68 protein-coding genes and 3 pseudogenes (1 of these 71 cut by a window edge) are annotated in these 56944 nt (G+C 38.3%); 57 read left to right on the top strand and 14 right to left on the bottom strand.

Annotated elements, in window-relative coordinates:
* The 31 genes and pseudogenes from rpoB to Q1A47_RS20830 all read left to right on the top strand — a co-directional run.
* On the top strand, positions 1–1141 hold the 3' end of the coding sequence (gene rpoB / locus Q1A47_RS02015; RefSeq protein WP_026680226.1) for a DNA-directed RNA polymerase subunit beta. The gene continues 2396 nt to the left of window position 1, outside the view; 1141 of the gene's 3537 nt are visible here — the last part of the coding sequence; its start codon lies off the left edge, out of view; its stop codon occupies positions 1139–1141.
* Between the two features lie 105 nt (positions 1142–1246).
* Positions 1247–4855: a DNA-directed RNA polymerase subunit beta' gene (gene rpoC, locus Q1A47_RS02010; protein ID WP_026680227.1), complete on the top strand. Its 3609-nt coding sequence runs from the start codon at positions 1247–1249 to the stop codon at positions 4853–4855.
* Between the two features lie 190 nt (positions 4856–5045).
* The gene (locus tag Q1A47_RS02005) at positions 5046–5300 is read left to right on the top strand and encodes a 50S ribosomal protein L7ae-like protein (RefSeq protein WP_026680228.1); all 255 of its coding nucleotides are present in this window, start codon (positions 5046–5048) and stop codon (positions 5298–5300) included.
* A 129-nt stretch (positions 5301–5429) separates the two neighbouring features.
* Positions 5430–5843 (top strand): 30S ribosomal protein S12, encoded by a 414-nt coding sequence (gene rpsL / locus Q1A47_RS02000; protein WP_026680229.1) that lies wholly within the window; start codon positions 5430–5432, stop codon positions 5841–5843.
* Positions 5844–5887: 44 nt separating this feature from the next.
* Entirely contained in the window at positions 5888–6358 is a 471-nt protein-coding gene (gene rpsG, locus Q1A47_RS01995; RefSeq protein WP_026680230.1) for a 30S ribosomal protein S7, read from the top strand.
* Positions 6359–6394: 36 nt separating this feature from the next.
* A complete protein-coding gene (gene fusA / locus Q1A47_RS01990; RefSeq protein WP_026680231.1) occupies positions 6395–8473 on the top strand; it encodes an elongation factor G in 2079 nt (692 codons plus the stop codon).
* Between the two features lie 125 nt (positions 8474–8598).
* Complete coding sequence (tuf, locus tag Q1A47_RS01985) at positions 8599–9789, top strand: elongation factor Tu (protein WP_026680232.1); 1191 nt, start codon at positions 8599–8601, stop codon at positions 9787–9789.
* Positions 9790–10194: 405 nt separating this feature from the next.
* Positions 10195–10503 (top strand): 30S ribosomal protein S10, encoded by a 309-nt coding sequence (rpsJ, locus tag Q1A47_RS01980; RefSeq protein ID WP_021292712.1) that lies wholly within the window; start codon positions 10195–10197, stop codon positions 10501–10503.
* A gap of 28 nt (positions 10504–10531) precedes the next feature.
* Positions 10532–11161: a 50S ribosomal protein L3 gene (gene rplC / locus Q1A47_RS01975; protein ID WP_026680233.1), complete on the top strand. Its 630-nt coding sequence runs from the start codon at positions 10532–10534 to the stop codon at positions 11159–11161.
* A 26-nt stretch (positions 11162–11187) separates the two neighbouring features.
* Entirely contained in the window at positions 11188–11811 is a 624-nt protein-coding gene (gene rplD / locus Q1A47_RS01970; RefSeq protein WP_026680234.1) for a 50S ribosomal protein L4, read from the top strand.
* Positions 11811–12098 (top strand): 50S ribosomal protein L23, encoded by a 288-nt coding sequence (gene rplW, locus Q1A47_RS01965; RefSeq protein ID WP_026680235.1) that lies wholly within the window; start codon positions 11811–11813, stop codon positions 12096–12098. The genes rplD and rplW overlap by 1 nt, the downstream gene beginning before the upstream one ends.
* A gap of 31 nt (positions 12099–12129) precedes the next feature.
* A complete protein-coding gene (gene rplB, locus Q1A47_RS01960; RefSeq protein ID WP_026680236.1) occupies positions 12130–12960 on the top strand; it encodes a 50S ribosomal protein L2 in 831 nt (276 codons plus the stop codon).
* Positions 12961–13017: 57 nt separating this feature from the next.
* Positions 13018–13296 (top strand): 30S ribosomal protein S19, encoded by a 279-nt coding sequence (gene rpsS / locus Q1A47_RS01955; RefSeq protein ID WP_026680237.1) that lies wholly within the window; start codon positions 13018–13020, stop codon positions 13294–13296.
* A gap of 18 nt (positions 13297–13314) precedes the next feature.
* Positions 13315–13656 (top strand): 50S ribosomal protein L22, encoded by a 342-nt coding sequence (rplV, locus tag Q1A47_RS01950; protein WP_026680238.1) that lies wholly within the window; start codon positions 13315–13317, stop codon positions 13654–13656.
* A 3-nt stretch (positions 13657–13659) separates the two neighbouring features.
* Positions 13660–14301, top strand: coding sequence for a 30S ribosomal protein S3 (rpsC, locus tag Q1A47_RS01945; RefSeq protein WP_026680239.1), 642 nt, complete (start codon positions 13660–13662; stop codon positions 14299–14301).
* 18 nt (positions 14302–14319) lie between these two features.
* On the top strand, positions 14320–14754 hold the full coding sequence (gene rplP, locus Q1A47_RS01940) for a 50S ribosomal protein L16 (protein ID WP_026680240.1): 435 nt from the start codon (positions 14320–14322) through the stop codon (positions 14752–14754).
* On the top strand, positions 14744–14944 hold the full coding sequence (gene rpmC / locus Q1A47_RS01935; RefSeq protein WP_026680241.1) for a 50S ribosomal protein L29: 201 nt from the start codon (positions 14744–14746) through the stop codon (positions 14942–14944). Before rplP ends, rpmC begins: the two co-directional genes overlap by 11 nt.
* A 27-nt stretch (positions 14945–14971) precedes the next feature.
* Complete coding sequence (gene rpsQ, locus Q1A47_RS01930) at positions 14972–15235, top strand: 30S ribosomal protein S17 (RefSeq protein ID WP_121604289.1); 264 nt, start codon at positions 14972–14974, stop codon at positions 15233–15235.
* 41 nt (positions 15236–15276) lie between these two features.
* A complete protein-coding gene (rplN, locus tag Q1A47_RS01925) occupies positions 15277–15645 on the top strand; it encodes a 50S ribosomal protein L14 (protein ID WP_026680243.1) in 369 nt (122 codons plus the stop codon).
* Positions 15646–15680: 35 nt separating this feature from the next.
* Entirely contained in the window at positions 15681–15992 is a 312-nt protein-coding gene (gene rplX, locus Q1A47_RS01920) for a 50S ribosomal protein L24 (RefSeq protein ID WP_026680244.1), read from the top strand.
* A gap of 24 nt (positions 15993–16016) precedes the next feature.
* Positions 16017–16556, top strand: coding sequence for a 50S ribosomal protein L5 (rplE, locus tag Q1A47_RS01915; protein WP_026680245.1), 540 nt, complete (start codon positions 16017–16019; stop codon positions 16554–16556).
* Between the two features lie 30 nt (positions 16557–16586).
* Entirely contained in the window at positions 16587–16772 is a 186-nt protein-coding gene (locus Q1A47_RS01910) for a type Z 30S ribosomal protein S14 (protein WP_019375521.1), read from the top strand.
* 29 nt (positions 16773–16801) lie between these two features.
* Positions 16802–17200 (top strand): 30S ribosomal protein S8, encoded by a 399-nt coding sequence (rpsH, locus tag Q1A47_RS01905; RefSeq protein ID WP_026680246.1) that lies wholly within the window; start codon positions 16802–16804, stop codon positions 17198–17200.
* A gap of 31 nt (positions 17201–17231) precedes the next feature.
* Positions 17232–17768: a 50S ribosomal protein L6 gene (gene rplF / locus Q1A47_RS01900; RefSeq protein ID WP_026680247.1), complete on the top strand. Its 537-nt coding sequence runs from the start codon at positions 17232–17234 to the stop codon at positions 17766–17768.
* A 32-nt stretch (positions 17769–17800) separates the two neighbouring features.
* Positions 17801–18163, top strand: coding sequence for a 50S ribosomal protein L18 (rplR, locus tag Q1A47_RS01895; protein WP_026680248.1), 363 nt, complete (start codon positions 17801–17803; stop codon positions 18161–18163).
* Positions 18164–18183: 20 nt separating this feature from the next.
* Entirely contained in the window at positions 18184–18687 is a 504-nt protein-coding gene (gene rpsE / locus Q1A47_RS01890; RefSeq protein WP_026680249.1) for a 30S ribosomal protein S5, read from the top strand.
* A 13-nt stretch (positions 18688–18700) separates the two neighbouring features.
* The gene (gene rpmD, locus Q1A47_RS01885; protein WP_026680250.1) at positions 18701–18883 is read left to right on the top strand and encodes a 50S ribosomal protein L30; all 183 of its coding nucleotides are present in this window, start codon (positions 18701–18703) and stop codon (positions 18881–18883) included.
* Between the two features lie 32 nt (positions 18884–18915).
* Positions 18916–19356, top strand: a complete 441-nt coding sequence (rplO, locus tag Q1A47_RS01880) for a 50S ribosomal protein L15 (RefSeq protein WP_026680251.1) — start codon at positions 18916–18918, stop codon at positions 19354–19356.
* A complete protein-coding gene (gene secY, locus Q1A47_RS01875) occupies positions 19356–20651 on the top strand; it encodes a preprotein translocase subunit SecY (RefSeq protein WP_026680252.1) in 1296 nt (431 codons plus the stop codon). Before rplO ends, secY begins: the two co-directional genes overlap by 1 nt.
* Before the next feature lie 33 nt (positions 20652–20684).
* Positions 20685–21329 carry an adenylate kinase gene (locus tag Q1A47_RS01870; protein ID WP_026680253.1) on the top strand — a complete coding sequence of 215 codons (645 nt, stop codon included), beginning with the start codon at positions 20685–20687 and terminating at the stop codon, positions 21327–21329.
* Positions 21330–21593: 264 nt separating this feature from the next.
* Positions 21594–21692, top strand: a pseudogene (locus Q1A47_RS20830) (KOW motif-containing protein); the annotation flags it as partial.
* Here Q1A47_RS20830 and Q1A47_RS20825 read toward each other — a convergent pair.
* Entirely contained in the window at positions 21675–21764 is a 90-nt protein-coding gene (locus tag Q1A47_RS20825; protein ID WP_366141103.1) for a hypothetical protein, read from the bottom strand. The pseudogene Q1A47_RS20830 and the gene Q1A47_RS20825 sit on opposite strands and share 18 nt — an antisense overlap.
* Positions 21765–21909: 145 nt before the next feature.
* On the opposite strand from Q1A47_RS20825, the gene infA reads away from it, so the two are divergent.
* From infA to rpsI, 12 genes are all read left to right on the top strand, one after another.
* On the top strand, positions 21910–22128 hold the full coding sequence (gene infA, locus Q1A47_RS01860) for a translation initiation factor IF-1 (protein ID WP_010095735.1): 219 nt from the start codon (positions 21910–21912) through the stop codon (positions 22126–22128).
* 29 nt (positions 22129–22157) lie between these two features.
* Positions 22158–22271, top strand: a complete 114-nt coding sequence (gene rpmJ / locus Q1A47_RS01855; RefSeq protein WP_005999442.1) for a 50S ribosomal protein L36 — start codon at positions 22158–22160, stop codon at positions 22269–22271.
* Between the two features lie 23 nt (positions 22272–22294).
* The gene (gene rpsM, locus Q1A47_RS01850) at positions 22295–22660 is read left to right on the top strand and encodes a 30S ribosomal protein S13 (RefSeq protein ID WP_026680255.1); all 366 of its coding nucleotides are present in this window, start codon (positions 22295–22297) and stop codon (positions 22658–22660) included.
* Positions 22661–22679: 19 nt separating this feature from the next.
* Positions 22680–23069, top strand: a complete 390-nt coding sequence (gene rpsK, locus Q1A47_RS01845; RefSeq protein WP_026680256.1) for a 30S ribosomal protein S11 — start codon at positions 22680–22682, stop codon at positions 23067–23069.
* A 213-nt stretch (positions 23070–23282) separates the two neighbouring features.
* The gene (locus Q1A47_RS01840; protein WP_026680257.1) at positions 23283–24227 is read left to right on the top strand and encodes a DNA-directed RNA polymerase subunit alpha; all 945 of its coding nucleotides are present in this window, start codon (positions 23283–23285) and stop codon (positions 24225–24227) included.
* 95 nt (positions 24228–24322) lie between these two features.
* The gene (rplQ, locus tag Q1A47_RS01835; protein WP_026680258.1) at positions 24323–24676 is read left to right on the top strand and encodes a 50S ribosomal protein L17; all 354 of its coding nucleotides are present in this window, start codon (positions 24323–24325) and stop codon (positions 24674–24676) included.
* Between the two features lie 211 nt (positions 24677–24887).
* On the top strand, positions 24888–25727 hold the full coding sequence (locus Q1A47_RS01830) for an energy-coupling factor ABC transporter ATP-binding protein (RefSeq protein WP_026680259.1): 840 nt from the start codon (positions 24888–24890) through the stop codon (positions 25725–25727).
* Positions 25703–26575, top strand: a complete 873-nt coding sequence (locus Q1A47_RS01825; protein WP_166530051.1) for an energy-coupling factor ABC transporter ATP-binding protein — start codon at positions 25703–25705, stop codon at positions 26573–26575. Before Q1A47_RS01830 ends, Q1A47_RS01825 begins: the two co-directional genes overlap by 25 nt.
* Positions 26568–27365, top strand: a complete 798-nt coding sequence (locus Q1A47_RS01820; protein WP_166530050.1) for an energy-coupling factor transporter transmembrane protein EcfT — start codon at positions 26568–26570, stop codon at positions 27363–27365. Before Q1A47_RS01825 ends, Q1A47_RS01820 begins: the two co-directional genes overlap by 8 nt.
* A 72-nt stretch (positions 27366–27437) precedes the next feature.
* Entirely contained in the window at positions 27438–28190 is a 753-nt protein-coding gene (gene truA / locus Q1A47_RS01815; RefSeq protein ID WP_026680262.1) for a tRNA pseudouridine(38-40) synthase TruA, read from the top strand.
* A 180-nt stretch (positions 28191–28370) separates the two neighbouring features.
* Positions 28371–28808, top strand: coding sequence for a 50S ribosomal protein L13 (gene rplM, locus Q1A47_RS01810; protein WP_026680263.1), 438 nt, complete (start codon positions 28371–28373; stop codon positions 28806–28808).
* A 19-nt stretch (positions 28809–28827) separates the two neighbouring features.
* The gene (rpsI, locus tag Q1A47_RS01805; protein ID WP_026680264.1) at positions 28828–29220 is read left to right on the top strand and encodes a 30S ribosomal protein S9; all 393 of its coding nucleotides are present in this window, start codon (positions 28828–28830) and stop codon (positions 29218–29220) included.
* Between the two features lie 36 nt (positions 29221–29256).
* On the opposite strand, the pseudogene Q1A47_RS01800 reads toward rpsI, so the two are convergent.
* Positions 29257–29733: pseudogene (locus Q1A47_RS01800) on the bottom strand (tyrosine-type recombinase/integrase); the annotation flags it as partial.
* 497 nt (positions 29734–30230) lie between these two features.
* Between Q1A47_RS01800 and Q1A47_RS01795 the strand changes: the two are divergent.
* The 9 genes and pseudogenes from Q1A47_RS01795 to Q1A47_RS01760 all read left to right on the top strand — a co-directional run bounded on the left by Q1A47_RS01795 (position 30231) and on the right by Q1A47_RS01760 (position 36789).
* Positions 30231–30515 (top strand): hypothetical protein, encoded by a 285-nt coding sequence (locus tag Q1A47_RS01795; RefSeq protein ID WP_034678586.1) that lies wholly within the window; start codon positions 30231–30233, stop codon positions 30513–30515.
* A gap of 214 nt (positions 30516–30729) precedes the next feature.
* On the top strand, positions 30730–31188 hold the full coding sequence (locus Q1A47_RS01790; protein WP_318279746.1) for a ClbS/DfsB family four-helix bundle protein: 459 nt from the start codon (positions 30730–30732) through the stop codon (positions 31186–31188).
* 600 nt (positions 31189–31788) lie between these two features.
* A pseudogene (locus tag Q1A47_RS01785) lies at positions 31789–32019 on the top strand (group II intron reverse transcriptase/maturase); the annotation flags it as partial.
* A gap of 222 nt (positions 32020–32241) precedes the next feature.
* Entirely contained in the window at positions 32242–32766 is a 525-nt protein-coding gene (locus Q1A47_RS01780) for a GrpB family protein (protein ID WP_026680278.1), read from the top strand.
* A gap of 80 nt (positions 32767–32846) precedes the next feature.
* Positions 32847–33212 (top strand): hypothetical protein, encoded by a 366-nt coding sequence (locus Q1A47_RS20820; RefSeq protein WP_309299797.1) that lies wholly within the window; start codon positions 32847–32849, stop codon positions 33210–33212.
* A 7-nt stretch (positions 33213–33219) separates the two neighbouring features.
* Positions 33220–33870 carry a phosphotransferase gene (locus Q1A47_RS20815; protein ID WP_309299798.1) on the top strand — a complete coding sequence of 217 codons (651 nt, stop codon included), beginning with the start codon at positions 33220–33222 and terminating at the stop codon, positions 33868–33870.
* Positions 33871–34046: 176 nt separating this feature from the next.
* Entirely contained in the window at positions 34047–34634 is a 588-nt protein-coding gene (locus Q1A47_RS01770) for a GDSL-type esterase/lipase family protein (protein ID WP_026680279.1), read from the top strand.
* A gap of 1167 nt (positions 34635–35801) precedes the next feature.
* A complete protein-coding gene (locus Q1A47_RS01765) occupies positions 35802–36257 on the top strand; it encodes a GNAT family N-acetyltransferase (RefSeq protein ID WP_026680280.1) in 456 nt (151 codons plus the stop codon).
* A gap of 178 nt (positions 36258–36435) precedes the next feature.
* Positions 36436–36789, top strand: a complete 354-nt coding sequence (locus Q1A47_RS01760; protein ID WP_026680281.1) for a hypothetical protein — start codon at positions 36436–36438, stop codon at positions 36787–36789.
* A gap of 372 nt (positions 36790–37161) precedes the next feature.
* On the opposite strand, the gene Q1A47_RS01755 is transcribed toward Q1A47_RS01760, so the two are convergent.
* The gene (locus tag Q1A47_RS01755; RefSeq protein ID WP_026680282.1) at positions 37162–37446 is read right to left on the bottom strand and encodes a hypothetical protein; all 285 of its coding nucleotides are present in this window, start codon (positions 37444–37446) and stop codon (positions 37162–37164) included.
* Between the two features lie 1168 nt (positions 37447–38614).
* Positions 38615–39808: a cytochrome P450 gene (locus Q1A47_RS01745; RefSeq protein ID WP_200862540.1), complete on the bottom strand. Its 1194-nt coding sequence runs from the start codon at positions 39806–39808 to the stop codon at positions 38615–38617.
* Positions 39809–40216: 408 nt separating this feature from the next.
* Here Q1A47_RS01745 and Q1A47_RS01740 point away from each other — a divergent pair, with 408 nt between their 5' ends.
* Positions 40217–40645: a hypothetical protein gene (locus Q1A47_RS01740; RefSeq protein ID WP_166530049.1), complete on the top strand. Its 429-nt coding sequence runs from the start codon at positions 40217–40219 to the stop codon at positions 40643–40645.
* Positions 40646–40825: 180 nt separating this feature from the next.
* On the opposite strand, the gene Q1A47_RS01735 is transcribed toward Q1A47_RS01740, so the two are convergent.
* The 7 genes from Q1A47_RS01735 to Q1A47_RS01705 all read right to left on the bottom strand — a co-directional run bounded on the left by Q1A47_RS01735 (position 40826) and on the right by Q1A47_RS01705 (position 46647).
* Complete coding sequence (locus tag Q1A47_RS01735) at positions 40826–41122, bottom strand: hypothetical protein (protein WP_051388262.1); 297 nt, start codon at positions 41120–41122, stop codon at positions 40826–40828.
* 61 nt (positions 41123–41183) lie between these two features.
* The gene (locus tag Q1A47_RS01730) at positions 41184–41456 is read right to left on the bottom strand and encodes a hypothetical protein (RefSeq protein WP_026680287.1); all 273 of its coding nucleotides are present in this window, start codon (positions 41454–41456) and stop codon (positions 41184–41186) included.
* Positions 41457–41974: 518 nt separating this feature from the next.
* Positions 41975–42667: an ABC transporter permease gene (locus tag Q1A47_RS01725; protein WP_166530048.1), complete on the bottom strand. Its 693-nt coding sequence runs from the start codon at positions 42665–42667 to the stop codon at positions 41975–41977.
* Positions 42664–43587 carry an ATP-binding cassette domain-containing protein gene (locus tag Q1A47_RS01720; protein WP_166530047.1) on the bottom strand — a complete coding sequence of 308 codons (924 nt, stop codon included), beginning with the start codon at positions 43585–43587 and terminating at the stop codon, positions 42664–42666. The genes Q1A47_RS01725 and Q1A47_RS01720 overlap by 4 nt, the downstream gene beginning before the upstream one ends.
* A gap of 2 nt (positions 43588–43589) precedes the next feature.
* On the bottom strand, positions 43590–44531 hold the full coding sequence (locus tag Q1A47_RS01715; RefSeq protein ID WP_166530046.1) for a sensor histidine kinase: 942 nt from the start codon (positions 44529–44531) through the stop codon (positions 43590–43592).
* A complete protein-coding gene (locus Q1A47_RS01710; RefSeq protein ID WP_166530045.1) occupies positions 44532–45236 on the bottom strand; it encodes a response regulator transcription factor in 705 nt (234 codons plus the stop codon).
* 70 nt (positions 45237–45306) lie between these two features.
* The gene (locus tag Q1A47_RS01705) at positions 45307–46647 is read right to left on the bottom strand and encodes an alpha/beta fold hydrolase (RefSeq protein WP_246484580.1); all 1341 of its coding nucleotides are present in this window, start codon (positions 46645–46647) and stop codon (positions 45307–45309) included.
* Positions 46648–47219: 572 nt separating this feature from the next.
* On the opposite strand from Q1A47_RS01705, the gene Q1A47_RS01700 reads away from it, so the two are divergent.
* Positions 47220–48086, top strand: coding sequence for an SDR family oxidoreductase (locus Q1A47_RS01700; protein WP_162986335.1), 867 nt, complete (start codon positions 47220–47222; stop codon positions 48084–48086).
* Positions 48087–48097: 11 nt separating this feature from the next.
* A complete protein-coding gene (locus tag Q1A47_RS01695; RefSeq protein ID WP_166530043.1) occupies positions 48098–48655 on the top strand; it encodes a TetR/AcrR family transcriptional regulator in 558 nt (185 codons plus the stop codon).
* A gap of 209 nt (positions 48656–48864) precedes the next feature.
* Here the strand turns inward: Q1A47_RS01695 and Q1A47_RS01690 are convergent, their stop codons facing one another.
* The 3 genes from Q1A47_RS01690 to Q1A47_RS01680 all read right to left on the bottom strand — a co-directional run bounded on the left by Q1A47_RS01690 (position 48865) and on the right by Q1A47_RS01680 (position 54909).
* The gene (locus Q1A47_RS01690) at positions 48865–49431 is read right to left on the bottom strand and encodes a class D sortase (RefSeq protein ID WP_299630048.1); all 567 of its coding nucleotides are present in this window, start codon (positions 49429–49431) and stop codon (positions 48865–48867) included.
* 320 nt (positions 49432–49751) lie between these two features.
* A complete protein-coding gene (locus Q1A47_RS01685) occupies positions 49752–54554 on the bottom strand; it encodes a SpaA isopeptide-forming pilin-related protein (protein ID WP_166530042.1) in 4803 nt (1600 codons plus the stop codon).
* Positions 54484–54909, bottom strand: a complete 426-nt coding sequence (locus Q1A47_RS01680) for an adhesive domain-containing protein (protein ID WP_166530041.1) — start codon at positions 54907–54909, stop codon at positions 54484–54486. The genes Q1A47_RS01685 and Q1A47_RS01680 overlap by 71 nt, the downstream gene beginning before the upstream one ends.
* 440 nt (positions 54910–55349) lie before the next feature.
* Here Q1A47_RS01680 and Q1A47_RS01675 point away from each other — a divergent pair, with 440 nt between their 5' ends.
* Positions 55350–56363, top strand: coding sequence for an NADP-dependent oxidoreductase (locus Q1A47_RS01675; RefSeq protein WP_026680297.1), 1014 nt, complete (start codon positions 55350–55352; stop codon positions 56361–56363).
* A 385-nt stretch (positions 56364–56748) separates the two neighbouring features.
* The coding region (locus tag Q1A47_RS01670; protein ID WP_299630028.1) for a hypothetical protein at positions 56749–56944 on the top strand (196 nt) is incomplete at its 3' end.

Below are 56944 nucleotides of genomic sequence, written 5' to 3'. Positions count from 1 at the left end.
ATCGGAAGCACGTGATACGAAGCTCGGACCGGAAGAAATTACACGTGATATTCCTAATGTAGGGGAAGAAGCGTTAAAGAACCTTAACGAATATGGAATTATTCGTATCGGTGCAGAAGTTTCTGACGGTGATATACTTGTGGGTAAAGTGACGCCTAAAGGGGTTACTGAATTATCCGCTGAAGAGCGTTTACTTCACGCTATTTTTGGTGAAAAAGCTCGTGAAGTTCGTGATACATCCTTACGAGTTCCACATGGAGCTGGCGGAATTGTGTTGGATGTTAAAATCTTTAATCGGGAAGATGGCGATGAGTTACCTCCTGGGGTGAACGAATTAGTTCGTGTATATATCGTTCAAAAACGTAAAATACACGAAGGAGATAAAATGGCCGGGCGTCACGGTAACAAAGGTGTTATATCCAAAATTTTACCTGAAGAAGATATGCCATTCTTGCCAGACGGTACACCAATTGATATCATGCTTAACCCACTAGGGGTACCATCACGAATGAATATCGGACAGGTTTTTGAATTACATTTAGGTATGGCTGCAAGACAGCTAGGAATTCATGTTGCTTCTCCGGTATTTGATGGTGCGACAGAAGAAGATGTGTGGGAAACGCTTGAAGAAGCAGGTATGCCAAGAGATGCTAAGACTATCCTTTATGATGGAAGATCAGGAGAACCATTTGACAACCGTGTATCTGTAGGTGTTATGTACATGATTAAGCTTGCGCACATGGTTGATGATAAGCTGCATGCTCGTTCTACAGGCCCTTATTCACTTGTTACACAGCAACCACTTGGTGGTAAAGCACAATTTGGTGGTCAGCGCTTTGGTGAAATGGAGGTTTGGGCATTGGAAGCTTATGGTGCGGCATACACCTTGCAGGAGATTTTAACAGTGAAATCAGATGATATTGTCGGTCGTGTTAAAACATATGAAGCGATTGTAAAAGGTGATAATGTACCAGAACCTGGTGTACCAGAATCCTTCAAGGTATTGATTAAAGAATTGCAAAGTCTTGGTATGGATGTCAAAATGCTTTCAAGTGACGAAGAAGAAATCGACATGCGTGAATTGGAAGAAGAAGAAACACAGCAAGCAAGTAAGCTCAATATAGAAGTAGAAGAGAACTAAAGCAAAAGGTAAGGTTGGCTCTCAATAGAGCCAGCCCCTAGCTTTAGATTAAATATATTCATAGGTAGCTTGGTGAAATCGGACACTAAAAGGGAGGTTGGCCCCTTGCTAGATGTAAATAATTTTGAGTATATGAAAATTGGTTTAGCTTCACCAGAAAAAATTCGTTCATGGTCATATGGTGAAGTGAAGAAGCCGGAAACGATTAATTACCGTACACTAAAGCCTGAAAAAGATGGATTGTTTTGTGAACGTATTTTCGGGCCACAAAAAGATTGGGAATGTCATTGCGGAAAGTATAAACGTGTTCGCTATAAGGGCGTAGTTTGTGACCGCTGTGGAGTAGAAGTTACAAAAGCTAAGGTTCGTCGTGAGCGCATGGGTCACATCGAACTCGCAGCACCTGTATCCCATATTTGGTATTTTAAAGGAATTCCAAGTAGAATGGGTCTTGTTTTAGATATGTCACCACGTGCGTTAGAAGAAGTTATTTACTTTGCTGCATATATTGTGACAGAAACAGGTAATACACCTTTAGAAAAGAAACAATTACTGTCTGAGAAAGAATACCGGGCTTATTACGATAAATACGGAAAGTCATTCAAAGCTCAGATGGGCGCCGAAGCAATCCGTAAATTATTGCAGGATATTGATTTAGAGAAAGAAGTAGATGCGTTAAAAGAAGAGCTTAAGACAGCACAGGGACAACGTAGAACTCGTGCTATTAAACGATTAGAGGTACTAGAGTCTTTCCGTCATTCTGGCAATGAAGCATCTTGGATGATTTTAGATGTTTTACCAGTCATTCCACCGGAAATTCGCCCGATGGTTCAGTTAGATGGTGGACGTTTTGCGACATCAGATTTAAACGATCTTTATCGACGCGTTATTAATCGAAACAATCGTCTTAAACGCTTGCTGGATCTTGGCGCTCCAAGTATCATTGTGCAAAATGAAAAGCGCATGTTGCAGGAAGCAGTTGATGCATTGATCGATAATGGTCGACGCGGTCGTCCTGTTACAGGACCAGGTAACAGACCACTAAAATCTCTTTCTCATATGTTGAAAGGGAAGCAAGGTCGTTTCCGTCAAAATCTATTAGGAAAACGTGTGGACTATTCCGGACGTTCTGTAATCGTTGTTGGACCACATTTGAAAATGTATCAATGTGGACTTCCGAAAGAAATGGCATTGGAATTGTTCAAGCCATTTATTATGAAAGAGCTTGTAGCAAAAGGAATTGCGCATAATATTAAATCTGCAAAACGCAAAATTGAGCGTGTACACCCTGAAGTTTGGGATGTCTTAGAAGAAGTAATCAAGGAACACCCTGTACTTCTAAACCGTGCACCTACGCTCCACAGATTAGGTATTCAAGCATTTGAACCAACACTGGTTGAAGGTCGTGCGATCCGATTACATCCATTAGTATGTACAGCTTATAACGCCGACTTTGATGGGGACCAAATGGCTGTTCACGTACCATTATCTGCTGAAGCGCAAGCAGAGGCTCGTATTTTGATGCTTGCAGCGCAAAATATTTTAAACCCTAAAGATGGAAAACCGGTAGTTACACCATCACAAGATATGGTATTAGGAAACTATTATCTTACGCTGGAACGTGAAAATGCAGTCGGAGAAGGTACGATATTTAATGATCTGAATGAAGCTTTATTATCTTACCAAAACGGGTATGTACATTTGCATACAAGAGTTGCGGTACACGCATCCAATTTAAATAACGTAACATTCTCTGAAGAACAGAAGTCACAGTTATTAATTACAACCGTTGGTAAATTAATCTTTAATGAAATTTTACCTGATTCGTTCCCGTATATTAATGAACCTACAAAGGTGAATCTAGAGGATCGCACCCCAGAAATGTACTTTGTAGAACGTGGAACTAATGTAAAGGAAGTAATTCAATCTCGAGATATCATTAAGCCATTTAAGAAAGGCTTCCTTGGCGATATTATCGCAGAAGTCTTTAAACGGTTTAAGATTAGTGAAACTTCAAAGATGTTAGATCGAATGAAGGATCTTGGTTTTAGTTATTCAACGAAAGCTGGTATGACAGTTGGTATTTCAGATATTGTTGTACTTCCAGAAAAAGAGGAAATCTTAGATGAGGCACAGAAAAAAGTTGATAATGTCTTGAAACAATTCCGCAGAGGTCTTATTACGGAAGATGAAAGATATGATCGCGTCATTGCCGTTTGGTCACAAGCAAAAGACACCATTCAGGATAAGCTGATGCACTCACTAAGTAACAGAAACCCTATCTTTATGATGAGTGATTCTGGTGCAAGGGGTAATGCTTCTAACTTTACGCAGCTGGCGGGTATGCGTGGACTAATGGCCAACCCAGCTGGTAAGATTATTGAATTACCGATCAAGTCAAGCTTCCGTGAAGGCTTAACCGTTCTAGAATACTTTATTTCTACACACGGTGCACGTAAAGGTCTAGCGGATACAGCGCTGAAAACAGCTGACTCTGGTTACCTAACTCGTCGTCTTGTGGATGTGGCGCAGGATGTTATTGTACGTGAGGCAGACTGTGGTACAGATCGCGGCTTAAAAGTAGCTGCTTTAACAGATGGAACCGAAATGATCGAGCCATTAATTGATCGATTAATCGGACGTACAGCTTTCTATTCAGTAAAACATCCTGAAACCAACGAAGTAATTGTTGAAGCTGATCATTTAATTTCAGAGGATCAAGCAAAACAAATAACGGAAGCTGGAATCGAAGAAGTAACGATTCGCAGTGCGTTTACATGTAACACGAAACATGGTGTCTGTCAAAAATGTTATGGACGTAACCTAGCAACAGGTGCCGATGTAGAAGTCGGAGAAGCTGTTGGAATTATTGCTGCCCAGTCTATTGGTGAGCCAGGAACCCAGTTAACGATGCGTACATTCCATACGGGTGGGGTTGCCGGAGACGATATTACACAAGGTTTACCACGTATTCAAGAATTATTTGAAGCGCGTAATCCGAAAGGGCAAGCGGTCATCAGTGAGATATTCGGAACCGTTCTAGAAGTTAAAGAAGTGAAAGATAAGCAAGAGATCGTTATTCAAGGTGATGTAGAACAACGTTCCTACGCTGTTCCTTATAATGCTCGAATGAAGGTAACGGTTGGGGACGAAATTGCCGCTGGTCAAGAGCTTACAGAGGGTTCTATTGATCCGAAAGATTTATTGCGCATTCGAGGAGTGGAAGGCGTACAAGATTACTTGCTACGTGAAGTTCAACGAGTATACCGAATGCAAGGGGTAGAAATCGGTGACAAGCACGTGGAAGTTATGGTACGTCAAATGCTTCGCAAAATCCGAGTGGTGGATTCCGGAGACACCGATGTGTTACCAGGTTCTTTATTAGAAATCCATCAGTTCAGAGACGCCAACCATACAGTGCTTAAAGAGGGCTACCAGCCAGCTATTGGTAAACCTGTATTACTTGGTATTACAAAAGCCTCTCTTGAAACAGATTCGTTCTTATCTGCAGCATCTTTCCAAGAAACCACTAGGGTACTTACAGATGCAGCAATCAAAGGTAAGCGTGATGAGTTATTGGGTCTGAAAGAGAATGTCATTATCGGTAAGCTTGTTCCTGCTGGTACAGGAATGCAACGCTACCGAAGAGTAAAGCCTGGCTTAGATGAGCCAATTGAAGTGGAAGAAGTAGAAGAAACAGAAACTGTACAATAAATAAACAGGCTTTCACATTTTAACTGAACTGTTGTTTTGATGTGAAAGCCAAGCTTATACAGTATTCAATAGGACAAGTGATCTTAAATCGGAAGTGCAAAAATATCTATTTGATATTGACATTAAAAAATGTGAGTGATAGAATATTCAAGGTGCTTCCGATTATACTTGTTACTTTGGAGGATATGAAATGTCTTATGAAAAAGTAATGCAAGTTCAATCACGAATAATTATCGGAACAAAGCAGACACTTAAAGCCATGAAAAATGGTGAAATAAGTGAAGTGTTTATTGCTGATGATGCTGATCAACATATGACACAAAAAGTCGTAAGTTTGGCTAAGGAGCTTGGCATCCCTTGTCAGTATGTAGATTCCAAGAAAAAACTTGGGGTTGCATGTGGCATAGAGGTAGGTGCATCAACCGCAGCAGTAAAGCATGAATAGTTTTAGCGAATCTTTCGTTGAAGCTTTGTTTTTTGCCAAAAGATGAACCACCTGGATGTGTGGGATTACAAACCCCGCGCAAAACATTAGCTAAACAGATGATATAGATTATGAAGGGAGGAAAATACAATGCCTACTATTAACCAGCTTGTACGCAAAGGACGCGTAAGCAAACCAAAGAAGTCTGACTCTCCAGCACTTAACAAAGGGTACAATAGTTTTAAGAAGAAACTAACGGACCAAAACTCACCACAAAAACGTGGGGTATGTACTCGTGTTGGTACACTAACACCTAAGAAGCCGAACTCAGCACTTCGTAAATATGCTCGTGTACGTCTATCTAACAATATGGAAGTAACTGCATATATCCCTGGAATTGGTCACAACCTTCAGGAGCACAGTGTTGTACTTCTACGTGGAGGTCGTGTTAAAGACTTACCTGGTGTTCGCTATCACATTGTTCGTGGTGCGCTAGACACTGCGGGTGTTGAAGGACGTCAACAAGGTCGTTCTAAATACGGTACCAAAAAACCGAAGCAATAAGTAACTGATTAACTCATTCAAATAGAAGAAAGGAGGAAGGACATATGCCACGTAAAGGACCAGTACCTAAACGCGATGTCTTGCCAGATCCACTTTATAAATCCAAACTAGTGACTCGTTTAATCAACCAGATCATGATTGACGGAAAAAGAGGTAAAGCGCAAAAAATTCTTTACAATGCATTTGAATTAGTTTCTGAAAGAAGCGGACAAAATGCAATGGAAGTTTTTGAACAGGCAATGAAGAATGTAATGCCGGTGCTAGAAGTACGTGCTCGTCGTGTTGGTGGTTCAAACTACCAAGTACCGATGGAAGTACGCCCAGAACGTCGTCAAGCATTAGGACTTCGTTATATTGTAAACTACTCTCGTCTACGCGGAGAGAAAACAATGGAAGAACGACTAGCAAATGAAATCTTAGATGCTTCTAATAATACAGGTGCTTCCGTTAAAAAACGCGAAGAAATGCACAAAATGGCAGAAGCGAACAAAGCATTCGCTCACTATCGCTGGTAAGATAAAACAAACCCAAGCTAGGAAGGAGAAGAATACATGGCTAGAGAGTTCTCCTTGGAAAAGACGCGTAATATTGGTATTATGGCACACATTGATGCAGGTAAGACCACTACTACTGAGCGTATTCTTTTCTATACAGGACGTATTCATAAAATTGGTGAAACACACGAAGGTGCTTCGCAAATGGACTGGATGGAGCAGGAGCAAGAGCGTGGAATTACAATTACTTCCGCTGCAACAACTGCTGCATGGAAAGAACATCGTATCAATATTATTGATACGCCGGGTCACGTAGACTTCACTGTAGAGGTTGAACGTTCCCTACGCGTGCTTGACGGAGCAGTAACAGTACTTGATGCTCAATCTGGTGTTGAGCCACAAACTGAAACAGTATGGCGTCAAGCAACAACCTATGGTGTACCAAGAATCGTATTCATTAATAAAATGGATAAAATTGGTGCAGATTTCCTTTACTCAACAGGTACGCTAAAAGAGCGTTTAGGTGCAAATGCACATCCTGTTCAGTTACCAATCGGTGCTGAAGATAACTTTGAAGGAATCATTGACCTAATCACGATGGAAGCATTCTTTTATGAGGATGATTTGGGAACTCGTGCTGAGGCTCGTGACATTCCTGATGAGTATAAAGAAAAAGCAGAAGAGCTACGCGGCAGCTTGATCGAAGCTGTATCTGAGCTTGATGAAGAATTGATGATGAAGTATCTAGAAGGAGAAGAAATCTCTAACGATGAACTGAAAGCAGCAATTCGTCAAGCTACATTGAATGTAGAATTTTACCCAGTATATGCTGGTTCAGCTTTCAAAAACAAAGGTGTTCAGTTAATGCTTGATGGTGTACTTGATTATCTACCTGCTCCAACAGACGTTGCTGCAATTGAGGGTATCGTTCCTCGAACAGAAGAGAAGGTAACTCGTCCTTCTGATGATAATGCACCGTTCTCTGCTTTAGCATTTAAAGTAATGACAGACCCTTATGTTGGTAAGCTTACTTTCTTCCGCGTATATTCTGGAACATTAGATTCAGGTTCCTATGTGAAAAACTCTGTAAAGGATAAGCGTGAACGTGTAGGACGTATCCTGCAAATGCACGCAAATTCCCGTGAAGAGATTTCTCGCGTATACTCTGGTGAGATCGCAGCAGCTGTTGGTTTGAAAGACACAACTACTGGTGACACTCTATGTGATGAAAAGGATTTAGTTATTCTTGAGTCAATGGACTTCCCAACACCAGTAATTGGCGTAGCTATTGAACCGAAGACAAAAGCAGACCAAGATAAAATGGGTATTGCTTTAGCTAAGCTTGCTGAAGAGGATCCAACGTTTAAAACGGAAACAAACGAAGAAACCGGCCAAACAATTATTTCAGGTATGGGTGAGCTTCACCTAGATATCATTGTTGACCGATTAAAGCGTGAGTTTAAAGTAGAAGCAAATGTTGGTGCCCCTCAAGTTGCTTACCGTGAAACGTTCCGTGCATCTGCTGAAGTCGAAGGTAAATTCGTACGTCAGTCTGGTGGACGCGGTCAATATGGTCACGTATGGGTTAAATTCGAACCAAACGAAGAAGGCGCTGGATTCGAATTTGAAAACAAAATTGTTGGTGGTGTTGTACCACGTGAATACATCCCTTCTGTTGAAGCTGGAATTGAAGAATCAATGGAAAATGGTGTATTAGCTGGTTACCCACTAATTGATATAAAAGCTACATTATATGATGGAAGCTACCATGACGTTGACTCTAACGAAATGGCATTTAAGATTGCGGCATCCATGGCTTTGAAAGCAGCTAAGAACAAATGTAACCCTGTTTTACTAGAGCCAATTGCTAAGGTTGAAATTGTTATCCCAGAAGAATACATGGGAGATATTATGGGAGATGTTACCTCTCGTCGTGGTCGTGTGGAAGGAATGGAAGCACGTGGACCTCTTCAAGTTGTGAGAGGATTTGTGCCTCTATCTGAAATGTTCGGTTACGCAACTGCGTTACGTTCGAACACACAAGGACGCGGAACATTCACTATGCATTTTGACCATTATGAAGAAGTACCGAAGAGTATTTCTGAAGAAATTATTAAGAAAAATGCTGGTGAATAATTGATTTTTTGATAAATCTAAAGTATAACTTGTATTGAAGGCAAAGAAATGATGTCTATCATTGTTTCTTTGCACATCATAAAATTACAAAAAACACTTTTACTTATTTAAAGGAGGAACTATAAATGGCTAAAGAAAAGTTCGATCGCTCTAAAAGTCACGTAAACGTTGGTACAATTGGACACGTTGACCATGGTAAAACTACATTAACTGCTGCAATTACAATTGTAATGCATAAAAAATCTGGTAAAGGTACGGAAATGGCTTATGACCAAATCGATAACGCACCAGAAGAAAAAGAACGTGGAATCACAATTGCAACTTCCCACGTAGAATATGAAACAGATACTCGTCACTACGCACACGTTGACTGCCCAGGTCACGCTGACTATGTTAAAAACATGATCACTGGTGCTGCTCAAATGGACGGAGCTATCCTAGTAGTATCTGCTGCAGATGGTCCAATGCCACAAACTCGTGAGCATATCTTACTTTCTAAAAACGTTGGAGTACCTTCAATCGTTGTATTCCTTAACAAAACAGATATGGTAGACGATGAAGAATTACTAGAACTTGTAGAAATGGAAGTTCGTGATCTATTAACAGAATACGATTTCCCTGGTGATGATGTACCAGTAATCAAAGGTTCTGCTCTTAAAGCAATTGAAGGAGATGCAGAATACGAAGAAAAAATCGTTGAACTAATGAATGCTGTTGACGAGTATATCCCAACTCCAGATCGTGACAAAGACAAACCATTCATGATGCCTGTTGAGGACGTATTCTCTATCACTGGACGCGGTACAGTTGCCACTGGTCGTGTTGAACGTGGTGAAGTACGTGTTGGTGATGAGGTTGAAATCATCGGTCTAAACGAAAAAGCTGAGAAAACTACTGTAACTGGTGTGGAAATGTTCCGTAAGCTTCTTGACTATGCTGAAGCTGGAGACAACATTGGTGCACTTCTGCGTGGTGTTGCTCGTGAAGAAATCAATCGTGGACAGGTGCTTGCTAAACCAGGCTCTATTACTCCACACACTAAATTTAAATCAGAAGTTTATGTTCTATCTAAAGAAGAAGGTGGACGTCATACGCCATTCTTCGCAAACTATCGTCCACAATTCTATTTCCGTACTACTGACGTAACAGGTGTTATTACACTTCCAGAGGGTACTGAAATGGTTATGCCTGGAGATAACATCGAAATGAGTGTTGAGCTTATTTCACCAATCGCTATTGAAGATGGTACTCGCTTCTCTATCCGTGAAGGCGGACGTACTGTTGGATCTGGTGTTGTAACTTCAATTGAAAAATAATTAATGCTATAATATAAAGCACAGCTGGCGTGACGACGCTATCTGTGCTTTGTTTTTTTATATGATGAACCGTTAAATAGTAAATCTAATAATAATGAAATAGATGAATCTTATAATATTTTAAACTGTAATAGCTAGAATTTCTGCGATTTTCCAGTTTTATTTTAGTATAATCCCTTGAAATCACTAGCTAGAACACGTATAATACATAGATGTGCAATTCCCTAGAATTTATGTATAAAGGGTTGCATTGACCAGTTTTTTTCTATATAATAATAATGTTGGTCATCAGAGGCGATGAAACGGAAGGTTGTTGGCACACCCGGCCCCTTTGCCATGGCTGGTTGTTAAGAAATTTCCGTGGAGTATGTCTATACAAATATGGGCGAAAAAGGAGGGAAAATAATGGCAAAAGAAAAAATCAGAATCCGTTTAAAAGCTTATGATCACCGTATTCTAGATCAATCAGCTGAGAAAATTGTAGATACTGCGAAGCGTTCAGGTGCAAATGTGTCTGGTCCAATTCCGCTACCTACAGAAAAATCAGTTTACACTGTACTACGTGCGGTTCATAAATATAAGGATTCACGTGAACAATTCGAAATGCGTACACATAAGCGTCTAATCGACATTGTTAATCCTACACCACAAACAGTTGATTCACTAATGCGTCTTGACTTACCATCTGGTGTAGATATCGAAATCAAACTATAATTTTTGTTTTAAATAGGAGGTGTAACGGATGACGAAAGGAATCTTAGGTCGTAAAATCGGCATGACTCAGCTATTTTCTGAAACTGGAGAGTTAATCCCTGTTACAGTTATTCAAGCTGAGCCAAATGTGGTATTGCAAAAAAGAACGTTAGAGAATGATGGTTACGAAGCGCTACAACTCGGTTTTGCTGATGCGAAGGAATCACGTACTAACAAAGCGGAAAAAGGTCATGCTGAAAAAGCAAACACAACCCCTAAGCGCTACGTTCGTGAAATCCGTAACGCAAATCTTGATGAATATGAAGTAGGTCAAGAAATCAGCGTTAATGTTTTTGAAGCTGGAGATAAAATCGATGTAACTGGTACAACAAAAGGGAAAGGATTCCAAGGTTCCATTAAGCGTCACAACCAACAACGTGGCCCAATGTCCCATGGATCTCATTACCACAGAAGCCCGGGTTCTCTAGGTGCTGTTGACCCAATGCGTGTATTTAAAGGAAGACCACTTCCAGGGCGTATGGGTGGCGATCAAGTAACGATTCAAAACCTAGAAATTGTCAATGTAGATGAAGAACGCAATCTACTTTTAGTCAAAGGTAATGTTCCAGGTGCAAAAAAATCATTCGTAAAAATCACGAGTGCAATTAAGGCTAACTAATCATACACACGAAGGGAGGATATGTCATGCCTAAAGTAGCACTATTAAAACAAGACGGTACAAAAGCTGGTGATATGGAATTAAATGATTCTGTATTCGGCATTGAACCAAACACACATGTTTTACATGAAGCAGTAGTAATGCAACGTGCGTCTTTACGTCAAGGTACGCATGCGGTAAAAAACCGTTCTGAAGTACGTGGTGGTGGTCGTAAACCATGGCGTCAAAAAGGAACTGGTCGTGCACGTCAAGGTTCTATTCGTTCTCCACAATGGGTTGGCGGTGGAACTGTATTCGGACCAACACCGCGCAGTTACAGCTACAAATTACCAAAGAAAGTCCGTCGTCTAGCGCTAAAATCTGCACTATCTTCAAAGGTAAACGAAGATAACCTTGTAGTTTTGGAAAGTATCGTAATGGATACTCCAAAAACGAAAGAAATAGTTAAGATGCTAGATGCATTGAATGTTGATACAAAAGCATTGATTGTAGTTTCTGAAAAAGATGAGTCAGTTATCCGCTCAGCAAACAACTTGCAATCTGTTAATGTTCTAACTGTAGAAGAGCTAAATATTCTAGACTTGCTTGGACATGACAAGCTGATCCTAACGAAGGATGCAGCTGAAAAAGCAGGGGAGGTGCTTGCATAATGAAAGATCCACGTGATATTATTAAGCGCCCTGTCATCACTGAGAACTCAGCTGATTTAATGGCAGAAAAGAAATACACGTTTGAAGTAAGCCCTAAAGCTAACAAAACAGAAATTAAAAACGCTGTTGAACTAGTTTTTGGAGTGAAAGTAGAAAAAGTAAACACAATGAACTTAAAAGGTAAATTCAAGCGAATGGGACGTTACGGTGGGTATCGTTCAGACCGCAAAAAAGCTATCGTACAGCTTTCAGAAGATAGTAAAGAACTAGACTTCTTTGAAGCATAACAAAAGAATTTTGTGAAGGAGGGAAAACAAGATGGCGATTAAAAAGTTCAAACCGACGTCAAATGGTAGACGTAATATGTCCGTATCTGATTTTGCAGAAATCACCACAGATACGCCAGAAAAATCCCTTTTAAGCCCGCTTTACAAACGTGGTGGTCGTAATAATCAAGGGAAATTAACTGTTCGTCATCAAGGTGGCGGCCATAAGCGTCAATACCGTATCATCGATTTCAAACGTGATAAAGATGGTATACCAGGACGCGTTGCTACTGTTGAATATGATCCGAACCGTTCAGCTAATATTGCATTAATTCATTATGCTGATGGTGAAAAACGTTATATTCTAGCACCAAAAGGAATCAAAGTAGGTCAGGAAATTGAATCTGGCGAAGGTGCTGATATTAAATTAGGAAATGCTCTACCACTAGCAAATATTCCAGTTGGTACGATCATTCACAATGTTGAATTAAAGCCAGGACGCGGCGGACAGCTTGCTCGTTCAGCTGGTGCTGAAGCTCAAATCCTTGGACGTGAAGAGAAGTACACATTGGTTCGTTTAGCATCAGGAGAAGTTCGTTTAGTATTATCTACTTGTCGTGCTACTGTAGGTCAAGTTGGTAACATCGAACATGAGCTTGTTCGTGTTGGTAAAGCAGGACGTTCTCGTTGGTTAGGCAAGCGCCCAACTGTACGTGGATCTGTTATGAACCCGAATGATCACCCACACGGTGGTGGTGAAGGACGTGCGCCAATCGGACGTAAATCACCAATGTCACCTTGGGGTAAACCAACCCTTGGATATAAAACACGTAAACGCAACAAGCCGTCTGATAAATATATCGTTCGTAAGCGTAAAAAATAAACGAAAACTGTGGCGGGAAAAATTACCCGTCTCTCAAGTGCGAAAGGAGGTTTATCCATGGGTCGCAGTTTGAAAAAAGGACCTTTTGCAGATGACCATCTGATGAAAAAGATTGAAGTTTTAAATGAAGGCGATAAAAAACAAGTAGTAAAGACTTGGTCTCGTCGCTCTACTATATTCCCTACTTTTGTCGGACATACGATTGCTGTTTATGACGGACGTAAACATGTTCCAGTATATATTACAGAAGACATGGTCGGACACAAATTAGGAGAATTCGCGCCAACACGCACTTACAAAGGGCATGCCGGCGATGATAAGAAAACAAAACGCTAATGAGAGGAGGCACACAACATGCAAGCTAAAGCCGTTGCGAAATCGGTTCGTATTGCTCCTCGTAAAGTACGTTTAGTCGTTGATCTTATTCGAGGAAAAAATGTTGGTGAAGCAATTGCGATTTTACGCCATACACAGCGCGGTGCTTCTCCAGTCGTAGAAAAAGTTTTAAACTCTGCGATCGCTAATGCAGAGCATAACTACGAAATGGATACAGACAATCTAGTAGTTTCGGAAGCATTCGTAAACGAAGGTGCTACATTGAAACGTTTCCGTCCACGTGCACAAGGACGTGCAAGCAGAATTAACAAGCGCACAAGCCACATCACAGTTGTGGTAACAGAAAAGAAGGAGGGATAGTCAGTGGGTCAAAAAGTAAATCCAACAGGTCTTCGCGTCGGTATTATTAAAGACTGGGAGTCTAAATGGTACGCAGGCAAGGACTATGCAGACTTACTACACGAAGATATTAAAATTAGAGAATATCTTGAAAACCGCTTAAAAATTGCTGCTGTTTCTTCGATCGAAATAGAACGTGCAGCAAACCGCGTGAACATTACGATTCATACTGGTAAACCAGGTATGGTAATTGGTAAAGGCGGATCAGAAGTAGAAGCACTACGTAAATCATTGAACAGCCTTACAGGCAAACGAGTTCATATCAATATCGTAGAAATCAAAAAAGTCGATATCGATGCAACATTAGTTGCTGAAAATATTGCTCGTCAATTAGAAAACCGTATTTCATTCCGTCGTGCTCAAAAACAAACCATTCAACGTGCAATGCGCGCTGGAGCAAAAGGGATTAAAACACAAGTATCTGGACGTCTTGGCGGAGCAGATATCGCTCGTGCGGAACATTATAGTGAAGGAACAGTACCACTACACACTTTACGTGCTGATATAGACTATGGTACAGCAGAAGCTGATACAACCTATGGTAAATTAGGTGTAAAAGTGTGGATTTACCGTGGAGAAGTCCTTCCAACTAAATCAGAAAAATAAGGAAGGGGGCAATGCATTATGTTAATGCCTAAACGTGTGAAATATCGTAGACAACATCGTGGTAAAATGAGAGGCCAAGCTAAAGGCGGCACAACAGTAGCTTTCGGTGAATTTGGTCTGCAAGCAACAGAAGCTTCATGGATTACTAGCCGTCAAATCGAGGCTGCTCGTATTGCAATGACTCGTTACATGAAACGTGGCGGTAAGGTTTGGATTAAAATCTTCCCAGACAAACCATACACTGCAAAACCCCTAGAGGTTCGAATGGGTTCCGGTAAAGGTGCTCCTGAAGGATGGGTAGCAGTAGTTAAGCCAGGGAAAATTATGTTTGAAATCGCAGGTGTATCAGAAGAGGTTGCTCGCGAAGCGTTGCGTCTTGCTTCTCATAAACTTCCGATCAAAACTAAGTTTGTAAAACGTGAAGAAATTGGTGGTGAAAGCAATGAAGGCTAATGAAATTAGAGAACTAACCACTGCCGAAATTGAACAAAAAGTTAAATCGTTAAAAGAAGAACTATTTAATTTACGCTTCCAACTTGCAACAGGCCAATTGGAAAACACTGCACGCATTCGTGAAGTTAGAAAGTCAATTGCACGTATGAAAACTGTAGTACGTCAACGTGAATTAAGCGTAAATAACTAGAAAATTGAAGAGGAGGTTAGCCTCGATATGACTGAACGTAATAATCGTAAAGTATACACAGGCCGTGTTGTTTCCGATAAAATGGATAAAACAATTACTGTTTTAGTTGAAACGTATAAGTTCCACAAGCTATACGGCAAACGTGTAAAATACTCTAAAAAGTTAAAAGCACATGATGAAAATAACCAGGCTAAAACTGGTGACATTGTAAGTATCATGGAAACTCGTCCGCTATCAGCTACTAAGCGTTTTCGTCTAGTTGAAGTTGTTGAAGAAGCGGTAATTATATAATATAGTTCGCTAAGGAAGATCCGAAGGGAGGTCACAGCGATATGATTCAACAAGAAACTCGTTTGAAAGTCGCAGATAACTCTGGTGCTCGTGAATTGCTAACCATTAAAGTATTGGGTGGATCAGGACGTAAAACAGCTAATATCGGTGATGTTATTGTATGTACTGTAAAAGAAGCAACACCAGGAGGCGTTGTCAAAAAAGGTGACGTTGTTAAAGCTGTTATTGTTCGTTCGAAGTCTGGTGCACGCCGTAAAGATGGGTCATATATTCGTTTTGATGAAAATGCAGCGGTAATCATCCGTGATGATAAAAGTCCAAGAGGAACTCGTATCTTCGGACCAGTCGCACGTGAATTACGTGATGCAAAATTCATGAAAATCGTATCTCTTGCTCCAGAAGTATTATAAGCTAAAAATTAGCCTTGTTAGGAGGTGCGTTAAGCATGCATGTAAAAAAAGGTGATAAAGTTAAAGTAATTTCCGGCAAAGACCGTGGAAAAGAAGGTACTATCTTAGAAGCATACCCGAAAAAGGATCGTGTGCTAGTTGAAGGAATTAATATGATTAAAAAACATGCCAAACCTTCTCAAGAAAACCCGCAGGGCGGTATTCTTAATCAAGAAGCACCAATCCATGTTTCTAACGTAATGCCGATAGATCCTAAATCCGGTGAACCAACTCGTGTTGGGCATGAAGTACGTGATGGAAAGAAAGTCCGCATCGCTAAAAAATCCGGTGAAGCATTAGATAAATAGGTTCAGCGAAAGGAGGGCGACATGATGAATCAACTTAAAAATAAATACCAAGATGAAATAGTACCATCTTTGATGAATAAATTTAACTATGAATCTGTGATGCAAGTACCAGCAATCGAGAAGATTGTCATCAACATGGGTGTTGGTGATGCAGTACAGAACTCAAAAGCTTTGGATAACGCTGTCGAAGAGCTTTCATTAATTTCTGGTCAAAAGCCAATGATAACTCGTGCAAAGAAATCTATCGCTGGTTTCCGTCTCCGTGAAGGAATGCCAATCGGTGCTAAAGTAACCCTTCGCGGTGAGCGTATGTACGAATTTCTTCAAAAGCTAATTGCAGTATCACTTCCACGTGTACGTGACTTCCGTGGTATTTCTAAAAAAGCTTTTGATGGTCGTGGAAACTACACATTAGGTGTTAAAGAACAACTAATTTTCCCAGAAATTAACTATGATAAAGTTAACAAAGTACGTGGTATGGATATTGTTATCGTAACAAGCTCCAATACTGACGAAGAAGCTCGTGAACTTCTGGCTCAGCTAGGCATGCCTTTCCAAAAGTAAACGAAAGAGCTAATACAAGGAGGGAAAATAGTGGCTAAAAAATCAATGATTGCAAAACAAAAACGTCCACAAAAGTACCAAGTACGTGAATATACACGTTGTGAACGTTGTGGCCGTCCACATTCTGTAATCCGTAAATTTAAACTTTGCCGTATTTGTTTCCGTGAACTTGCCTATAAAGGTCAAATTCCTGGTGTCAAAAAAGCAAGCTGGTAAACCCCGATTCGGGAAGGAGGTAATGATTAATGGTTATGACAGATCCAATCGCAGATATGCTAACTCGTATTCGTAATGCTAACATGGTAAAACATGAAAAGTTAGAGCTTCCGGCTTCTACAATCAAAAAAGAGATCGCTGATATCTTGAAACGTGAAGGTTTTGTTTCTGACTATGAGCTTGTTGAAGATAACAAGCAAGGCGTTCTGCGTATTTTCCTTAAATACGGTACAAACGAAGAGCGAGTTATTACAGGTATAAAACGAATTAGTAAACCAGGTCTACGTGTTTACGCAAAAGCTAATGAGGTACCACGTGTACTTAACGGATTAGGTATTGCTATCGTTTCAACTTCTAAAGGAGTGCTTTCAGACAAAGAAGCGCGTTCTCAAGCAGTTGGTGGCGAAGTACTTGCATATGTCTGGTAATTGATTATTTAATGATGAGGAGGTGCATGGAATGTCTCGTATAGGACTTAAACCGATTGAAATTCCCCAAGGTGTAGAAGTTAAACTGGAAGGTAATGTTGTTTCAGTTAAAGGACCTAAAGGTGAGTTAACACGAAATCTACATCCAGATATTAAAGTTAATATGGAGGATAATGTGATTACGCTAGAGCGTCCAAGTGATCACAAGGACCACCGCGCATTACACGGTACTACTCGAAGCCTTATCAACAACATGGTTGAAGGAGTAAGTAAAGGATTTGAGAAGTCTCTTGAAATTATCGGGGTTGGTTACCGTGCGCAAAAACAAGGTAACAAAGTAGTGATTAACGCTGGTTACTCACATCCTGTTGAATTAGACCCTGTTGACGGTATCGAAATTGATGTACCAAAAAACACACAAGTTATCGTTAAAGGTATTGATAAAGAGTTGGTTGGAGCGGTTGCTTCTAATATTAGAGCAATTCGTCCGCCAGAACCGTATAAAGGTAAAGGTATTCGTTACGAAGGTGAATACGTACGTCGTAAAGAAGGTAAAACTGCTAAGTAAGAATAGTTAGGGAGCAGAAAGGAGTGACCTAAATGATTACAAAACCTGACAAAAATGTTATACGTAAAAGAAGACATGCACGTGTACGTAAGAGTCTTTTTGGTACACAGGAGCGTCCTCGTTTAAACGTATATCGTTCAAATAAACACATCTATGTACAATTAATTGATGATCTCAATGGATCTACTGTTGCAAGTGCTTCAACGAAAGATAACGAAATTAATGTTGAATCTACAAGTAATGTAGAAGCAGCAAAGCAGGTCGGAGAAATGATCGCTAAACGTGCTCAGGATAAAGGTTACAAATCGGTTGTATTTGATCGCGGAGGCTACCTTTATCATGGTCGTGTGAAGGCTTTAGCAGACGCTGCAAGAGAAGCAGGTCTTGAATTTTAATCGATAAAGGAGGGACATACATGAGTAAAAACATTGATCCGAACAAATTAGATCTAGAAGAACGCGTTGTTACGGTCAACCGTGTTGCAAAAGTTGTAAAGGGTGGACGTCGTTTCCGTTTCGCAGCTCTAGTTGTAGTCGGAGATAAGAATGGTCATGTAGGTTTTGGTACAGGAAAAGCGCAAGAGGTACCAGAAGCAATTAAAAAAGCAGTTGACGATGCTAAGAAAAATTTAATTACAGTACCGATCGTTGGAACCACAATTCCGCATGAAATTCATGGTCAATTTGGTTCTGGTAATGTATTATTAAAACCAGCTGCAGAAGGTACAGGAGTTATCTCTGGTGGCCCAGTTCGTGCCATCTTGGAACTTGCTGGTGTAGGTGATATACTAACTAAATCACTAGGTTCAAATACACCAATTAATATGATTCGTGCAACATTGAATGGACTAACAAACTTGAAGCGTGCAGAAGACGTAGCAAAACTACGCGGGAAGTCTGTAGAAGAACTGTTAGGATAAGGAGGGAACTGTTATGTCTAAAAAACTAGAAATCACCCTCACGCGCAGTGTTATTGGTGGAACAGAAGGTCAAAAGAAAACTGTTCAAGCACTAGGACTTAAAAAAATTCGTCAATCTGTTGTTCATGAAGATACGCCAGCTCTTCGTGGTATGGTTAATAAAGTATCTCATTTAATAGCGGTTAAAGAAGTTTAAATACGAAATTAGCGTAAAGAGGAGGTGCTCGCATGAAACTTCATGAATTGAAGGCTGCAGAAGGTACACGTAAAAATCGTAATCGTGTAGGTCGTGGTATGTCATCAGGTAACGGTAAAACATCCGGTCGTGGACATAAAGGTCAAAAAGCACGTTCTGGCGGTGGAACTCGTCCGGGCTTTGAAGGTGGTCAAATGCCACTATTTCAACGTCTGCCAAAACGAGGATTTACAAACATTCACCGTAAAGAATTTGCAATTGTAAACCTGGATACTTTAAATCGTTTTGAAGACGGCACAGAAATTACACCTGAGCTATTACTGGAAGAAGGTGTCGTAAGCAAACTTAAAGCCGGTATTAAAGTACTTGGCAATGGTGCTATCGAAAAGAAACTAACAGTAAAAGCTCACAAGTTCTCTGCTTCAGCGAAAGAAGCAATAGAGGCAGCGGGCGGTAAAACAGAGGTGATTTAATGTTCCGTACAATCTCCAATTTTATGCGCGTAGGTGACATTAGGCGGAAAATAATTTTCACATTATTGATGTTGGTTGTCTTCCGTCTAGGCACATTTATTCCTGTGCCATTTACAGATAAGCTAGCAATCGATCAATTGATGAACCAGCAAAACGTATTTGGATTTCTGAATACATTTGGTGGGGGAGCCTTACAAAACTTCTCCATTTTTGCCATGGGAATTATGCCTTATATTACGGCATCAATTATTATGCAATTATTGCAGATGGATGTTGTACCCAAATTTGCTGAATGGAAAAAGCAAGGGGATGCAGGCCGAAAGAAATTAGCGCAGGTTACGCGTTACGGTACGATTGTCCTTGCGTTTATCCAAGCAATTGCAATGTCTATTGGCTTTAATGCGATGGCAGGTGGTTTGCTAATTGCTGACCCTGGAATAATGAAGTTTCTTGTTATTGCTATTGTGTTAACAAGTGGAACTGCATTCCTGATGTGGTTAGGTGAACAAATCACTGCTAATGGAGTAGGTAACGGAATTTCCATCATTATTTTTGCAGGTATCGTAGCAGCAGTACCGAATGGAATTAAACAATTATACAGCCAGTATTTTATAAATCCTGGTGATGATTTGTTTATTAACATTGTTATTGTTGCCTTAATTGCTTTGGTAGTTGTAGCAGTGACAGTTGGAGTAATTTTCATTCAACAGGCATTGCGAAAAATACCTATACAATATGCCAAAAAACTTGTAAATCGCTCTCCGGTTGGCGGGCACTCTACACATTTACCGTTAAAAGTAAATGCTGCTGGGGTAATTCCAGTCATTTTCGCGATTGCATTTATCATGGCACCTAGTACGGTTGCCAGTTTCTTTGAAGGTAATCAGATTGCAGCAACAATTCAACGTATATTCGATTATACGCAGCCAACAGGTATGGTTATTTATGTAGCATTAATTATTGCTTTCACTTATTTCTATACATTTGTTCAAGTGAATCCTGAACAAATGGCTGAGAATTTACAAAAACAAGGTGGCTACATTCCGGGCATTCGTCCTGGTAAGAATACGGAAACGTATTTGACAAGAGTCTTATATCGTTTAACATTCGTAGGCGCGCTGTTTTTAGCAGCTGTATCTGTACTACCAATCGCCCTAGGTGGAATAGCCGATCTACCTGCGTCTATACAAATTGGCGGCACAAGCTTACTTATCGTTGTAGGTGTTGCCCTGCAAACGATGAAACAATTGGAAAGTCAGTTGGTAAAGCGTCACTACAAAGGGTTTATAAAGTAATTTTTGCTGACAATGAGAGCGAGGGGAAAATTGTTGAACTTGATTTTAATGGGTCTGCCAGGTGCTGGTAAAGGTACGCAGGCTGAGAAAATAAATGAAAAATATAACATCCCTCATATTTCAACAGGAGATATGTTCCGTTTAGCTATTAAAGAGGGAACAGACCTAGGAAAGAAAGCAAAAGAATATATGGATCAAGGCGAACTTGTTCCAGATGAAGTTACGATTGGGATTGTCAGAGAACGCTTGGGTAAGGATGATTGTAAGAATGGCTTTCTATTAGATGGTTTTCCAAGGACAATCGCTCAAGCAGAAGCCTTACAGGACTTATTGCAAGATATGGATCAATCCATTGATTACGTACTTCATGTAGATGTACCGGAAGAAAAATTAGTGGAGCGTCTAACTGGTCGTAGAATTTGTCCGACATGCGGAGCAACTTATCATGTAGTTTATAACCCGCCTAAGGAAGATGGGGTCTGTGATAAGGATGGTTCACAATTAATCCAACGTGATGATGATAAAGCCGATACGGTGAAAACTCGTTTATCTGTAAATATGGAGCAAACCAAACCGTTATTGGATTTTTACGAGGATAGAGGATATCTTGTAACTGTCAATGGAGATAAGGATATTGATGAAGTATTTCAAGATATTCAGTCAAAAATTGAAAAATAAGCATCTTAACTGTAATTAAGCGCACGAGGGATGCAATTCTAATTGTTAAAAGTTATAATTAGTCGAGAGTAACATACGCATAAACGTGTATTACTTCATAATAAAGTGACACAGGATGAAAAGTGAGTAAACCTTTTTCCTATTTTTAGTTGTTCTAAGGGTGGATAAAGAGTACGAAGAAGTTCGATAATACGTCTTTACCGGACCTTTGGGACATCATCTAAAAGGTAGCCATATAAACTATAGCCTAAGTGAAGGTGATCGTTGTTGAACGAAGATGATTCGATTCCGCTAATAGGTCAAGTTGTTCGTATTATGCAAGGACGTGAAGCGGGTCAATACGCATTAGTAATTAAAATTATCGATGAAAAGTATGTCTTGCTTGCAGATGGGGAAAAACGTAAATATGATCGACCAAAGAAAAAGAATCTGCATCATATTGAAAGAATGGATTATATTTCTCCAGAAGTCCAAAACAGCCTTCTAGAAACTGGTCGTGTCACAAATGGTAAATTACGATTTGCCATAGCTAAATTTGTCAATGAAGTTGTGACTGATTTGAAGAAGGGAGATCAACACGATGGCGAAAGACGATGTAATTGAAGTGGAAGGAACCGTAACAGAAACGTTGCCAAATGCGATGTTTAATGTAGAATTGGAAAATGGTCATACAGTATTAGCCCATGTTTCTGGTAAAATTCGTATGCATTTTATTCGCATTCTTCCTGGCGATAAAGTAACGGTTGAACTTTCTCCGTATGATTTAACTAGAGGACGAATTACGTACCGTTATAAATAAGCTCTGCTCCATTAAAGGAGGTAAAGATGATGAAAGTAAGAGCATCAGTAAAACCCATTTGTGAAAAATGTAAAGTTATTAAACGAAATGGTAAAGTAATGGTAATTTGTGAAAATCCGAAGCATAAGCAAAAACAAGGTTAAGAAATTGGAGGTGTTTGAAAGCTATGGCACGTATTGCAGGTATTGATATTCCACGTGATAAACGTGTAGTTATTTCACTAACCTATATTTATGGTATTGGAAAAAACACTGCACAAAATATCCTTAAAGAAGCAGGCGTTTCCGAAGACACACGCGTACGCGACCTTACAGAGGATGAATTAGGAAGAATCCGTAAAGCAACGGACGAATATACAATTGAAGGTGACCTTCGTCGTGAAGTATCCCTTAATATTAAACGCCTAATCGAAATCGGCTCTTATCGCGGTATCCGTCATCGTCGTGGGCTTCCTGTTCGTGGACAGAAAACAAAAAATAATTCACGTACACGTAAAGGACCACGTCGTACGATCGCTAATAAGAAGAAATAACGAAAAGGAGGTATAATCTATGGCACGTAAAACTAATACACGTAAACGTCGTGTGAAAAAGAATATTGAGTCAGGTATTGCACATATCCGTTCAACGTTCAACAACACAATTGTAACGATTACGGACACACAAGGTAACTCTCTTGGATGGAGTTCAGCTGGTGCACTTGGCTTTAAAGGCTCACGTAAATCTACACCTTTTGCTGCACAAATGGCAGCTGAAACTGCTGCTAAGTCTGCAATTGACAATGGCATGAAAACACTTGAAGTAACGGTTAAAGGACCTGGAGCTGGCCGTGAAGCAGCTATCCGTTCACTTCAAGCAGCAGGATTGGAAGTTACTGCAATTAAGGACGTAACTCCAGTTCCTCACAACGGTTGTCGCCCACCAAAACGTCGTCGTGTATAATTATACCGTATATAATTTGTCACCCTGTCTATAATGGGTTATGATAGCTAAAAGTGTAAAGGAGTATATCTCCTTTAGCGAACAGCATCCGAGAGACAAGAACGTACGAAAGAACTACAGGTAGTGCAGAAACGCCAACTGCCTATTTGAGGAATTTCGGTTAGACAGCTGGTCTAACCGGGGTTTCGACGTTTTAAAGGAGGGTTTTATTGAATGATCGAAATTGAAAAACCAAAAATTGAAACGGTAGAAATCAGCGATGATGCTACATTTGGAAAATTCGTAGTCGAACCGCTCGAACGTGGATATGGTACCACTCTAGGAAACTCCTTGCGTCGTATCCTACTATCCTCACTTCCAGGTGCTGCTGTTACATCAGTTCAAATTGATGGAGCGCTACATGAATTTTCAACAATCGAAGGTGTTGTTGAAGATGTGACAACGATTATTTTGAATCTGAAGAAACTAGCTCTAAAGATTTACTCTGATGAAGAGAAAACATTAGAGATTGATGTGCAGGGAGAAGGAAAAGTTACGGCTGCAGACCTAACATTCGATAGTGATGTAGAAGTATTAAATCCGGATTTGCCAATTGCAACGTTAAATAGCAAAGGCAGCTTGCATATGAAGATTACAGCAGAACGTGGACGTGGCTATCGTCCCGCTGATGCTAACAAAAGAGATGACCAACCAATTGGTATCATACCAATTGATTCAATTTTTACTCCAGTGTCACGTGTTACGTATCAAGTAGAGAATACACGTGTAGGGCAAGTAGCTAATTTTGATAAATTAACAATGGATGTATGGACTGACGGAAGTATTCGACCTGAAGAAGCTGTTTCTTTAGGCGCGAAAGTCTTTACGGAGCATCTAAACATTTTTGTAGGCTTAACAGATGAAGCGCAGAACGCAGAGATTATGGTCGAAAAAGAAGAAGATCAAAAAGAAAAAGTGATGGAAATGACCATCGAAGAACTTGATCTATCTGTTCGATCTTATAACTGCTTAAAACGTGCTGGTATCAATACAGTTCAAGAGCTTTCAAATAAATCTGAAGAAGATATGATGAAAGTACGTAATCTTGGTCGCAAGTCATTAGAAGAGGTAAAAGTAAAACTTAATGACCTTGGCCTAGGCTTACGAGATGATGACTGATAAAATCAAAAGTGCAGTATGATCTGGACGTAGCTTTTTTCAGTTGATCGTATTTTAAATAAGTCATTAGTCATCATGAAAGGGAGGGATAGTCCATGGCTAGAAAATTAGGTCGTACAACCGATCATCGTATGGCGTTGCTTCGTAACCTTGCTTCTGACTTAATTATTCATGAACGGATTGAAACAACAGAAGCAAAAGCGAAGGAGCTAAGATCCATCGTAGAAAAAATGATTACTTTAGGTAAGCGTGGGGATCTTCATGCTCGCCGTCAAGCAGCATCATTTCTATATAACAAGGAAGCTAACGAAAACGAAAATGTGATTCAAAAACTTTTCGATGATGTGGCTCCACGTTACGAAGACCGTCAAGGTGGATACACTCGTGTTCTTAAATTGGGTGCTCGTCAAGGTGACGGAGCAGAAATGGCAATTATTGAACTAGTTTAATGTAACCACATCCGACAAGGGCAGGACTGAATCTCTTCTACGAGGTGCATCCAAGCCCTTTTTTTGTAGAAGGAAAAAGGAAAGGAAAGATCATTCGTCTAACATACGAATTGCATCGTAAAGCCTTAATCAATCAGCTAAAGAACGAAGCTGAGACATGTTCATTAGAGGAAAGAATACACCCCGGGTGAGTTTAGATGGAGGAACAATGATGAGTAAGAAGTTAATCGAGTTTAGAAATGTATCTTTTCGATATGGAGATGAGCAGCCTTGGGTACTAAAGAATTGTTCGTTTACAATCTATGAAAATGAGTGGGTTGCCATAATTGGTCATAATGGTTCAGGTAAATCCACGATCGCTAAATTAATGAATGGTTTATTGTTTCCGCAAGAGGGTGAAATTTTCATAGATGACAAGCAGGTAAATTCGGAATCTGTATGGGATGTACGGAAAGATGTTGGAATGGTTTTTCAAAATCCAGATAACCAGTTTGTGGGAACGACGGTTCAGGACGATGTAGCCTTTGGCATGGAAAATAGAGGATTACCTCGAGAAGAAATGCTTAAGCGCTTGGATGATGTCTTAAGCGCTGTAGGTATGGAGGATTATCGAATTACAGAACCACATCGATTATCTGGTGGACAAAAACAGCGTGTAGCGATTGCAAGTGTTCTAGCCATTTCCCCAAAGGTTATAATTTTAGATGAAGCGACAGCAATGCTTGATCCAAAAGGGCGAAACGAAATTATGAAGACAATAGCTGGCGTACAGAAGGTAAAAGAGGTCACATTACTTACGATCACCCATGACTTACAAGAAGTCATTCAAGCTGATCGTGCCATTGTAATGAATGATGGACAGATTTGGGCGGAGGGTGTGCCGAGAGAAATTTTTTCAAAGAAGGAAGCATTGCGTAAGATTGGATTGGATGTTCCGTTTGTATCTAGGTTAGCTGATGTATTAAAAGCAGAGGCCATTCCCGTTACACAGGAGCCACTAAATCATGAAGAACTGCTGGAGGACTTATGGATATTACATTCAAGAACGTAAGCTACGTATATCAACAGCATACACCGTTCGCACATAAAGCAATTGACCATTTAGATTTTCATATCCCTTCTGGTTCTTTTGTAGCAATTATCGGACATACTGGTTCTGGAAAATCAACATTAATCCAACATTTAAATGGACTAATCAGACCAACTGAAGGTGACGTATGGATAGGAGATTATCATTTAAGCGCAGAAGAAAAACCTAAATTAATGAAAGAGCTTAGAAGTCGTGTAGGTGTTGTATTTCAATATCCGGAGCATCAACTATTTGAGGAAACGGTAGCGAAGGATATTGGCTTTGGTCCGCGAAATTTTGGTGTTGGGGATAGAGAAATACAAGACAGAATTCCAGAAGTTCTATCAGCTGTTGGCTTAACGGAAGATTTCTTGAACCGTTCTCCGTTTGACTTAAGCGGTGGCCAAATGAGGCGGGTGGCAATAGCTGGTGTATTAGCAACAAAGCCTGAAGTACTTGTATTGGACGAGCCTACTGCTGGATTAGATCCACGTGGACAGAAGGAAATCATGGAAATGTTCTATACCAGGCATCAGGAGCAAGCACTTACGACAATTTTAGTAACACATAGTATGGAGGATGCAGTAAAATACGCTGATCATGTCATTATTCTTAATAAGGGAACCAAATATATGGAAGGGAAGCCTGAGGAAGTATTTGTCCAAAAAGAGGCATTACAGAATGTACAGTTAGACGTTCCAGAAATGGTACAATTTCTTGATAACTATGAAAAGAAATTTGGTATCCATATCCCCTATACTAGGCAAACTGTGCAACAACTTGGTTTGCAAATGAAGCGTTCGTTAAAAGGGGGAACCCTTCATGAATAATGCTTTGGTTATTGGTCAGTATGTCCCGGGAAATTCTATCATTCATAAGTTAGATCCACGAACAAAGATTTCGATAATATTTATTTATGTTTTCATTGTGTTTTTTGCCAATAATGTTTGGAGTTATGGGATATTAACAGCTTTTGCCTTAGCTAGTTTAATTTCATCCAAAGTCCCGATTAAGTTTATATTAAAAGGGTTAACGCCCGTATGGTTTCTTATTATCTTTACGTTTATTCTCCATATGATTGTCACGAAAGAGGGCAAGCCTGTATTGGAAATATTTACGCTTACCATTTATACTGGTGGGTTAATTCAAGGATTTGCGATATCGATGAGGTTCTTTTTACTTATTTTAGTAACCTCTCTATTCACCCTAACCACGACACCAATTGAGATCACGGACGCGATTGAGGATATGCTACGTCCTTTAAAGAAAGTGAAGTTTCCTGTGCATGAATTAGCATTAATGATGTCTATTTCACTACGATTCATCCCCACTCTACTACAGGAGACAGAAAAGATATCGAAGGCGCAGGCTTCAAGAGGTGTTGATTTTAAAACAGGACCTGTAAAAGAAAGGATAAAAGCTGTCGTACCTTTGCTTGTTCCATTATTTGTCAGTGCTTTCAAGCGCGCAGAAGAACTGGCAATGGCTATGGAAGCAAGAGGATATCAAGGTGGAGAGGGGCGCACAAAGCTTCGTGAATTAAAAATTGCGAAACGTGATGTATTCATCTATATCTTATTTCTTTGTATTATAATCGGATTATTTATTACACGAAATTAATTATTATAATTGGAAGGATAGAATTTCCGTTACTACGATAATATCTATCTTTCAAAGGAAGGCTGCTACAGTATGGTAAGACTTAAGTGCATTATTAATTATGACGGATCACAGTTTTCAGGCTTTCAGATACAGCCTAAGAAACGAACCGTACAAGGGGCGTTAGAGACAGCTTTAACTAAAATGCATAAAGGGGAGTACATTCGTATTCAAGCTTCTGGAAGAACAGATACAGGTGTTCATGCGAAGGGTCAAACCATTCATTTTGACTCAGCTTATGATATTCCTCTATATAACTGGAAGCAGGCCTTAAATACCTTACTTCCGAATGATCTATATGTTAAAGAAGTCGAATATGCAGATGATTCATTTCATGCACGCTATGATGTAATTGAAAAAGAATATCGATATTATGTTTGGCATGAAAGTGAACCGGATGTATTTAAACGGAATTATGCATATTATTTTCCTTATGAATTAGATATTAGGTCCATTCAAGCGGCTTGTGATTATCTAGAGGGGACCCATGATTTTACAACTTTTTCCTCTGCTAAAGCTACTACCAAAGGAACAAAAGAGCGGACGCTTTATCAGGTGAGTTGTGAAAAGAAAGGCTCGGAAATTGAGTTTATCTTTCGCGGGAGTGGTTTTTTATATAATATGGTCCGAATTATCGTAGGTGTCCTTTTAGATATAGGTCAAGGAAGGCGTCAGCCGGCTGATATCATGGATTTATTGGCGAAGAGGGATAGAAGGCTTGTTGGAGAAACCGTGCCCTCAGAAGGCCTCTATTTATGGAATGTTAGGTATGATGAAAAAAGGTAAGCGGATTGTCGGAGAAAATGCAAATCATATGCATCAGCTCTTGACAAAATCCTATCATTTGGTGTATTATGATCTATGGCATTTTATTTCTAAACCATGATTAGCCCCGGAAACTAATTATGTTGAAATAGACGAATGAATATTGAAATTGATTTTTTTAAAATATGGAGGGAAACACTCATGCGCACAACTTTCATGGCAAATGAAAATAATATTGAACGCAAATGGCTAGTTGTTGATGCAGAAGGCAAGCGTTTAGGACGCTTAGCGAGTGAAGTTGCTGCGATCCTTCGTGGAAAGCATAAGCCAACTTACACACCACATGCAGACACTGGTGACCATGTGATTATCATTAACGCAGAAAAAGTAGAATTAAGTGGTAAGAAAATTACAGATAAAATTTACTATCGCCATACAAACCACCCTGGTGGACTTAAAGAGCGTACTGCATACGAAATGCGTACGAAATATCCTGAGCAAATGCTAGAGCTTGCTGTTAAAGGAATGCTTCCTAAAGGCTCTCTAGGACGTAAAATGGGTAAAAAATTACACGTATTCAGAGGATCTGAACACACTCATCAAGCACAAAAACCGGAAGTTTACGAGCTTCGTGGGTAACTAAAAGGAGGTAAACATTTTGGCACAAGTACAATACTATGGCACAGGTCGTCGTAAAAAATCAACTGCACGCGTACGTTTAGTACCTGGTACAGGTAATGTTACAATTAACGGACGTAACGCATCAGATTATTTCCCATACGAAACACAAATTTTAATTTTAAATCAGCCGCTAGTGGCTACTGAAACTCAAGGTACTTATGACGTTATTGTTAACGTTCATGGTGGAGGTTTTACTGGTCAAGCTGGTGCTATCCGTCACGGAATCGCACGTGCGCTTCTTGAAGCTGATCCAGAATATCGTGGATCTCTTAAAACAGAAGGCTACCTAACTCGTGATGCTCGTATGAAAGAGCGTAAGAAATACGGTCTTAAAAAAGCACGTCGTGCACCTCAGTTCTCAAAACGTTAAGAAACCTTATATACCAAGGGTTTGCCCTCTTTGCTCTTATAAAGCAGAGAGGGCTTTTTCATGTCCGAATTGGGAATTGAATACCCAGGCTAAAACCATGTATTTCTGGAACATCTTTGCTGTTTTCTCCTTCGCTTCATCGGTCACATGAGTGTAAATATCCATCGTGGTTTTAATATCGGTGTGGCCGATCCGGGATTGTACATCTTTGATAGAAGCACCAGCTGCAAACAACAAACTGGCATGTGTTTGCCGGAAGGCGTGAATTTTTATTTGTGGCAGTTCCGGGTTCTTTTGATAAATCCGCTTCAGCTTTTCATTCAAGTAAGCCAGTCGGCAGTAATCCATTTCATGTTTTAACTGATTATAGACCGTAAAGACGAGCTGTTTATCATCAGATTGAAAAGGAGTGGTAAGTTCTAACGTCAGATAGCGCTGTATTTGCTTGCTACACCATTTCTTTAAGATCGCCAGAGTTTCATCGTCCACGCTAACCACACGCCGAGAGGCCTTAGTTTTCGATGTCTGAAGCTGCTTTTTGCCGCTCGTATGATGTTAGACATTCAAAGTACAATTAAAAAAGATGTCAATTTTGGAGACCGTTTATTAGAGAATATACACGACCAAGTTAGCGAGCTAGTAAATTACTTTAACATTGACTAAACTAAAAGAAGACGGGAATTATTTGACGCTTACTGATTTAGTTAGTGAAAATATAAGTCTTAAAGAAGAATTACTAAAATAAGTAAAAGGAAAATGATGATTAATGCTACAATTAAATTGAATAGTAGCACTTTTTAATATGCAATAGGTTCTACGCTATTCAACTATCTGGTGCTTTAGTTAAACAAGGTGATCCATTAAATTTGATCGCTTTTTGTGGGAACCTTAAATAAAATAATTTGAATATTATATTATTATTGAAGGGTAGAGATATTGTGCTAACTGGGCATTTTAGTGGAATAAGAAATAGAAAAAGGACAAAAAATTAGCTATTAGGAGTGATACGGTTGGGTAAGAAGGCATTTCATATATATAATTTTATTATTTTGCTCTTATTAATGTCACTTAATGCATTAGCCTCGTTTGGGGCTGGAATGAGTGAGGGGGGAATACCTTCCTATATGTATTTGGCAATGGTGCTTTCGTTTGTCGTCTGGGTTATTTTTTATTTCATTCAATTTGTACGCCCCACTAAGGCTTGGAGAATTTTTTGGTTCCTCTTTATGGTAATATTTTTATTTTTTTGGGAAACAGGTCTCGGCTCAGAGGTTGGTCTAATGATTATTGGATAGATTTTATAATATAAAAATAATTCAATCAACTAACGGGTGTCTTTCTGGAATAAGGATTTGGCGCCAGAGTCATATATAAGGGCCATTATGTTGAACAACTATTTTGGTAAAAGTTAAAATTTCAGAGATACAAAGGGAGGAATTACTATGGCAGCTAAAAAGGAAAAGGATATTCTTGTACTAAACAGTGAGAATAATTTTAAATTATTGTTAGATAGATATTATTGAATCGGTACCTAGCAGAAAGAGGAAGATATCTGTTGAAACTGGGGAAAGAGACAAGAATTTTCGTGATGTATTAATGCATTTGTATGAATGGGATGCAATGCTTGAGAGATGGTATCGAGAAGGTATGGATGGTGATATACCTTTTATGCCTGCACCTGGTTATAAATGGCGAAATATCAGGCACCTTAACTCACAAATTCAAGAAAACTACCAAGATGTAACAATAAATCAAGCTATAAAAAAGCTGAGGTTAAGCCATAAGAGAGTGATGAAATTAATTGAATTACATACCAATGAAGAAATCATGACTAAAAAATACTATAAGTGGACAAAAACAAGCAATTTATACAGTTATTTTGCAGCAAACACCTCTAATCATTACATGTGGGCAATGAAAAAGTGTGAGGCTATTGCACAATTAATAACGGAGAAAGAGGAAGAATAGCACCAGGTTGTAAAATGCTTATAAAGAAATTGGGCGCAATAACGGAACAAAGTTGTGCTAGAATTGGGCCATATTGTCGAGTGCGAAACGTTTCTGACTCAAATGAAGTGTAGTTACACAATTTCGATAAAGTCAGGCAGTTATACTTTTTTTTACTGAAGGATTATGTCGAGGAGTCGAATGAGGAGGTAACGCTCTGAAAGGCTTCCCCTGCGTCGAATAGCACGCTGTTTAGTAAGAAATTGTGTGTTATAAGCTCGGTTAATAGGCGCAAGAATTTACAGTAACAGTCCAGCCGACGAAAGCCTACCCGATGGGGTGGTGTAAATCATGGTGCTTGGGTTGAACAGATATGGTGAGAATGCAGTGAAATATAATAAGAAAGTATATTGCTGACGAACTTCTGAATGTACGGGCCTAGAATAGACATAATTCAACGTTGTAAGCTGATAACGTGGAGAGCTTACTCTTGATGAAACGAACGTGGAGGGATAGCCACTAGACTAATAAAAGGTTTATTCAACCATGTAAGACAGTTCTTCATCATTAATAAGGTTCTTGTAAGACTAATAGAGGTTCAGCTCTTAAAGGAGCCACCGCTTGTTAAAGCGAAAGAAACTGAGACACAACGAATATTATAATATGCAATACCATTTCGATGCTTTATATGCTCAAAGTGTTAATGGTCAAAATTTTTATTGACTAATAGATTTAATGCAATCTGATGAAAACATTCGATTAGCTTTTCGTAATAAACGAAATACTGGCAATAAGACGGCTGGTTATGATGGACTAACAATCGAAGATATAAAGCAACTCTCGGTATCAGAAAAATATTGAATGAATTGGTTAGTTGGAACGCCGTATGCGATGAAAGTCACACGTACGGTGTGAAGTGGGGGAAAAGTCGGCGATAATTTCAAAAGCTTACCTATCACTAGAAGAAGAAAAGGGGTATTAAACTTAGAAAGTAGAAATTACAAATGCACATTGTTCATGGATTATTACAATGATAATTAACCATTTTACAGGCAATCAAAAGGGAGGATCTGAATGAGAAAAATTGAAGTAAAGCCATATGATGAGTATTGGAATTCGATGTTTGAAAACGAAGCAAAAAAATTACATGGTATATTCGGTCCTGAAATAATTAAAATTCATCACATTGGCAGTACCGCTGTAAACGGTCTAAAGGCAAAGCCTATAATTGATATGATGCCTGTAGTTAAAGACATTCATCGGATCGATGAGTATAATTCAGCAATGATCTCTATCGGTTATGAACCAAATGGGGAAAACGGGATATCAGGACGACGATACTTCCAAAAAGGAGGAGATAATCGAACTCATCATGTGCACATTTATGAATTAGGCAATCCGGAAATTGAACGTCATCTAGCATTTAGAGATTATCTACGGGCTAATCAAGATGTTGTGAAAGAATACGGAGACTTAAAAAAGGAACTGTCTCAACAATTTCCCTACGATATTGCATCATACATAAAAGGGAAGGAACAGCTAGTATTAGAAATTGAACGAAACGCAGTAGCTTGGTATCAACGTCAAGAACGTAATTAAATTATTTCACAAAAGGGCGCATTTCTATAATAGGCTGATGTCCTTTTCTATTGGTAGACATTTAAAAGGTGGATTAAAAGATGAGTGGTAGTGAAAGTGATCATCCAATTATACGGATATGTAATAATGCTAACTTGGGGGAAATAGTCAGTCCTCCTGAACCAATTTCTGGAGGACTCTTACACAAGATGTATCAAATAAAAACAACAAATGGAAAATATGCAGTGAAATTATTGAACCCCGAAATAATTAAAAGACCTGGTGCAATGACGAACTATATAAACTCTGAAAAAATTACGAATCGTGTTTCTAACAACATACCTGCACGCCCAGCCAATATTATTAATGGTAAATTTGTTAATGAAGTAAATAATCAATTCTATATGGTGTTTGATTGGATTGAAGGTCGGAGTCTAAACACCATAGAGATTAAAGACCATCCATAGTAAAAAAATGGGCTCAATCCTTGCAAATATCCATAAAACAAACTTTGAAGACCTTGATATTGAGTATGGTGGAATAAATAATGGTCATTTGAAAGATTGGTATATTTATTTGAAAGAAGGTCAAGAAGCCAGTTCTGAGTGGGTGGGGTTATTGAAAGAAAACATCGATAAACTTTATGAATGGGATACTAAGTCAAAAAAAGCTACTGAAATTTTATCAAAAGAAACAGTTATTAGTCACAGGAATTTAGATCCTAAGAATGTTATGTGGAACCAAGGTAGACCAATGATAATTGATTGGGAGTCAGCTGGTTATATAAATCCCGTGCAAGACTTAATAGAAACCGCAGTATATTGGTCTGATAATGGGTCTCAAAACATAATTGAAGATAGATTTTTGGCATTCTTAGAGGGTTATAAAAATAACTATGGGGAACTTCAAGCAGATTGGATCCTGGTCTTAGAAGCTGGGTATTTAGGTAAATTGGGGTGGCTTGAATACAATTTAAAACGGTCTTTGAGAATGGGATGTTCAGATGAAGAAGAACAAAAGTTAGGAACTACTCAAGTAAAGGAAACAATAACAGAACTTAAACAATATGATAATTCAATTCCCACACTTTTTGCTTTGCTTAACAAAGAACAAAGTATTTTATGACCATCAAATAACACTTTGTGATTATCTTGAACTCAAGTCTTCTGGTAAAGGGGCTTTAGTTTCAGCTAGAAATACACTTATAATCTTTCGCTAACGGGCGCTTTCCTGGATTAAGAGCAAACTATTGTACAGAAACGAAAAGTTTTTGAATGTTTGAGTTTAAAAGGAGTGATTGAATGCTTAAAAGATTAGTTTGTTTTGGTGATAGTATTACTGCAAGAATAGAAGGCCATCAAGAACCTATGTTAACTTCAAAGCTTTCCCTAAAACTAAATGATTTTACAGTGATTAATTCAGGCGTTTCAGGAGATAACACGTCTGATGCACTCAATAGAGTTGAATCAGATGTCTTAAATCACAATCCTGATCTCGTAACGGTATTATTTGGTGCTAACGATGCTGCCTTCCATAAAATGATAGATATTACTACGTTTAAAGAAAACCTTTTACGAATTACTAATAAAATAGGATCGAGGAAGATAATATTAATTACTCCTGCCCCTGTTGATGAAAATGTTCAATTTGCAAGAACCAATGAGACACTATATGAATATGCGAAAATGGTTAAAGAGGTATCTTATGATTCAGGGAGCCATCTTATAGACTTATTTTCAAAAATGATTATAAGAAATGATTATCGACAATTGCTAAGAGGTAAGAAAAATGATGGGTTGCACATAGGGGAATCAGGCTACGAATTCCTTTCCCAGTTGATTGTAGATAAAATTGACGAATTAACCTTAAATAATATTCTTAAAGTGTGATCTTCCGTTAACGGGCGCAGTTGTGGGTGCGACACGTTCCTGGCCCAAATGAGATGTGGCTAACATAGTCTCGGTAAAGGTCAGGCAATTATAATTTAAATGAAGGATATTATCAGGAGTCGAATGATGAGGTAACGTTCAGAAAGGCTTCCCCTGCGTCGAATAGCATGCTGTTTTAGTAAGGAAAAGCGTGTTATAAGCTCGGCTAATAGGCGTGAGAATTTACCGTAACAATTCGGCTGACGAAACCCTACCCGATGGGGTGGTGTAAATCATGGTGCTTGGGTTGAACAAATATGGTGAGAATGCAATGGAATACAACAAGATACTGTATTGCTGACAAACTTCTGAATGTACGGGTCTAGACGCGCGTTATACAGAAATGGATTTACTATTAAATGTAGGGTTAGCTGTGGGTGAGTAAGAATCCGCAATATAAAAATCCATCTTGTGTTACAGGCATATGCAATGCTAACAGGCTCATAGGAAGCACCTAAGTTTGTTCCATAATAGATAATATTCAACGTGGTAAGCTGATAACGTGGAGGACTTACTGCCATTGAAACGGTGACAAGGAAAGCATTCATGATAATAGTGACTGTATAACTTGTCTTTATATCGGTGAAAGAGGTGGCACAGTACCGATGAAAGGCCTAATCACCCGGAGGGATAGCCACTAGACTAATGAAGAAACATTTAATCATGCAAGGCAAATCTTTATCGGTTAATAAGGTTCTCGTGAGACTAATAGAGGTTCACCTTCCACGGAAGGCACCGACTTATTGAAACGGAAGAATTGAAACATGGAGGATATTAAGATATCAGAAGTGTTGATGATTAAATCGATTGGATTAGTTGGGGTGCCGTATGCGATGAAAGTCGCACGTACGGTGCTAACAGGGGGAAAAGGGAGCGATAACGTCAAACCCTTACCTATCTGTATAACAACAAACACTATGCCTGAATCGGGCCATTTTGTGGAGCAGAATATGGTATAATTGAATAGTCTAAAAAGTTACACATCGTAGTTTTTAGACATAAAATTGTTAAGGGAGGCGTTCATTATGATAAATCAAAAGAGCTGTTTCAATGAAGAACTTAAAGGGGATAACGCCTAACTAACAAAGTTGACTTAGCGTTTCCCCGAAATTTGAAAGGGGAAAATATATGCTTACAGGTAATGTAAAAATTGAAGAATTGAACGAAGAAAACTGGTATGAATGCTGTCAATTGAAGTTATCAGAGAAACAAGAAGAATATTTAGAATCAAACGCTATATCAATTGCCCAATCAAAGTTTGAACCGTCATTAAAACCGTTTGCAATTTACTTTGAGAATAGAGTAGTGGGTTTCCTAATGTATAACACTGAAAAAGAGGAACTTGATGGTTATTGGGTATTTAGAATAATGGTCGATGAGAATTTTCAAGGCAAAGGTATAGGAAAGGCTGCAACAAAGTTAATGATTGCAGAGATGAGTAAGTTACCAGACGCGGAAAAAATTGTTGCTGGTTATCATCCAGAAAACCAGGAAGCTCATCACTTATATGTCAGTTTGGGATTTATTGATAATGGTGACCGATTTGGAAGAGAAATGGCTGTTATCAAATATTTAAACGAGTGAAGTAAAAATAAGGGACACGAAAATGATGTTGTCCAAAAAGGGTTATTCGAAAATTTGGAAATATAACTTTCTGGGTGACCTCATTTTCGTGTTTAGAGCGCATTATTTTTGTGAAATATCTACGCACTTTCTCTTTTGTTAGTAAATAAACGATCTAAATGTAAGGAGGGAATCTGTAGTGAAGAAATATTTTTACGCTATCATCACTTTAGGTGCTATTATTTTCATTAATTGGAGTGTATCTGCTCTATTTAGTTCCCATTTTATTGAATGGTCATTTTTAGTTGGTCTTGCTACAACAATTGTTATTGCTTTTTTTAACTCTTCTGGTGGATATATGTCCGATTTGACTGATGCAAGACTACAGAGCACTAATAATGATGAACAATGGGCTGTAACTGAAGTACGAACAAAAATTGATAGACAAAAAAGGAATTTTCATCCTACAACTTCATTTTATTTTGCTTTAAGCTACACAGTAATCGCTGGAATATCAACTTTAGTTTACTACAAAGACTTTTTTATCAACTAAATCGGCTCTTCGATAAAAACATGCATTGCTTCAGAATTCCTTACAAATTCAATAGTAGCCTGTCTATTTTAATCATCTCGCAGATTAAGGTTCAGGAAATAATTAATACCATCAATGGTTAGATTTGATAAACGTATAAAATTTTTGAAATGTTAGTGGTACCCATTGTTGCCCCTCTCCGAGGAGGGGCAACAACACCAAACACCTAAGATGTCTATTTCCCCATTATACATAAAAGTACCCCAAGAACGAGTAGTTGCAAATACTCACTCCTTGAGTTGAAACGTCATCAGAATTGGTATCAGGTTCTTTTTTTGTTCCTTCTTTAATTGTTTTGTCCCCTTCAGGGGTTAAATCTTGAATAATTAGCTTTCAAGATCCATCCACTTTTTTCATGGTAAGTTTTGGTTCGGTTATTTCTCCATCCTTATATTTCATTTTAACTGTAATTTGTTCTGCATTAGATTTTTCGTTAATTTCTAAAATACTGAAGTCTACCAATGGGTTTTCGAATGATAGTGTGTCTTTTAGTGATTCTTCAGCTGACTTTGAAGAGGCGCTTACAGAGTAACTAAATGCCATCAGTAAAGCTAACGCAGTGATAGCAACTAAAAATAATTTGCTTACCTTGACTTGGTAAATTTTATTATTACTCAATGTTTTCCCTCAAATTTTATTTATCGTACCATACTTCACCGCCTGTTAACTCTACGGTAGCGTTTCCTAACTATCCACCATCATTTACTAATCTTGATGTGCGAGATCCGCCACTATAAGAACTAACTTCCATCTTACCTACAGTCTTTTCAGAGTCTAGAGATAAAATACCGGGATCTTTAAACTCATACCCTGATCGAATCCAAACTTTTTATTTGAATCTAGTTTTACCAAAGTTATAGATTCTCGAGTCGCTTAGAAGATCAGCGTTTTGTTTTTTTACAACTGGCTCTAACTGAAACATGTTGTCAATTTCTTCTTGTGTATAAGGGAAGATTTCTTGGTTGCTCTCGTCATAAAATTTTATTGTAGGTTTCTTGGTTGTTTCAGTTGCATGAGCTTCCATTTCTGGTGAAAGTAATACAAATAACCCAAGTGCAGCTACAAGAGAAAATAGAATTTTTTAATATCATAAAATTCCTCATTACATTAATATGCTACCAGTTCATAACTCATGAAAAATTTTTATATGTTTACAAATATTTCATGAACTATATGTTTGGCTTGAAATATATTCCATTTACTTCATTGATTACGTCCATAGATTCTGTAATAATAAAACTAATTAAGATCCTTAGAAACACGACGTTTTACTATTTTCTTTTATTTTCTCATTAGTACATATGTTGCTCCCATTTATTCTCAAAGTACAAGTAATGGTGTCTTTGAACTTTGGCTTCCTATAGGATTTATAGTTGTTTCCGTTTATTTGTACGGTAATAAAAGATACCATCCGTCCAAAATAAAGTCGAGTATTTTAGGTCTTTGCATAGCATTGTATCAGTTAATTCTTTAATATGCTGGATAATTTTAGTCTTTCCATAAAAGGGCGCAGTTGTTGAACTAAAGAGTTTCCCAAGAGGGGAGAGTAGTTTAAAATAACTCATCATTTAGGTTATGAATCGAATGATAAGAACCCAAAAGGAGCTCACAAACAGATGAAATGGCTATGGTAATAATCGATTAAAACAACAGCTGGTGAAGTGAATATGGACGTACCCCAAAAACGTGATCGATTCTGTGACCTAAAACTTGTTCCAAAAAAGAAAAGAGATGTGTCTGAAATCGAAAGGAAAGTACGCCAAAAGCTATGTCCCAACCATATTTATCAGTTGTTTAGAAGGATGGGGAGTTTTTTAACTCCACGAACTATCATTCCAGTTCTCCACTCTAAATCTTGTTTATTTATATTTAATGTAGCATTGGGGTAGCGTCTGAAGAAACTTAAGATAGCAATTTCACCTTCTAACCGGGCAAGAGGCGCTCCTAAGCATGTATGAATCCCTTTGCCAAACGCTAAATGTTTGCTTTTTTCTCTTGTTATGTCTAATATTTCTGGATCTTTGAATTGATCTGGGTCATGATTGGCCGAATTAAGTACAACAATTACAAGTTCTCCTTTTTTCATTGGTTGACCTTTAAATTCCATATCTTCCCTCACCCAACGTGATGTACTAAACTCGACCGGACTATTATAGCGAAGTGTTTCTTCTAAAGCATTGTTAATTAACTCTGGGTGTTTTTTTAATAAATCTAGTTGGTCTGGAAGTTCCAATAAGTTCATAATACTATTTCCGATAAAGTTAACAGTTGTTTCATGTCCAGCAACAATTAATAGAGAAACAATACCATATAATTCTTTTTCTGTTAGTTTATCTTCTTCTAATTCCGAAATAACTAGTTTACTAATTAAATCTTCTTTGGGGTTTTTGCGCACGATAGCGAATCTTTCTTTTAAATACTGAATAAATTCATTTCTTTGCGAGTCAATATTCTGAGGGGTTGAACCATTTGAAGCTTCAATAATTGCATTTGACCAGTTTCGAAATTTATTGCGGTCTTCTGAGGGAATTCCAAGTATTTCACAAATAACAATGATTGGTAGTGGAAAAGCAAACACATCTATTAGGTCAACCTCATGTTCAGTGGAAATTTCATCAAGTAGATTGTCGGTAATTTCTTGGATACGTTCTCTCATTCCTGCAATCATCTGTGGGGTAAAAGCTTTCGAAACAAGTCCACGTAACCGTTTGTGATCTGGCATGTCAGCGAATAGCATATTTTCTCTGAATACAGCTTCTAAATCATGATATGACGTATTGTCAAGTTTTGTATAATCCTTTATAAACATTTGATTTTTCAATGTTTCTAATGCATCTTCATATCTTGTGATAAACCAAGCATATTGACCATCTGGGAGTCGTACTCGAGTAACAGGTTGTCCCTCTCTTAATTTGGCATATGCAGGATAAGGATTGGCGACAAATGACTTCGTGAATAACGTTTCTTTCAGTGAATCCATTTCGTGCAACTCCTTTCAAAAGATAAATTGTAAGATCACTTTTATCATATCACCTTTTCCTAATAATGGTAATATTTGTATTGTGACTTTTTTGTGAATTTTAAAACGGAAAGCGTATTTTGGCTTATTGTTACTACCGCAAAAAGTGAGAACATTTAAGTTAGATAATACCCTTTCATCTGGACCAGTAAGGAAGATAGTCATATAAAAAATAAATCCTCTCATAAAGGGGGGATAACGGAAGGAATCAGTATTATATAGCTGGATCCATTTTTTATTATTATCATTTCATCAGATAAATTATTATTATGTAGTTATAAAATGAATTTAATGGAAAATTTACACAAAAATGAAGGAAGATGTGAATATTTGTAGAAATAGTTAAATGTAGTATAAAGGAGGTGAGATATGTTGAAAAAGATTCTTGCACTAATAATTTTTCCCATCATGATTATTTTAGCTTCTCAGACCTTCCCCTCAGAATCAATCGCAGCTGAAACTTCTGGAAATGAAAGTCCTAAAAATGAAATTAATGCAGTAAAGTATTTCGGCCCATTTCCTTTTACAACAAGAGATGGTAAATGGGACGGTCAATTTTCTGTTCCTTCGCTAGGCGATGTTACAATTAGACTCTCGGGGGAGGATTTATATTGGGAGACAGGGCGAGTGCGGATATGTAATAGGGACTCTGGTAGATGTACACTATGGGGACCCCTTTCAGTAGGTACTCAACCTTCCAGAACAATTACTGACGTTTTACCAGGTGTATATTATGTAGATGTAGATTACGCGATGAATGTATTCTCTGGTACAAGCACAATTGAAGTAAGATATTAGATAAATAGGTGATTTAGAGCTGATATAAGACGTTAGGTAATATTCGGCTCCTATCGTCTTATATGCAGCCCTGAAAATATATTTGTTCGTGATGGATGAATTAGTAAAGTTAGTGATACGTTTGATTCAGGTAATGATGACAATCCAATTTTATTGAGTGAATTAAGTACAGAAAGAAGGCTAATTGTACCTTCTTAACCGTTTTTTATTTAATTTTACTTGTGATAAATCGTTCAATTCTCTTGTAGAGTGATGTTTGTTTCTATGGGTTAAATCCTCTAATTTTCTAACTGCAGCGCTAAATTCATTGTCGGAGATTTGTTTTGTAGCTAAAAGAGTACATAACATTGCATATGCAATTGGAGTTGTATCAACTATAACCTCTACATCCACATCTGAATTACCGCTATATCCAATTGTAGATAGACTTTCATTATTGAAGTCTATTGAGCGACCATTTTTTAATGAATTTTGCAAATTTATTCCCCACTTTCATAGAAAAAGAGTGGGATAAATTATATTACCCCACTAGTACTTATTAATAGTATTTCTTACGTTTCCTGTCATCGTCGTCTTCATCATCGGAAATAACATTAACATAAGAGTTGCCACTTTTAGTGATCTTCGCAATGTTGAAATTGCGGTTTTTGTTTTTTAAGTCATTGTCGTTATCATTATCATTATCGTTATCAACATGAATATCACTGTCGAAATCTACATCGGCTTTAGCTTTTGCATCTGCATCTGCTTTTGCGGTAGAGAAAAACTCTTGATTACCATCTTTATCAAATTTTCTCTTTGGCCTCCACATACAATTTCCCTCCTTTATTTTCGATTTAATATAATATATTCAATGTTACCCTTAATTGAGTTGGCAGTTATCTTAAGTCATTTGCTTGTTTTATTTTTAAATAAAAATAACCACTAACAATATCATAAATTGAGCCCTCCATATGAAATGAAGGGCCAGGAAATAACATGTGGAAAGACCCTTAACAGGTCTATAATAAAGTATTCAATTAGCCGTAAATTGTGTAGGCTACTTTATTAAATCAATCATGATAGCAATTAATCAAGATATAAATTTAAAGCTACAAATAGAAAGTACTATTTATGTGTGGATTGATTAAAAAAGCCCCTCATAAGAGGAGCTTTTTAGGTTGTGTTGGTGTGACACTGTGGGTAACTACATTATATAGTGCGCAATAACTAAGGATCAGCATTTATATAGCTAGTTCCTATTTCAAAAAGTTAGATTTTAAATCTAACTTTTTAGGGGTACCTCACCTTTAATTTACTAGTAAATATCCTCTGAGAATTCTACCTCCATTACAATATATCTTCTCTCTCGGCTTTGTAGATCATCCAGTATGCACCCACAGCTCCAATCACTGCCAGCGTCATTTCGACAGCAGGAGTTACAGTATATGTAGGCCCGTTATTCATGGAAATGGAGGTGAACTCGATAATGAAAACAGATACAATTGTCGTCGTTGGTGATTTCCGAAGCATTCCCAAAACAAGTGGAATCCAGCTACTCATCGTCTTTAAAACGGCATGAATAAGAATTTCCACCACTTGATTGGATATGATTGGGGAAGTAAGAGGTTCCTTGACGAAATCATATTTGACGTTTAACCCGATTAAGACAAGATTAATGAACAGATTGGAGATGATAATAATAACAAAGGTAACAAGCGAGATTAATGCCAGCTTGGATATAAGCAGCTTCTGTCTCCTAATTGGATAGGTGAATAGCACGGAGGTTGTCTTATTCACGTACTCACCGACAATTATTCGAGCCATTAGTATTGCAGCAAATATTACGAACGTAAAATTCACCATGGAACGAGTTAAATCAAATGCAACGTTGTAGGTTGGATGTATGTAGGTGTTTTCCACTGACCACTGTAACATCATCATCCAGACCAAAACCGTCATCACCAAGTTCGACACTATAACACACAAAAAATATCCATTCAGTTTGAATTTTTTTAATTCCAACTTTATTAGCGAAATCATGTATCCCCACTGCCTTGCAGAAGATTTAAAAAATAGTCCTCCAGCGTTTGATTCTTGCGTCTGATTTCTCCAATGTCAACTCCATTCAGAATTAGCGTTCGTACAATTTTTTCAGGTTGAGGTAAACTTAAATCATAGATACGAATTGTCGATTCATTTATCAATTTAAAATTGCACATTTCTAGCTTATTAGACAATATGCTAACTGCCTTCACGACATCTTTTGTCACCAATTCAATATACTCCGTCCAGTCCCTTTGGATGTTCTCCATTGCCACTTCTCGGATAAGCTTGCCTTCACGAATGACACCAATCGTATTTGCGATTAGCTCTAACTCCCGCAGTAAGTGGCTAGTTAGAAACACCGTCATTCCATATTCTTTACTCAATGCGGAAATCAGGTTTCGCATGTTCTTCAATCCAACCGGATCAAGACCATTGATTGGCTCATCCAAAAGTAACAGCTCCGGTCGGGTCGATATTGCCCGGGCTAATCCAAGGCGTTGCTTCATGCCAAGTGAATAGCTTTTTACAGTTTTGGCTCCTTCAACGGTTAAGCCGACCAGTGCAAGTGCTTCATCGATAGACCGGTGATCGTGATAACCCATGTATGCACAGTGTAGCTCCAGATTTTCCCGAGCAGTTAGCTTTTCATAAAATATTGGATAATCAATCAAGCTACCTATTCGCTTCTTAGATTTGCAGTCACCAGTTATAAGTCTCTCTCCGAAAAGTTCAATCACTCCTTCAGTTGGCTTCCATAAGCCCGTAAGCAGCTTCATGACCGATGTTTTGCCAGCTCCATTCAGACCTAAGAGTCCGTAGATTTCTCCTTTCTTAATGTGAAGGTTCACATCGGACAAGATGTTTTTCCCACTCAGGTTCTTGCTAAGTCTACTCGTGCTAACGACGTATGTCATGGTTAGTCCTCTCCTTTTAACGATTTTAATCGAATTGTAAATGTCGTTCGCACGAATGGATGACTTTTGAGCGTTATTTCGCCATGTAAATGTTCGACAAGACGTTTCGTTATTGTTAAGCCCAGTCCGCTTCCTTGATAGAGTCGGTTCCTGGAATCTTCGAGCGTGTACATGCGCTCAAATACTTTGTCGCTGTGTGATTCACCAATTCCTTTGCCACGATCCCACACATCTATATAGACATGGGAATCATCGTCGTGCAATGTTAGGCCGACGGTTAGACCCTCTTTTCCATACCGAACAGCATTAGAAATGAGGTTTTGCAATATACGATCCAAAGCTTCCTCGTTGCCCAATGCGTACATTGGTTGATCTGGTATATCAATGATGGCTTCCAATCCAGCAGATTCAATATCATTATAATAAAAAAGTAGATTATTTTTGCAAATTTCATTTATATTTACATAGGTTAGTGGCAAAGCTTTGTCCCCGGATTCCAAGCGGGCCAAGTCGAAGAACTTATTAATCAGTTGCAAGATCTCCGAAGTTTTGGTCTGCACTTTCAGAAGAGTCTGTTTCCTTGCTTCCTTCGTCATCTCTTTGTCGCACACGATTGTCTCAATTAAACCAATCACGACTGTGAGTGGCGTTTTTAAATCATGTGAAATATTGGCCAGCATTTTACGGATTCCAGCTTCCTTCTTTGCATGTTTGAGGAACTCCTCGTTTTTCTTCTCAAGCAGTCGGTTCAGTTCGACTAGAAGTTTTTTTAATGCTGGATCATTCGTGAACAGAAGTACTTTTTCGGTTCGATTTTCCTCTATAATTGTTCGAAGCTTGTCACGGATGTAAAAGAGATGGGCGTCTCGCCCCCTAGCTAACCTGTATTGTGAAATGTTGAACATAATTAGAGCTAAGATAATGCCAATTAGAATACCAGTCATTCAAAACTCCCCTAGCTTATATCCGATACCCCACAGCGTCTTAATATATTGAGGTTTCGAGGAACGATCCTCGATTTTGTCTCGTAGACGGCTGATTTGTACGTTAATACTATTCTCGTCGCTGTAGTATTCTTCGTTCCATACTGCACGATAAATATGTTCTTTTGTGAATACTTTATTCGGATTGCTGGCGAGTAAATATAAAATTTGAAATTCTTTGGATGTTAACATAATGTCCTGGTCATTTTTGGTGACAGTGAAGTCGTCTACATTAATTGTTAATTCTCCAACCTTCAATACTCGTGACACAGATTTTTTTTCGACAACAGTGGATGAATATTTTGTCGTACGACGGATCATCGCCTTTACTCTGGCCGTAAGCTCGATTAACGAAAAAGGTTTAACGATATAATCGTCTGCTCCGAATTCGAGACCTACTACTTTGTCCACATCATCATCTTTGGCCGATATAATTAGAACCGGGGTGGTGTTATATACTCTGACTAGCTTCAAAAACTCCAACCCGTCTAGCTTTGGGAGCATTAGATCGAGCAGAACCAAATCATATTGTTGACTCATGACAGCCTGTATCCCTTGCTCACCATCGTATGTACAGACAACATCGAATCCTTCCTTACGTAGATAATTTGCAACCATGTCACTGATAGAGTAATCATCTTCTACTAACAATATTTGTGTTTTCATACCCGAATTGTATCAAAAGTCAAAAAAATAGTAAATGAAAGGGAATTCTCCGTATCGGTCATTAAATCACTTATTTACTTTGAAAATGAACCTCCGGATATTTAGCCCCTAATTGTTTTAACACATTATCATCTGTTCCTCTCAAATACTGATCGAAGAATGCAAGCGTGAATTCATTAACTAGAAGATGAATTTGCACAGTATCTTCACCTTTTGCACGCATCAGTGGGCTGTACAAGTTAAGATCAGTAAAGCTAGTATGGTTTGAATTCGGAATGACCAAAGATAATGCACCACTTGTGACAACTTTTTCATATCTTGACATAAGGTCGTAAAAGTCTTTCTCAAGCGCTTCACGATTTCTTCCTGTCTGTTTTAAAATCTCTTCCGGAGTAATTTCATCCAGATCTGCCTCGAATCGATCCACATCTAGTGAGGACGCGGAGTACATCAAGAAAAGTGGCTTTTGAACACTCTTCTCAGGAACTGGTCCTCCAAACAGTGATCCGTCCATATTTATGGCAGCTTTTACGCGATCATCTTGCAATAGCATTCGATACGCCGTGGCACCTCCATAGGAATGCCCGAACATGCCAATTTTCTCGAGATCAAGCCTTCCCTTGAATTGATCGTCCTCTCCGCCCTTATCCAACTCTTCAAGCTGATCAAGTACGAAAGTAACATCTTCTGACCAAATGGACATCCTCTCATCGAACTCAGCAAGAGTGTTCGGTTCATCTTCAGTCGAATATTTCACTGTTCTACCATCTGGAAAAACCGTTGCTCCCGCATTATAAGTATGATCAATGCCAACGACAATATATCCACGACTTGCTAGTTCTTCAACTTGAAACGTATTCTGATTACGGTTGCCGGCATTACCGTGCGAGAAAATTAGCACAGGATAACGTTCCTGCCTATCAGACAAAATACCCTCAGAAAACGAATGCACACGGACAAGACCTAAATGGCTCATCATAAAATCAGGTAGCCCCATTAGTTGCGCCATTCCCTCCTCTTTTTCCGGCACATCTCTCATATATTGATTAGTCCTCTTCTCGCTCTCTTCGTTTGCTGGATACCAAACTTGTACCATCAACTCGCGCTTAGCTTCCGGATCTATCCCAAACGTTTCTTTGCGTTTTTCGTCCGTCCAATGATAGGATACTGTTCCTACCGAGTGAATTCCTGTTGGTTTCTCAAATGAGAATACAGGCATGACAATAGGTGGAATGATTGTGATTGCTAGATAAACAGTGAGTAGTACAGTTTGAATAGTCAATACATACCACTTTCTGGGTTTTATATTCTTTCGTTTGACATACAGATACGCCGTTAACAAAACAGGTGTTAAATAAGCCGGAATCATTCGCCAGCTTACGCCCTCTGCAACCATCTGTACAATTACCATAAAATATCCCACGGCCAAAGGCCAAAGAGATACTATGTTTGTGGAGGCTTTTTTCCTCCTTATAAACACCCAATACAATAATCCAAAATTAACAACGACAAGTATTATCTCTAAAAATCTCATATTATTATTACTCCTTTCTGATTTAAATCTTGCAACTGATTCAATTTCTATTGTAAAAGTAATACATGTCGTTTTTCTTTCTTCATTCTTACATATTTCTTTCATACGATAAATTTACCCCGATAATTTGGTACTCACCAACAACCTCAAATCTTGCTTTCTTTGCGGGGTACCGCCATATATCACCATCTGGGATGGGAGCGTATTAATTTTCTTGGAGAATATAGGTTTGATGCTAATAGATTACTAGCTAATTCTCTTAGACCCTTAAATAAAACTTAAACCAATAACAAGCCAAATTCCTTAACGTACAAGAATTTGGCTTTCATAATGTCGAAATTTGCTAAGCGTATAAAATTTTCGAAATGACGGTACCTTTTTATTGTAATTTTAGACCGATCAGTCTAAAATGAAAGTAAGCTAAATTATATTACTGGAGTGAGATGAAGATGAAACGCGTATTAGTAGCTGGGGCAACAGGTTACCTAGGGCGATATGTTGTAAAGGAACTTAAACAGGCGGGATATTATGTAAAGGTATTGGTCCGATCACCAGCAAAGTTAAAGCAAGAGGGGGCTTTCTCTTCCCCAGTTATCTATGAATTCATTGATGATATTGCTGTGGGGGATGTTTCCAAGGCAGAAACCATTCAAGGTATTTGCGCAGATATTGATTACGTTTTTTCCTCAGTAGGTATTACAAGACAAAAAGGTCATTTAACGTTCATGGATGTAGATTATCAGGGGAATCTGCATTTGCTGAAAGAAGCAGAGCACAGTAAGGTACAACGGTTTATGTATATAAATGCGCACGCGACTGAAAATTGTCCTTCTGCATTAATTAAAGCAAAACAGCTATTTGTAGACAAATTAAACAGAAGCTATGTTCCACATATCATCATCAATCCAACGGGTTATTTTTCTGATATGACGGAGCTTTTCACTATGGCCCAAAAAGGAAGGGTATTCTTGTTTGGCAAAGGAGAAAATAAAATGAATCCCATACATGGGGCTGATCTTGCGGAATATTGTGTAGCATCCTTTTCTAAAGAAGAAATATCACTCGATGTAGGAGGTCCTCATGTTTATACATATCGTCAAATGGCTGAACTATCTATAATGGCCGCTAACCCAAACAGTAAAATTACAAGCGTTCCACTGTGGCTTGTGAAAAGTATCTTCCCATTTCTAAGAATTAGTAATAAAAGACAATATGAATTATTGCAGTTTTTCTTTTATGTAATGACACACGATGTTATTGCTGATACCTATGGAAATACTGATTTACAAACTTATTTTGAAAATATGAACGTATAAGGAGAGCAACAATGTCTAATAAAACAAAACAGAGTCTTATCCAAGCTACCATTGATTTGATTATGGAGAATGGACTGGAAAGGCTTACGATTAACAAAGTAATAAAAAAGGCGGAAAGTAGTAAAGGCTCATTTTATTACTATTTTTCTAACATAGACGATTTAATGAAGGAAACATTTTTATATGCCTTAGAACATAGTTTAATTGATTTTTCTTACAATCCAGATAAACCTTTTAAAGAAAATATCCTTTCGTTTGGGCGCTATTTAATTAAAATGTCTACGGAAAAATCACCTGAACATGCGATTATGTTTTTGTGGATCTCCAAATCCTATCAAGATGAAAGCTATCGAAGACAATTTCAGGAGATGCGCAAACAAATTATCGAAGAAAATTCTGTTTCTAAGGATTTTCAGAAGGTATTTCAAGTGGATGTAGAATGGTTATACTTTATTGATGTTGTTATTATAGGGTTTCTTGTTCATTGCCTCCTTCATGATGATGAAGACATACTACTTTCCATCTGGAAACAGCTAACCAATCCTATCGTCTATGCTTCTAGAGTTTAAGTATGAACAATTGTCATCATCGAACAACGCTTCTCAAAGACCCTTAATCAAGTCTAGGTGGGGTCTTTTTAAAGTCACTTTTGAGAACCATAGCCTTACGTTTATTATACGTCAGCAAGTAGTAGTGAGTTTTGTGTAAGTATAGTAAATTAAAAGCCCTCACATTTGTGGGGCTACATTTTTACGCTCATCCAATTTCCAGCAGATTTTCAACTCAATTTACCTTTTACCACAACCCTTTTATCACCAGATAATGTACATGTCAATAGGGTTATCTCAGCTCCGTTATTCTCCAATACTTCCACTGCATCTTCTTCGACGGTCTTAATTTCTGTTACTTTGTAAGAATAACGATCATTGTCTGTTGTTAAAATGATTTCAGCACCTTTTTTGACATCTGGAAGGTTACGGAAATGTCGGTCTCCGCGATACCCCCGATGGCCAGCTATTGATATATTATCTGTATTTGGATCTTGATCTTCAACAATCTGAGTTAAACTAATTGCTAAGTTCTCTTCCGTGGTTGATGGTAATACAAACTCCTTTAAATGGATCGACGGAATTTCTAATTCATAAATACTTTTTAATTCTTCTTTCGAAAAGTTTATGTCAGGCGCCGTTTCATTATTTAATCCATCTGTTTTCAATAAATCCATTGCTTGTACAAGTTCTGCATTTTGTTTTGAAGTATACCAATCATAAGATAATGGCACGGCAATGAGTATAGCTCCTAAAACAAGTAATCCTAGCCCCATCCATAGTCTGCCTTTTTTCATCATGATTCGCCTCATTTCACTTCAACCTAAAGGAATAATGTTACAAAGAGGCCGAATCATCTAAGAGAAAAATGAACAACTAGAAAGGATGGCTCGTGCAACGAAGCTTCTCCATCCGTCACTTTCCGTTGGCGACTGGTGAGCTTCTTCGTGCTGAGGTACCTAACCGATGCCTTTTCTTTTAGATAGGGAAGGCTTCGGCAGCAATACATCGCACGTAGAAAAAAATCGCTCTTCTTTTTCAAGGAGGAGATAGAGTCGTACATTGTTCCACTCTAGAATGTTCGTGTATCTCAGCCTCTTTGTAATTTACTTATTTACTATTCTATTAAAGTTCCGCTTCTCATTCGTCTGATATGCGTATACAAAAGGAAACTACCTGATCCAAGAAATATCATACCGATTATAGCTAGATATCGTAACCATTCTTCCCCAGTTTGTGGTAGCTTATCTCCGAAATCTTGGCTAGGTGGCGTCGGTGGTGTATCTCCTTTTTCCATAGGGGTGTTTTCTACAATCACTTCTTTGTTTTTATCTCCTAATTCAATGGTGATATGAATTGGCTTATCTAATTGCACATAACCAGTAGGAGCTTTGATTTCCACTAATTGATAGTCTCCTGGTGTTAATCCCTTTACGATCACGATGCCATTTTCATTTGTTGTTATCGTTGTAATTCGTTCACCCTCACCGTCTAACACGTCAAAGACTGCACCTTCTAAAGTTGTGTCTGTGATCGCATCAACTTTGGTGATTTGTATGTCCGTTTTTAATAAATTGTTGCTAAATTCCAAGTATAGAGGCTCTTGTTGGTCAAAGACGATTTCAAATTCAATAGGAGTTTTATCCAACTGATAACCAAAAGGAGCTTTTGTTTCAATAAACGCATAATTTCCTGGCTTCAGATCATCTACAACTAAGACGCCGTTTTTATCCGTAGTAAGTTCCGTTTTTAGCACTTCGCCTTTTGCATCCACCAACGAGAATACAGCTCCTTCGAGCGTATCTCCCGTTTCACCGACTTTCGTAAGTTCGACTGAACCAGTACGTAGGGGATTCTCAAAATTGACTTTTGCTATTCCTTGTCCCAATCCAATATCAAATGGAATCGGTGTGGTATCTAATTCATACCCTGGGAGTGTTTCTGTTTCTACAAGCTGATAAGAGCCTGGAATTAAATTGTCAATGATAAGTTTACCTTTTTCATCTGTAACAAGGTTTTCTTGTAGTGTTGTTCCGTCGGCATCCTGCAATTCAAACACGACACCTTCTAACAGTTTTCCATCTTCTCCTTCTTTGGTTAACTCTAATGTACTTGGAATATAACTGTTTTCCGCCTCTAGTTCCAGCGTTTCTAGTTGATTGAATGCAATTTCAAATTCGATTGGGGTGTCATCTAACTGATAGCCAAATGGAGCTTCTGTTTCAATAAATGCATAATTTCCTGGTTTTAGGTTCTCAACCGTTAAGATACCCTCTTCATTCGTAGTCAATCCTGTTTTAAGCTCTTCGTCCTTTTCATTCACTAACGTGAAGACAGCACCTTCTAGAGTATCGCCCTCTTCACCAATTTTTGTTAACTCTACAGTCCCTGTACTTAATGGGTTTTCAAAGCTTACCTGCTTTGCTTCTGATTGACCAATTTCAATTTCAAATGGAATTGGTGTAGCATCTATGTCGTATCCTGGAATGGTTGCTGTTTCTACTAGCTGATAGTTACCTGGTTTCAAATGGTCAATCACTAATTTGCCATTCTCATCAGTAAGGAGCTTCTCTTGTAAAGTCCTCCCATCGGCATCCTGTAGTTCAAATTCTACGCCTTCTAGTAGTTCGCCATCTTCTCCTTCTTTAGTTAGTTCGACTGAACCGAGAGCATATGCATTTTCTTTACTTACTTCAATTTGGGCTTGCTGTGCTAATTCGATATCAAACGGAATAGGTGTATCATCTAATTGATATCCTTCTGGAGCTAGAGTTTCTACAAATTTATAGCTTCCTGGCAATAAGTCTTCAACAACAATAATTCCATCTTCATTTGTGGTTAAACCTGTTTCAATTTCTTGTCCATCCTCATTGAATAAAGAGAATTCTGCCCCTTGTAAATGTTCTCCTCCTTCTCCAAGCTTTGTTAATTGAACAGAATTATCTAGATCCATGTATACACCAACACGCGCTGGTTCTACCGGCTGACCTTGATCAGTAGCAATTGCGAATGAGTTCCAAGCAGCCCGTTCTGTTGGGTTAATGGTTTTGTCTAATACACCTTGATCTACTTCCGAAGCGTTAGGAGCTTCCATTGAAAAGTTAATAGTGATATTTTCACCCTCAATCCATTCAACCCCATCTTTCAGTTCTAACTTAAAGGAATGAATAGAGGACCAATCGTCAACCTCCGTTGCCAAAGTCCAATTAGGCTCTTCAGCCGAATCTGGGTTCGATAATTTCTCTGTAGATTCTGGGTAGTTCGTATTTCTGATTAAATCATCACGCTCTGGTGTCATAGCAGAACTATAATAAACATCTACTTTATCGACCCACGAAGCAGGAAGTTGAATTGCTTCCGTTAATTCTGGAGTAAATTGGCTCCCGCGATCAATGTTATCAGTTATCCCTAAATCATTAATAGATGGCATAACATCTATGAGTGTCATACTTGAGATGTCTTTTCCTGAAGTATTGGTTAATGTTAATTGGTAATCAATAGAACCACCTGGGACAGTGCTTCCAAAGTGAGTAAAATCTTCATCTAGTTGCCCCTTAACCAATTTCTCTGTTTGGATATTATACTGTCCACTAATATAATATTCATTGCCAGACTTTAAACGAGGTTGATCTGAATTACCATTCTCATTAAGGTCCTCTACATCCGTTTGTAAAACCGTATCCGTTAACCCAGGGCTTTCAACTGACGGTACGGTTAGTTCCTGATCTCCAGAAAAGCCGTAAACACTAAAAGAGAGTGTATTTGGTGCGCTTTCATCTATTTGAACATTAATTTCTGCGTATAACGAACTACCTGGTCGAAGCAGGCGGTCATTCCAATTAAATTTTACAAGTTGTCTACCACTATCATTATAGTTGTTGCTTATTACGGTATAGTCACCACCTGCTGCAGAAGTAGTATCTATGGATGACCTGCCGTCAGCATCTGTAAATTCCACTTCAGGATTATTAGCAATGTTTATTCCTGGTGGCAATAGTACTACAGTTTCTAATGGTTCATTCATAGCTAAAGTTGAACTGTCTTCAGTGTTTAAATTTACCCGCATTCGATTATCTCCAGGAGCCACATATGAGCCTAGCTGATCTATTAGCTTAACCCCAACAGTAGCTATCGGAGGCTGATCGGTTGGTTTTGGAGCAATCTGTGCAGATCTCGGACCTGCTAGAGGATCAGAATTATATTGGTTACTGAATGCATTACCATCTCCATCTACTCCATAAACATCCCATTCGTTGGTTACAGATCCTGTATAGCCAGGTTTGACTTCAAAAAAGTAATTAGGTCTGCCTACATTTAACATACCACTTGGAGCATAAGTAAAATCTAGAATAATATCGCTAACTTCATCATTTTCACTGATTCCTAAGTCCGCTCTATTATAAACAGTATCTAAATCAGCATTTTCAACTAGTAATTCCCGTTCACCGTTTACAACTGCTTCAATATTGAAAATAGGATCATTCTTTAAAGGCACTCCATTTGGATAGTCTGCATTCGGCCTATAAATAAATCCCCTAGGTGTTTCTATTTCTTTAAAAATTAGATTTGAATCTATATGATAACTAGTAGTATATTCTTCAAAATCACCTTGGGCACTTTCTGGTAAAGGAGCAATTCCGTGAGAAAAGCCTAGAAGAGCATCATCATAAACAATTGGATTAGGGTCCCTGTTGCTATTTGGAGCTATGTTTCCTTCACCGTCTAATGGACCAACATGTACCGGAACATACCAATTTCCTTCAATATCGCCATTTGCGGTATCAGAATCAACAATGGTTATACTATCATTCGTATTAACGTTACTCTCGTTATCACCAATAAATAAAGTATTAATAGCTACATTATTAGTAAGCGTTTGATTTACAGTGTTATTTCCTACAGAGAGAACCATCTCCATATTGGCATTAAATAATGAATCTTTAGCAGTTTCCTGGTCATCAAATGAAGGAGCATCGAAAGTCCAAATCAGTTGATTTCCATTTTGCTCAGGTTCAGGGCCGTTGATTGTTGAGTCATAAGATAACCCATCAGGTAATGTATCTATAACCGTTATTTGAGAATTTTCGTCAATATAAAGCTGTCCAGTACTGTTTTTAGGAATGTCTACATTTATTTCCCATACAGTTTGGGAGTTCGGGGTAGGTAAGTTTCTTTCATTACCTTGAACGTCCGTAAATCGCTTCGTGATATTTATAGGATTGGACGCATCTACTACAACTAAGGCATTATCATCAACTTTCTTTTGTTCGTCCGCTTCAAAAGAAGCACTTATCTCCAGTTCAGTCCCATCGGGAGTAAAACCATTGCTAGTTTGTAATTTAATAATCTTTTCATAAGTCTGGCCTGTTTTTAGCGTATCAAATTCGTAGACCAATCGATTGTTTTCAGAATCATAGATTGGTTGGACACCGGCAATTTCTAATTCTGATAGTTCTTGGTTAAATGTAATTGTTTCTAAAGTTGGCAAGTCAATAAAAATAGTAGCATTTGTGTATTCAGTTATTGATCCCGTAGTTTTAAAGACAAGTTTATATGCCGCATCATTTCCCGAAAGTACATTAGCATTTCGTGGAGAAATATCGATATCTACATTTAGATTGCCTGAAAAGGGGGAAATGGCTGGTTGCTCACTATTAACCTTTGATTCTGATTTGCTCTTATCAGAGGAGTCAGTTTTTGCTTCCTTTTGAACTAGATTCTGTTCCTCAGCAGTATTCTCTTTTTCTGCTTTTTCTTTTTCAGTATTCCCGCTTTCAGTATTCTGCGTTTTCTCCTCTTCTATCGGCTCGACCTTTTCTTCATCACTTGGACTTGCATTTTTCTGTTCTTTATCGTTTGAAGGTAATTGGAACGTAAAATCCTTCGTTGCTATTAATTTTTTTTTCCTTAAATCCTTCAATTTTAATAAGGTTTTCGCCCTCTGTTAAATCTTTAAGTGCAAACCGTATTTCTTTGGTGTTTTCTAAAGAATTTATGTTTAAGCTATGTGATTCTTTATTGTTGGTGATTGTAGCTTGGTCGTTTCCGACAAAATAATCACTATAATTCGAGTTCTTCGGATACGTAACGTTTAATTCATCTATTTCTTCACTTATTACTACTTTGAAAGTGGAGTTTTCGGTTGTCCCCTCTTTTTCAAGAGATACTGCTATATCCTCTCCAGCCCCAACACTACCAGCAGCCATAGCAATTGATTGACTAAATTGTGTGAATATCATAGAAAGAATAACCACTATGGAAAACATTTTTTTCATCCTGAATCCTCCAATCATAAATTTTATTACAAATATTTCACCAAGCGTAACACAGTTTTACAGATATTTGTTTAATATTTCAATCATTTTACAATGTTATAAAAATTAGTGTCGAATTTACTAATACTTTGTAACTATTTGTTATGATAAAGAGTATGAAAAATGTAATCTTATGGCATGAATACGGATGAGTTTTTGAATTTGTGAAATGGTCTCTTTGTTTTGTGTAGTAGCAGTTCATAGATACCAAATGTTGTTCGTTTTCCGTTAGGTATTCTTCAAGATATTTGTCTTTGAGCTCTAGCCGCTTAAGCACTCAGCTTTTCATCGTTGATTTCCATTGATACAATGAACCTACATATTTTATAGATGCCATCCATTAATAGATGGCAGATGCACTAAGTAAATTACGCAATATAATACTGTAGGAGGTTTTTTATATGAAGCAGAAACAGCTTATTTTAAATGAAAGACCAAATGGGCTACCAGATGAACGCACTTTCCAATTTGAAGACGTAGAAGTAGGCAACCCAGAAGCGGGTGAGCTTTTATTAAAAACATTATTTGTTTCTGTTGATCCGTATATGAGGGGGAGAATGTCAGATGGTCCGTCATATATTGAACCATTTGAGGTAGGTAAGCCATTAAATGGTGGCGTCGTTTCTCAAGTAATTGAATCAAAAAGCGATCAGTTTGACAAAGGAGATATTGTAACTGGACATTTGGCATTTCAAGAATACCATGTAGTTAGTGATAACCATGTACGGAAGGTTCAAACGTTTGGTCTGCGTCCAAGTGTTGCTCTAGGGCCACTGGGAATGCCTGGATTAACAGCCTATTTTGGTATGATGCATATTGGTGAGCCAAAAGCAGGTGAGACCGTAGTAGTTTCTGGTGCAGCAGGGGCTGTTGGGCAAATTGCCGGGCAACTTGCTAAAAGAGCGGGTGCTAAAGTCGTCGGTATTGTTGGTTCTAAGGAAAAAGCGAGGTATATTACTGAAATACTTGGCTTTGACGATGTGGTTGAATACAAAGAAGGAAATGTGGCTAAGCAATTAGCAGAAGCTTGCCCCGATGGCATTGATGTGTATTATGAAAATGTTGGAGGAGAGATTTCTGATGCTGTTTGGCCATTACTAAATACATTTGCGCGTGTACCGGTATGTGGTGCAATTTCTTCTTATAACTTGGAAGAAGGAGAGTATGATATAGGTTTACGTGTACAGCAGTACCTTATAAAATCAAGAGCGAAGCTACAAGGGTTTATTGTTGGTGATTTTCAAGCGGATTATAAAGAGGCATATGAGGTACTCGGTAAAGCTATTGCTAATGGTGAATTAAAATTTGAGGAAACAATTGTTGATGGATTTTATGCTATTCCAGATGCTTTTCTAGGCTTGTTTTCTGGAGAAAACATTGGCAAGCAGCTTGTAAAGGTTGCAGATAGTGAGTAGAGAAGCATATAAAAGAGGACTGTTTGTGGTTTTCCTTCTGTTAAATAGACAATCTAAAAATATTAAGCCAATGTGATTAGCTTATTCCCTTGTCTATTAATTGAATTGGCGGTGTACTTTCTTAAGTTCACCGCCATAAATGCAAACCTTAGCTCATTTTCCTAGCTCTCACAGACATACAAGTGAAGCTTAAATTATCGCTAAAAAATTCGAAGGTGGGCCTACATTAAAACCACTTTCATCGTGGATGATAAGCAGAACAACCTGTTTCTCGTAAGCATCAAGTAAACACTTCAACACTTCATTCATCTGGAATACGCTCTAAGCTTTATGAATAGTGAAAGCTGTATTTTCATCTTAATAAAGTTTTTGATTTCTAAATATAGTGACAGAATCATTTGGTTCATGTCGATTTTGTTTTGCTGTGGTTACTTTACCTTGTTTAGAAGGTATCCATTTTGCGTACAGAGATAGAGAAGGCACTCACCAGTTGATTGGTGAATGCCTTTTTTATAAGTTAAGAAAGTATAAAATCAGTGCAATGACTGCGTTAAGCCAAGTAGTTATTTTGAAATGTTTGA

This window comes from uncultured Virgibacillus sp. (assembly GCF_947495635.1).
Lineage (GTDB): Bacteria > Bacillota > Bacilli > Bacillales > Amphibacillaceae > Virgibacillus > Virgibacillus salarius.
The sequence above is the reverse complement of the archived record's forward strand: the minus strand, read 5'-3'. Positions and strand labels throughout refer to the sequence as shown.

Bases quoted from the DNA above. Each gene is read 5' to 3' on its own strand.
- Q1A47_RS20820 (WP_309299797.1), top strand. From the start codon at position 32,847: ATGAGTGGTAGTGAAAGTGATCATCCAATTATACGGATATGTAATAAT.
- infA (WP_010095735.1), top strand. From the start codon at position 21,910: ATGGCGAAAGACGATGTAATTGAAGTGGAAGGAACCGTAACAGAAACG.
- secY (WP_026680252.1), top strand. From the start codon at position 19,356: ATGTTCCGTACAATCTCCAATTTTATGCGCGTAGGTGACATTAGGCGG.
- rplW (WP_026680235.1), top strand. From the start codon at position 11,811: ATGAAAGATCCACGTGATATTATTAAGCGCCCTGTCATCACTGAGAAC.
- rplD (WP_026680234.1), top strand. From the start codon at position 11,188: ATGCCTAAAGTAGCACTATTAAAACAAGACGGTACAAAAGCTGGTGAT.
- Q1A47_RS01680 (WP_166530041.1), bottom strand. From the start codon at position 54,909: ATGAAAAAAATGTTTTCCATAGTGGTTATTCTTTCTATGATATTCACA.
- rplM (WP_026680263.1), top strand. From the start codon at position 28,371: ATGCGCACAACTTTCATGGCAAATGAAAATAATATTGAACGCAAATGG.
- tuf (WP_026680232.1), top strand. From the start codon at position 8,599: ATGGCTAAAGAAAAGTTCGATCGCTCTAAAAGTCACGTAAACGTTGGT.
- Q1A47_RS01725 (WP_166530048.1), bottom strand. From the start codon at position 42,667: ATGATTTCGCTAATAAAGTTGGAATTAAAAAAATTCAAACTGAATGGA.
- rplV (WP_026680238.1), top strand. From the start codon at position 13,315: ATGCAAGCTAAAGCCGTTGCGAAATCGGTTCGTATTGCTCCTCGTAAA.
- rplN (WP_026680243.1), top strand. From the start codon at position 15,277: ATGATTCAACAAGAAACTCGTTTGAAAGTCGCAGATAACTCTGGTGCT.
- rplP (WP_026680240.1), top strand. From the start codon at position 14,320: ATGTTAATGCCTAAACGTGTGAAATATCGTAGACAACATCGTGGTAAA.
- Q1A47_RS01730 (WP_026680287.1), bottom strand. From the start codon at position 41,456: ATGTGGAGGCCAAAGAGAAAATTTGATAAAGATGGTAATCAAGAGTTT.
- Q1A47_RS01715 (WP_166530046.1), bottom strand. From the start codon at position 44,531: ATGACTGGTATTCTAATTGGCATTATCTTAGCTCTAATTATGTTCAAC.
- rpsQ (WP_121604289.1), top strand. From the start codon at position 14,972: ATGACTGAACGTAATAATCGTAAAGTATACACAGGCCGTGTTGTTTCC.
- rpsE (WP_026680249.1), top strand. From the start codon at position 18,184: ATGAGTAAAAACATTGATCCGAACAAATTAGATCTAGAAGAACGCGTT.
- rplR (WP_026680248.1), top strand. From the start codon at position 17,801: ATGATTACAAAACCTGACAAAAATGTTATACGTAAAAGAAGACATGCA.
- Q1A47_RS01700 (WP_162986335.1), top strand. From the start codon at position 47,220: ATGAAACGCGTATTAGTAGCTGGGGCAACAGGTTACCTAGGGCGATAT.
- Q1A47_RS01745 (WP_200862540.1), bottom strand. From the start codon at position 39,808: ATGGATTCACTGAAAGAAACGTTATTCACGAAGTCATTTGTCGCCAAT.
- Q1A47_RS01695 (WP_166530043.1), top strand. From the start codon at position 48,098: ATGTCTAATAAAACAAAACAGAGTCTTATCCAAGCTACCATTGATTTG.
- rpsS (WP_026680237.1), top strand. From the start codon at position 13,018: ATGGGTCGCAGTTTGAAAAAAGGACCTTTTGCAGATGACCATCTGATG.
- rpsL (WP_026680229.1), top strand. From the start codon at position 5,430: ATGCCTACTATTAACCAGCTTGTACGCAAAGGACGCGTAAGCAAACCA.
- rplC (WP_026680233.1), top strand. From the start codon at position 10,532: ATGACGAAAGGAATCTTAGGTCGTAAAATCGGCATGACTCAGCTATTT.
- Q1A47_RS01765 (WP_026680280.1), top strand. From the start codon at position 35,802: ATGCTTACAGGTAATGTAAAAATTGAAGAATTGAACGAAGAAAACTGG.
- Q1A47_RS01740 (WP_166530049.1), top strand. From the start codon at position 40,217: ATGTTGAAAAAGATTCTTGCACTAATAATTTTTCCCATCATGATTATT.
- Q1A47_RS01825 (WP_166530051.1), top strand. From the start codon at position 25,703: ATGGATATTACATTCAAGAACGTAAGCTACGTATATCAACAGCATACA.
- Q1A47_RS01820 (WP_166530050.1), top strand. From the start codon at position 26,568: ATGAATAATGCTTTGGTTATTGGTCAGTATGTCCCGGGAAATTCTATC.
- rplB (WP_026680236.1), top strand. From the start codon at position 12,130: ATGGCGATTAAAAAGTTCAAACCGACGTCAAATGGTAGACGTAATATG.
- fusA (WP_026680231.1), top strand. From the start codon at position 6,395: ATGGCTAGAGAGTTCTCCTTGGAAAAGACGCGTAATATTGGTATTATG.
- truA (WP_026680262.1), top strand. From the start codon at position 27,438: ATGGTAAGACTTAAGTGCATTATTAATTATGACGGATCACAGTTTTCA.
- Q1A47_RS20815 (WP_309299798.1), top strand. From the start codon at position 33,220: ATGGGCTCAATCCTTGCAAATATCCATAAAACAAACTTTGAAGACCTT.
- Q1A47_RS01780 (WP_026680278.1), top strand. From the start codon at position 32,242: ATGAGAAAAATTGAAGTAAAGCCATATGATGAGTATTGGAATTCGATG.
- Q1A47_RS01770 (WP_026680279.1), top strand. From the start codon at position 34,047: ATGCTTAAAAGATTAGTTTGTTTTGGTGATAGTATTACTGCAAGAATA.
- rpsH (WP_026680246.1), top strand. From the start codon at position 16,802: ATGGTTATGACAGATCCAATCGCAGATATGCTAACTCGTATTCGTAAT.
- rpsG (WP_026680230.1), top strand. From the start codon at position 5,888: ATGCCACGTAAAGGACCAGTACCTAAACGCGATGTCTTGCCAGATCCA.
- rplE (WP_026680245.1), top strand. From the start codon at position 16,017: ATGAATCAACTTAAAAATAAATACCAAGATGAAATAGTACCATCTTTG.
- Q1A47_RS01710 (WP_166530045.1), bottom strand. From the start codon at position 45,236: ATGAAAACACAAATATTGTTAGTAGAAGATGATTACTCTATCAGTGAC.
- rplF (WP_026680247.1), top strand. From the start codon at position 17,232: ATGTCTCGTATAGGACTTAAACCGATTGAAATTCCCCAAGGTGTAGAA.
- Q1A47_RS01840 (WP_026680257.1), top strand. From the start codon at position 23,283: ATGATCGAAATTGAAAAACCAAAAATTGAAACGGTAGAAATCAGCGAT.
- Q1A47_RS20825 (WP_366141103.1), bottom strand. From the start codon at position 21,764: ATGCAGATTCTTTTTCTTTGGTCGATCATATTTACGTTTTTCCCCATC.
- Q1A47_RS02005 (WP_026680228.1), top strand. From the start codon at position 5,046: ATGTCTTATGAAAAAGTAATGCAAGTTCAATCACGAATAATTATCGGA.
- rplX (WP_026680244.1), top strand. From the start codon at position 15,681: ATGCATGTAAAAAAAGGTGATAAAGTTAAAGTAATTTCCGGCAAAGAC.
- rpsJ (WP_021292712.1), top strand. From the start codon at position 10,195: ATGGCAAAAGAAAAAATCAGAATCCGTTTAAAAGCTTATGATCACCGT.
- rpsK (WP_026680256.1), top strand. From the start codon at position 22,680: ATGGCACGTAAAACTAATACACGTAAACGTCGTGTGAAAAAGAATATT.
- rplO (WP_026680251.1), top strand. From the start codon at position 18,916: ATGAAACTTCATGAATTGAAGGCTGCAGAAGGTACACGTAAAAATCGT.
- Q1A47_RS01690 (WP_299630048.1), bottom strand. From the start codon at position 49,431: ATGAAAAAAGGCAGACTATGGATGGGGCTAGGATTACTTGTTTTAGGA.
- Q1A47_RS01830 (WP_026680259.1), top strand. From the start codon at position 24,888: ATGAGTAAGAAGTTAATCGAGTTTAGAAATGTATCTTTTCGATATGGA.
- rpmJ (WP_005999442.1), top strand. From the start codon at position 22,158: ATGAAAGTAAGAGCATCAGTAAAACCCATTTGTGAAAAATGTAAAGTT.
- Q1A47_RS01720 (WP_166530047.1), bottom strand. From the start codon at position 43,587: ATGACATACGTCGTTAGCACGAGTAGACTTAGCAAGAACCTGAGTGGG.
- Q1A47_RS01705 (WP_246484580.1), bottom strand. From the start codon at position 46,647: ATGGTAATTGTACAGATGGTTGCAGAGGGCGTAAGCTGGCGAATGATT.
- rpmD (WP_026680250.1), top strand. From the start codon at position 18,701: ATGTCTAAAAAACTAGAAATCACCCTCACGCGCAGTGTTATTGGTGGA.
- Q1A47_RS01675 (WP_026680297.1), top strand. From the start codon at position 55,350: ATGAAGCAGAAACAGCTTATTTTAAATGAAAGACCAAATGGGCTACCA.
- rpmC (WP_026680241.1), top strand. From the start codon at position 14,744: ATGAAGGCTAATGAAATTAGAGAACTAACCACTGCCGAAATTGAACAA.
- rplQ (WP_026680258.1), top strand. From the start codon at position 24,323: ATGGCTAGAAAATTAGGTCGTACAACCGATCATCGTATGGCGTTGCTT.
- rpsM (WP_026680255.1), top strand. From the start codon at position 22,295: ATGGCACGTATTGCAGGTATTGATATTCCACGTGATAAACGTGTAGTT.